The organism is Serinibacter arcticus (assembly GCF_004786095.1).
Taxonomy (GTDB): domain Bacteria; phylum Actinomycetota; class Actinomycetes; order Actinomycetales; family Beutenbergiaceae; genus Litorihabitans; species Litorihabitans arcticus.
The window spans coordinates 458015-514331 of the sequence record NZ_RHPJ01000003.1; the positions used below are offsets into that span (position 1 = coordinate 458015).

Consider the following 56317-nt stretch of genomic DNA (forward strand, 5'->3'; position numbering starts at 1 on the left):
CTGGAGCGCGCCTCGCAGGAACGGTGGGACCGGGGGATGGCCCTGGCCGTCCTCCAGGACGTGGCGACGCATCCGTACCGCCCCACCCGGCAACGTGCGGAGTCGACCGTGATCCTCTCGGGCGACGCGCCCTACGTCGTGCCCGATCCGCTGCCCGAACAGCTGCTCGCCGCCGGCTGGCACGTGGTGCGGGAGGACTCGCTCGGGCACGCGATGGCCCTGGAGGATCCTCGCCTCACGTGGCGCCTCGTCGAGGCCGCACTCTGACGGTCGCCACCGCCTCTCCGGTCGCGACCTACGGCGCGACCGCCGTGCTCTCGCGCACCGACAGCGTCGGAGGCAGCGCCGGCACCGACTCCACGGCGTCGTCGCCACCCACGAGCTCCATCAGCGTGCGGGCCGCCAGCTCGCCGAGCGCGTAGGTGTCGCGCGTGAGGGCCGTGATCGAGGGCCGCACGAGCCGCATCGCGACCGAGTCGTCGAAGCTCGCGATCGACACGTCCCCCGGAACAGCCACTCCCTCCTCCTGCAGCACGCGCAGTCCGGCGAGGGCCATCACGTCGTTGTCGTAGACGATCGCCGTCGGCCGCTCCGCCCGGGCCAGCAGCTCGCGCGTCGCCGCCGCGGACTGCTCGGCGGAGTAGTCGGTCTCGGCCGAGACGGGGGAGGGCGCGTCGTAGCGCTGCGCGCAGTCGCGCAGGGCGCGCCGTCGCAGCTCGGTGTGCTCGAAGTCGAGCGGACCCATGACGTGCGCGACGCACCGGTGCCCGAGCGCGAACATCTCGGCGAAGAGCCGGGTGGCGACGGCGTGGTCGTCGATCCAGACGCTCGGCACGCCGGGTTGCCGGCTCGGGTGGCTGCCGATCTGGACCGCCGGCAGCCCGAGCTCCTCCACGAGGGCGACGCGCTCGTCGTCGCGACGAGGATCGACCAGGATGACGCCGTCGACCCGGTGCGTGGACTGCCAGACGCGGTAGGCGTCGAGCTCCTCGGCGAGCGAGGGGACCACGAGGGTCTGCAGACCGGTGTGCGTGGCCGACAGGCCCGCCTGGATGCCGGCCATCAGCTCAGGGAAGAAGGCCTCCGTCCCCAGCGTGCGGGCCGGACGGTTCAGCACGAGTCCGATGACGTCGACGCGCGAGCCGCCCAGCGCGAGCGCCGCGGAGTTGGGCCGGTAGTGCAGCTCGGCGGCGACGGCGAGCACCCGTTCGCGCAGCTCCGCACTCACCCCCGGGCGGTCGTTGAGCGCGAACGAGACGGCGGCCTTCGACACGCCGAGACGCTGCGCGATGTCGCTGAGGGTGGCGCGCCGTCGGGGGCCCGACGCCGTGGGGATCGTCATCTGATCCAGACCTCCGTTGCACTGAACCGGTTTATCCGAGCCTTGACTTACCCGGTTTAGTTTATGAGAGTACACGTCAACGCCCGGTAGTCACCTGGTTCATCACGGCGCGCTTCCTCCTCGGATCGCCGCCGATCTGGTTCTCCAACGAAGGAGCTTCACCATCATGAGGATCACGCGTACCACCCTCGTCACCGGCGTCGGCGCCGTCGTCGCCACCGCCCTCCTCGCCGGCTGCGGCGGGGAATCGTCCGGCGGTTCGGACGCCGACGGCGAGATCACCGGCTCGATCCGGTTCCAGACCTGGTCGCTCACACCGACGTACACCGAGTACCTCAACGGAGTCATCGCCGACTTCGAGGAGGCCAACCCCGGCACGTCGGTCGAGCTCCTCGACCAGCCCGGTGACGGCTACTCCGACAAGGTGCTCTCGCAGGCCTCCACCAACACCCTGCCCGACGTGCTGAACCTGCCGCCCGACTTCGCGCTCCCGCTCGCGCAGCAGGACTTCCTCTACGACGTCAGCCAGGCCACCGACCTGCCGGCCACCTACGTCGAGGGTTCGGTCGAGGCGTTCCGGTTCGCCGGCGTCGAGGGCGTCTACGGCTACCCCTGGTACCTCGGCACCGACGTCAACTACTGGAACTCCCAGCAGCTCGACGCGTGCGGCCTGGACTCCTCGGCCCCGCCCGCCACCACGGACGAGCTCTTCGAGCAGGCCGCCACGATGGCCCAGGCCTGCCCGGAGAACTACCTCATCAGCCGCGTGCCCGGCCTGGGCGACTTCACGCTCGAGGGCATCGACATCCTCAACGAGGACGGCACCGAGTTCATCTTCAACACCCCCGAGGCCGCCGCGATCATCGACCGGTACGCGGAGGCGTACGCGAACGGCGAGATGCCGCCCACCGTCCTGAACTCGGACTACCTCGGCAACAGCCAGCTCTTCACCGAGGGCAAGGTCGCCTGGACCACCGGCGGCGCGACGGCGATCGACTCGTTCGAGGAGAACAACCCGAGCCTCAAGGACAACGTCGCCATCAGCCCCGCGCTGAACATCTCGCCGCTGTACGTGCAGGGCGTCAGCGTCGCGGCCGACAGCCAGAACCTGGCCACCGCGCTCGCGTTCGCCGAGTTCGTCACGAACACGGAGAACCAGAACGAGTTCGCGCACATCGCCAACGTCTTCCCCTCCACGCAGGGGTCCGACGGCGACACCTACTTCACCGAGGACGACGGCACCCCGTCCGCCCAGGCCCGCGTCACCGGCTTCGAGTCGCTCCAGACCGCCGAGGTCCTCACGCCGTACTCCGTCAACGGCGCCATGAACGACTACCTCGGCCAGCAGATCGCGCTCGCGATCCGCGGCGACATCAGCGGTCAGGAGGCCCTCGACACCTCCGTCGAGAAGCTGAACGACCTGCTGGCCCGTCAGTGAGGAGCTCACGATGACCGCCACCGACATCTCCGCACCCGCCGCGGGAGGGCAGCCCACGCGCCGCCCGCGGCGGGGCGGCGGCCCCGCCCGCACCACGAACCGGATCACACCCTGGCTGTTCCTCGCCCCGGCGCTGGCGTGGCTCCTGGTGTTCTCGATCTGGCCGTCGCTCAACACGATCCGGATGGCGTTCACCAACGCCAAGCCGCTCGGGGGCAACGAGCGCTACGTCGGCCTGGAGAACTTCGCGCTGATCCTGCGCGACGACCAGGTCGTGAACGCGCTGCTCAACAGCGTCGTGTTCATGCTGATCTGCCTGCCGCTCCTGACGATCCTGCCGCTGCTGATCGCGCTGCTGGTGGAGAAGAAGCTGCCGGGCATCACGTTCTTCCGCACGGCGTTCTACACGCCGGTCATCGCGTCGGCCGTCGTCGTCGCGCTGATCTGGACCTTCATGCTCGACGACCGCGGCCTCGTCAACGGGCTCGCGCAGCAGCTGTCGTTCATCTCCGAGCCCCTGCCGTTCCTCACGGAGCGCTGGCTCATCGTGATCAGCGCGGTCAGCCTCACGGTCTGGAAGGGCCTGGGCTACTACATGATCATCTACCTGGCCGCCCTCGGGAACGTGGGCAAGGAGCTGCACGAGGCCGCCGCGATGGACGGCGCGGGTGCGGTTCGCCGGTTCACCGCGGTCACGCTGCCCGGCGTCCGCGGGGCGATGCTGCTCATCGCCGTCCTCGTCTGCGTCGCCGCGCTGCGCGTGTTCACCGAGGTGTTCATCATGACCGGCGGCACGGGTGGCGCCGGGGGAGAGGCGCTGACGATGGTCATGCTCATCCAGCAGTACTCGCGCGGGTTCTCCGGCGACCTGGGCTACGCCAGCGCCCTGAGCATCCTGATGTTCGCCATCACGGTCGTCCCGCTGCTGCTGCTCGGCAAGATCAACTCCAGGAGCAACGCATGAGCGCCGTCACCGACCAGCGCGGAGCCGTGCCCGTCGCGGCCTCGGCGGCCGCTCCGCCACCGCCGCGACGCCGTCGCGCACGCGGCTTCGGCTCGATGAGCCTGGGCGAGAAGATCGGGCGCTACGCGCTGCTCGTGTTCGTCCTGCTCATCTGCGTGGGCCCGTTCCTGTGGCAGCTGTCGACGTCCCTGAAGAGTCGCAGCGAGGACATCTACACGCGGATCCCGCAGCTGTGGCCCAGCGAGCCGACGATCAGCAACTACACGCGCGTCATGGAGGCCATCCCGGTCTGGTCCTTCATCGGGAACTCGCTCTTCGTGGCCGTGCTGGCCGTGGCGGGCAACGTCATCTTCTCCACGCTCGCCGGCTTTGCCCTCGCGCGGCTGCGGTTCCGCGGTGCCAAGGTCGCCCTTGGACTGTTCCTCGCCACGCTGATCCTCCCGGGCGAGGCGACGATCATCGCCAACTTCGTGACGATCCGGACGTTCGGGCTGGCGGACTCGCTGCTCGGCGTCGCGCTGCCCGGCATGATCGCGGCGCTGAACGTGCTCCTCATGTACAACGCGTTCCGGCAGCTCCCGGCGGAGGTCGACGAGGCCGCCGTCATCGACGGCGCGACCGCCTTCCAGCGGTTCTGGAGCATCGCGATGCCGTCGGTGCGCGGCACCGTCGCGGTCATCGCGATCTTCAGCTTCATCGGCGCGTGGGACGACTTCCTGTGGCCGCTCATCGTGCTGACGAGCCCGGACAACTTCACCCTCACCATCGGGCTCCAGTACCTCTCCGGCACCTTCTCCAACGACCAGCGGATGATCGCCGCCGGATCGATGATCGCCTTCGTGCCGATCGCGATCGTCTTCGCCGTGCTGCAGCGCCACTTCTTCAAGGGCGTCGAGGAAGGCGGGGTCAAGGGATGAGGTTCGGCGTCAACTACACCCCGCGCGTCGGCTGGTTCCACTCGTGGCTCGACCTCGACCTGGACGCGGTCCGGGAGGACTTCGAGCAGATCGCCGCGCTCGATCTCGACCACGTGCGGATCTTCCCGCTGTGGGACCTGATCCAGCCGAACCGCGGGCTGATCCGGCCCGCGGGGCTGGCGGCGGTGGGCGACGTCGTCGACGCCGCGGCCGAGTTCGGGCTCGACGTGAACGTCGACGCGCTGCAGGGCCACCTGTCGAGCTTCGACTTCCTGCCCGCCTGGCTGACCACGTGGCACGAGCGCAACATGTTCACCGACCCCGACGCCGTCGCGGGCCAGGAGGCCTACGTGCGGGCGCTCGGGGCCGAGCTGGCGGGCCGGTCCAACGTGCTGGGTCTCACGCTCGGCAACGAGGTCAACCAGTTCGCGGCGCGGCCGCACCCGCACCCGCACCCGATCGACGCCGATCAGGCGGAGGCCTGGCTCGTGCGCCTGCTCGACGCCGCGCGCCGCGACGCCCCCGGCATCGTCACGCACGCGGCCTACGACGCCACCTGGTACGACGAGCGCCAGCCGTTCCTTCCGCGGCACGCCGCCGAGCTCGGCGACGAGACGGTCGTGCACTCGTGGGTCTTCAACGGTGCGGCGCAGCTGCACGGCGGCCTCGGCGCCGGTTCGGCGCGGCACGCGGAGTACCTCGTGCAGCTCGCCGCCGCCTGGCACACCGATGCCGAGCGACCCGTGTGGCTGCAGGAGGTCGGGGTGCCCGTGACGGTCGTCGACCGGGCCGATGCGGTGACGTTCCTCGAGCACACGGTGCGGAACGCCTCGGCGGTGCCCGTGCTCTCGGGCATCACCTGGTGGTGCTCGCACGACGTCGCGCGCAGCATGCTCGACTTCCCGCCCGTGGAGTACGACCTCGGGCTCATCGACGAGCACGGTCGGGTCAAGCCGACCGGCCGCGCGTTCGCGGCCCTGGCGCGCGAGCTGCGCGACGCGCCCGCGCCAGCGCCGGCGACCTCCGCCGTCGTGCTCGAGGACGACGGCGCCCACCGCGCCTCGTGCGCGCCCGGCGGCGGATTCTTCGAGGCCTGGGTGCGCGCCGCCGAGCGGGACGGGCGCGGCCCGCAGGTCGTGCTGCGCTCCCGCGCCAAGGACACCGCGCAGCTGGCCCGGCGCGGGATCACCCACCTCGAGACCGCGGGCGACGGCGCCGGCACGGGCGTGCCGGTGCTGTCCGGAGGGGCGGCAGCGACCATGCTGCCGTGAGCGGGCGGGCGCCCCGCCGACGCGCGGCGCCCGCCGGACCTCCCTCGCCGGAACCACCATCCCGAGACCGACCCTCCTTCGACCGGACGGAGCACGCAGACCCATGCACGACGACATCCCCCTCACCACCGGACGCGCCACCCGAGTGCTCGGTGAGCGCATCCGCCCCGCGATCCACTCCTCGCGCACCCCCGTCGAGATCACGTGGCACGAGCTGCCGGGCGAGCCGATCGCCCCGGCCGACGGCCGTGCGCTCGACTACACGCCCTTCGAGGTCGGCTCGGCCTGGGGTCGCGCCTGGGGCACGACGTGGTTCCGCCTCGCCGGCGACGTCCCCGCGGACTTCGCCGGCCGCCGCGTCGAGCTGCTGGTCGACCTCGGGTTCGACATCAACATGCCGGGCTTCCAGTGCGAGGGTCTGGTCTACACGGCCGACGGCGAGCCGGTGAAGTCGCTCAACCCGCGCAACCAGTGGGTCACGGTCGCCGAGGAGGCGACGGGCGGGGAGAAGGTCAACCTCTTCCTGGAGGCGGCCTCGAACCCGGTCCTGCTCGACTACCACCCGTTCCTGCCGACGCAGGAGGGCGACATCACGACGTCGTCGCCGCGGCACCTGTACACGTTCCGGCACGCGGACCTCGCGGTCTTCGAGGCCGAGGTGCACGAGCTCTCGCTCGACGTCGAGGTGCTGCTCGAGCTCCAGGCCGAGCTGCCCGAGAGCTCGCCGCGCCGGATGAAGATCCTCCAGGCGCTCGACGACGCGCTCGACGTGCTCGACCTGCAGCGGATCCCGCAGACGGCCGCCGACGCGCGCGCCGCCCTCGCCCCCGCGCTCGCGCAGCCCGCCGAGGCCAGCGCACACGTGGTCTCCGCCGTCGGCCACGCCCACATCGACTCCGCCTGGCTGTGGCCCGTGCGCGAGACGATCCGCAAGGTCGCGCGGACGTCCTCGACGATGACCGAGCTCATCGGGCAGACCGACGACTTCCTCTACGGCATGTCCAGCGCGCAGCAGTACGCCTGGATCAAGGAGCACCGCCCCGAGGTCTACGCCAAGGTGAAGGCGGCCGTCGCGGACGGCCGGTTCCTCCCGCTGGGCGGCATGTGGGTCGAGTCCGACACCGTGATGCCGACCGGTGAGTCCCTGGTGCGCCAGTTCCTCTACGGCCAGCAGTTCTTCGAGCAGGAGTTCGGTCAGCGGCCGGCCGGCGTCTGGCTGCCCGACTCCTTCGGATACTCCCCGGCGCTCCCGCAGCTCATGCGCCGCGCCGGCTTCGAGTGGTTCTTCACGCAGAAGATCTCCTGGAACCAGGTCAACAAGTTCCCGCACCACACGTTCGCGTGGGAGGGCATCGACGGGTCGCGGATGTTCACGCACTTCCCCTCGATGGACACCTACAACTCCCAGCTCTCGGGCATGGAGGTTGCCAAGGCCTCGCGCCAGTTCCGCGAGTCGCGCGTCGCCTCCGGCTCGATCGCGCCCGTGGGGTGGGGCGACGGCGGTGGCGGCACCACGCGCGAGATGACCGGCAAGGCCGAGCGCCTGGCCGATCTCGAGGGCAGCGCGAAGGTCCGCTGGGAGCACCCGAACGCGTTCTTCGAGCGAGCCAAGGAGGAGCTGCCGAAGCCGCCGGTGTGGGTGGGGGAGCTCTACCTCGAGCTGCACCGCGCCACGCTCACGAGCCAGCACCAGACCAAGCAGGGCAACCGCCTGACCGAGCACCTGCTGGTGGAGGCCGAGCTCTGGTCGGCGACGGCGAGCGTGCGCACCGGCCTGACCTACCCGCACGACGAGCTCGACGCGCTGTGGAAGCAGGTGCTCCTGCTGCAGTTCCACGACATCCTGCCGGGCACCTCGATCGCCTGGGTGCACCGCGAGGCCGTCGAGCAGTACGCGCGCATCGCCGCCGAGGCGACGGCGATCATCGAGCGCGCGCAGGAGGCGCTGGCCGGCGACGGCGCGCAGCGCGTCGTGTTCAACGCCTCGCCCCTGGCGCGCGACGGCGTCGGCGGCCACGCGGCCGACGTCGCGCGTCCCGCCCCGGGGGAGGTCTCGCTGACCGAGTCGGACGGCGGCGTCGTGCTCGCCAACGACCTGGTCCGGGTGACGATCTCGGCCGAGGGGCTCGTCACCTCCGCCGTCGACCTGACCACGGGGCGGGAGAGCATCGCGGCCGGCGCCGAGGCGAACCTGCTGCAGCTGCACCAGGACTTCCCGAACATGTGGGACGCGTGGGACGTCGACCGGTACTACCGCAACCGCGTCGAGGACCTGCGCTCCCTGGAGAGCCTCACGCACGAGGTGGTGGACGGCGTCGCCCACGTCCGCATCGAGCGCGCCTTCTCCGCGTCGCGCGTGGTGCAGGAGCTCGTCCTGCGACCGGGCTCGCGCACGCTCGAGATCGCGCAGTCGACCGCGTGGCACGAGACCGAGAAGTTCCTCAAGCTCGCGTTCCCGCTCGCGATCCAGGCCGAGCACACCGCCGCGGAGACCCAGTTCGGGTACAGCAAGCGGGTCACGCACACGAACACGAGCTGGGAGGCGGCGAAGTTCGAGACCTCGATGCACCGGTTCGTGCACGTGGGGGAGCCAGGGTTCGGCGCGGCGCTCGTGACCGACTCGACCTACGGCTTCGACGTCACGCGCGACGCCGATCCCGAGGCTGGGGTGACGACGACGCTGCGGCTCTCGCTGCTGCGCGCCCCGCGGTTCCCCGACCCCGACACCGACCAGGGCGAGCAGACCCACCGGTACGGCTTCGTCATCGGCGCCACGACGGCGGACGCCACGCGGGCGGGTCTCGCACTCAACCTGCCGGCTCGCGAGCGGACGGGGTCTCCGGTCGAGGCGCTCGTCACCGCGAGCGAGGGTGTGGTGGTCTCGGGCGTGAAGCTCGCGGCCGACCGCTCCGGTGACCTCGTGGTGCGCGTGTACGAGCCCGAGGGGCGGCGCGTGCGCGGCACGGTCCGCATCGCGGCGGGGTCCGCCGGGATCGCGGCCGTCCACGAGGCCTCGCTCATCGAGGACGTGCAGGGCGCCGTCGAGGTCACCGACGGTGCGATCGCGCTGGAGCTGACGCCGTTCGAGGTGCGGACCTACCGGGTCAGCCTGGCGGGCTGACCCGGTCCGACCCCGAGATCGACCTCGTCGACCTCGTCGACCTCCTAACTCCCCCTGACGACAGCGGGGTGGATCGGCGGCGTCGGACGCCGCCGATCCACCCCAGTCCCGTCCGAGCACCCGTCGAGAGTATTAGTTGTGTAGACTAAAACCATGACGACGGGACGCGGGACGGCGAGCACGATCCTCGGCGCGGTCGCGTCCGAGGACCTCTACGGCGCGCACGACGGCGAGGCCGCCCGCCGCCGTGCCCGGCGCACGCTGCGCATCCTGCGGGCCCGGGTGCACCCCGACCGCGCCGTCGAGGAGGGTCTCGACCGCGAGGTCGCGCACGCCGCGTTCGTCCGGCTGGGGGAGCTCTACGACGTGTGGCTGGCGGCGGACGCGGCGGAGGAGCGACGTGCCACCGCCGTCGCGACGGTCGTCGGCGAGCGCGGCCGCTACCCGCTGGGCGACCTGGTCGCCGTCGGCACGTGGTCGAACCTCTACGCGGCCGGGCCGGGACGCGTGGCGAAGGTCGCCCGCACCGAGGCGGCCGCGCCCCGCGCGGCCACGGTGGTGCGAGCGCTGCGCACCCTGGGGTCCGCCACCGCCCCCGGGACCGCGAACGCCTGGCTCGCGCCGTCGCTGCCGCGGCTGCTCGACGCGGGGGAGGTCGTGGGCCCGGACGGGCGTCGCGCCGCCGTCGTGCTGCGCGAGGACTCCCCGGCCACCGGCTTCGTCTCGCTGGAGCAGGTGCGACTCGCGCACGGGGGCGGGCTCGACGGCCGCGACTGGGCGTGGATGGCGCGCCGCATCCTCCGGGCCCTGGTGGGGGTGCACGAGCTCGGTCTGGTGCACGGGGCCGTGGTCGCGAGCAACGTGCTGATCCACCCGGAGCAGCACGGCGTCGTGCTGGCGGGGTGGGGCACCTCGACCAGGCCGGGATCCCCGGTGCCCGCGACGATCGCGTCGCACGCGGAGGACTACCCGCCCGAGGTGGGCGGCGCCGTCGGGCCGGGTCTGGACGTCTGGATGTTCGCGCGCCTGATGCAGCGGATGCTGCGGCCGAGCGAGGCGCGGCAGCTGCGGTTCGCCGCCGGCTGCCTGCAGGTGTCGCCGTCGATGCGGCCGAGCGCGCTCGACCTCACCCGCGAGTACGACGACCTGCTCGAGAGGACCTACGGGCCGCGCGTGTTCCGCCCGTTCGCGATGCCGACGACCGTCGGCACCACCGCAGCCCCGGCGTGAGCCGGGGCGAGACGAAGGAGGACCCCATGGGTTCAGGAGCGTGGAGCGACAGCACCTACCGAACGGCAGCGGCCTTCCGGCGCAGCGCCGGCGACGACGACTTCGGGTACACGGCCGCCACGCGGGCGCGACCGCAGCGCGAGTGGCGGGCCGACCCCGCCCTCGACCCGCTCGGCGTGAGCCTGCGCGAGGCCCGCGACAGCGCCGAGCACCCGCGATCGACCCCGATCGTCGTGCTGTTCGACGTGACCGGGTCGATGGGTCAGGTGCCCCGCATCGTGCAGGCCAAGATGTCCGGCCTGCTCGGGCTGCTGGAGCGCCAGGGCTACGTCAGCGACCCCCAGATCATGTTCGGGGCGATCGGCGACGCCGACTCCGACCGGGTGCCGCTGCAGGTGGGCCAGTTCGAGTCGGACAACCGCATGGACGACCAGCTCCGTTCGATCTTCCTCGAGGGCAACGGCGGCGGCCAGAAGTCGGAGTCCTACGAGCTGGCGGCCTACTTCGTCGCGCGCCACACGGCCACGGACCACTGGGACAGGCGAGGCCGGAAGGGCTACCTGTTCGTGATCGGCGACGAGCTCAACAAGCGTCGGCTCGAGGCTCGTCACGTGCGCCGCGTGATCGGCGACCCCGTGCTGCGCGACCTGGCCGTGGCGGACGTGTGGGCCCAGGTCCAGGAGCGGTGGGAGACGTTCTACGTGCTGCCCCGGCAGACCGCGTACTACGACGACCCGCAGGTGAACGAGCACTGGCGTGCGCTGCTCGGCGAGCGGCTGCTGCGGCTCGAGGACCCCGCAGCCGTCGCGGAGCTGATCGCGACGACGATCGGGCTGATGGAGGACTCCGTGGACCTCGACGAGGGGCTCGCGAACCTGACGGCGATCGGGTCGCCCGCCGGCGACGTCGTCGGCCGGGCACTGGCGACCGTGGCCAGGCCCGGGGGCGGCGGCCGGGGACCCGCCCGGCGCGGGGGCGGCGCCGTCGGGCTGCTGCCGCCGGGGCTCGACGTCGCGGACGACCTGGCCTGAGGGGGCGGGGAGATGGGTGAGCGGGCGAGCATCCCGACCGGCGTGCCGATCGTGGTGGTCGGGCTGGGGTTCGGCGACGAGTCCAAGGGGGCGACGGTCGACCACCTGTGCGCGACGCGCGACGTCTCGGTCGTGGTGCGCGGGAACGGCGGCGCCCAGGCGGCGCACAACGTCGTGGCGGGCGGCGTCCACCGCACCGGGCGGCTGTTCGGCGCCGGCTCGCTCACCCGGACCCCGACCCTGCTGACGGCGGCGACCCTGGTGGATCCGGAGGCGCTCGTCCGCGAGGCGTGGGAGCTGGTGGAGCTCGGCGTCGAGGATCCGTTCGACCTGCTCACGGTCGATCCCGACGCCCTCGTGACGACGCCGATCCACCGGCTCGCGAACCGCACCCGCGAGGACCTGCGGGGTGCGGGCCGGCACGGGTCGTGCGGCATGGGGGTGGGGGAGACCGCGTGGTTCGACCTCGCGTGCCGCGCGGGGCTGGCGGCGGGGGCGGTGCTGGGCAACCTCGCGGCCCCGGCCGACGCCCCGGGCGCCGCCCTGCGCGTGCGCGACCTGGCCGACCGGGGGTCGATCCGCCGTCGCCTCGTCGAGCTCGAGCGCTTCTACCACCCGCTCCTGGTGCGGGGGTCGCACGAGGTGCCGAGCCTCGCCGTGATGACGGACGAGCTGGCGGAGGTCGGCGCGCTGCTGCGGGTGGAGTCCTCGCTCGGCTGTCTCGCGCGGGCGGGGGAGCGTGGGACGGTGGTCGTCGAGGGGGCGCAGGGCGTGCTGCTGGACGAGACGTACGGCTTCCACCCGCACACCACCTGGTCCACCACGCGCCCGACGGCGGCGCGCACCCTGCTCGCGCGCGCCGGGCTCGGGCGCGCGTACACGCTCGGGCTGACGCGGGCCTACACGACCCGTCACGGTGCCGGTCCGCTGCCGAGCGAGGACGCCTCGCTGGTGGGCGCTCTGCCCGAGCCGCACAACGGCGTCGGGGAGTACCAGGGCGCGTGGCGGACCGGACACCTCGACCTGGTGCTTCTCGACTACGCGCGGCAGCTCTGCGGCGGTGTCGACGGCGTGGGGGTCTCCCACCTCGACGTCGCCGACCGGGTGGACGCGGTCCTGCGGTACGTCGGTGGCGAAGGAGCGGCGTGGTCGGAGGGTGGGCTGGTCCACCGCCCCGGTCGCGACCTCGACGCCATGGCGGCGATCACGCGCTCGCTGGCCGACGTCGTTCCCGTGCGGGAGCCGACCGACGTGGACCGGACCCTCGCGCTGGTGTCGCGTGCAGCGGGCGCACCGGTGGTGCTGACCGCGCACGGTCCCCGACGCGAGGACCGGTCGGAGCGGACGCGGAGCAGAGCAGCCCTCGCGTGAGATCGGCCCTCAGTCGGTCCAGCGCCACACGCGTCCGGGTCGACCGGCGCCCGCCGCCACCGCCTCGCCGCGCTCGAGCCCGTCGATCCTGGCGAGCTCGCGGTTGAGGTTGCCGCGGTCGACCCGCCCGAGCAGCGTCTGGGTGAGGGCGACGGCGTCGCCCGCCGTGAACGTCTCGCCCACGATGGCGCGGGTGAAGGGCAGGTCGCGCCACAGCAGACCCGCGAGCAGGGGGCGGGTGGTGGCGAGGATCGCGTCGTGGTCGAACGCGAGCGGCGGTGGTGCGTCGAGCGGGACCCAGGTGGCGCCGTCGGGGCGCTGCGGCGACAGCACGGCCCAGGTCGCGATCGAGAGCGTGGGGCCGCGCGGGTCACGGTTCGGCTCGTCGAACGTGAGGAGCTGGCCGGTGGCGAGGGGCGTCGCGGCGACCTTGGCGAGCGCGCGGCTCCCGGCCTGCGCGATCGTCTCGTCGGCCAGCAGGAGCACGCCGGGGAGCGCGAGGTCGCCCGCGAACGGGTCGAGCGGACGGCGGTGGACGGCGAGCTCGACGGTGCGCGCCGCGGCGTTGAACCGGAGGGCGAGGACGTCGACGCTGACGTGGGTCGCGGGGGTCGGGCTCACCCGGTCAGCCTAACGAGGGAGCGTCAGCCCGCGCTGCCGCGCAGGATCGCCGTCATCGCCTTCCGCCCCTTGAGCTCGTCCACGAGCTTGTCCATCCACCGGATCCGCTGCATGAGCGGGTCCTCGATCTCCTCCACCCGGATGCCGCAGACGACACCCGTGATGAGTGACGCGTTCGGATTCATCGCCGGGGCCGTCGCGAAGAACGTCTCGAGGTCGCGCTGGTCCTCCAGCGCCTCGCGCAGTCCCGCCTCGTCGTGACCGGTGAGCCAGCAGATGACCTGGTCGACCTCCTCGCGCGTGCGTCCACGCCGCTCCGCCTTGGCCACGTAGTGCGGGTAGACGCTGGCGACGCTCGTGCTGAAGATGCGGTGTCCGGCCATGGACCGGGAGCCTACTCGCGGCGACGCCGGCGCCCCCGTCGTCTGGTGTCAGCGCAGTCCGATGCGCTCCGTGAAGGGTCCGGCGAACACGCCGCGGGGGTCGGACTCGCGGACCAGGGCGACGGCGTCGTCCCACCGCGGGTAGCGACGCGCCAGCTCCGACGTGGCGAAGACCTTGCCCCAGTGCGGGCGGAACTCGTACGGCTCGAGGACAGCCTCGAGCTCGGCGGCGGCGGCGCGCACGCGGGTCTCGTCCTGCACCCAGGTCGTGTGGATGCCCACGCCCGGGCGTTCGTAGGCGCTGGAGAGCCACAGGTTGTCCGCGGCCATCGAGCGCAGCTCGGAGACGAGCACGAGGTCGCGGTGCCGCTCGAGCACCTCGCGCGCGGCGGCGACGGCGCGCGGCGCCAGCGCCTGCGGCACCAGGTGCTCGCTCTGCAGCTCCTCGCCCGCCGACGGCGTGAACTCCAGGCGGAAGTGCGGCAGCCGCGCGAACCACGGGCCGACCTCGCCCAGCTGCGGGGTGCACGCGGCGCCGTCGACGCCGGGGATGGGGTGACGCTGGCCGTCGGCCGGGTGCCCGCCGAGCCCCGACAGGTCGCGCTCGGGGGCGACGTCGGTGCGGTGCTTGCGCCAGATCGACGCCCGCCCGTCCCAGCGCGTGAAGACGCTGACGCTGGTCGCGCTCGCGTGCACGTCACCGAGGTTCTCGACGACGGCGGACAGGTCGACGTCGTCGATCACGGTCTGCGCGACGTCGTAGGTGGGCTCGACGGCGAGCGTCACGGACGTGACGATGCCCAGGGAGCCGAGCGTGACGACCGAGCCGGCGAACGCGGGGTGGTCGCGATCGACGCGGCGGACGTCGCCGTCGGCGCCGAGGATCTCGAGCGCGACGACCGCGCCCGCGAGGGTGGTGACGGCGTCGCCCGAGCCGTGGGTCGCCGTCGTGACCGCGCCGACGACGCTGATGTGGGGGAGCGAGGCGAGGGCCGCGAGGGCGAAGCCGCGATCGTGGAGCCAGGGGCCGAGCGTGCCGTAGGTGGTGTGAGCGGTCACGGTCACGGTGCCCGCGGCGGGATCGAGCACGGGGGCGCGCTCGAGGCCCTCCAGAGTCACGAGGACCCCGGGGGAGTCGGCGAGATCGGTGAAGGAGTGGCGCGACCCGATCGCCCGGACGCGCTCGCCCGAGGTCACCAGGCTGGCGAGCTGATCGAGGGAGGTCGGCGCGAGGAGGGCGCGGGAGGCGTAGGTGCGGTGACCCGCCCAGACGGTCGGGACGGGGCGGACGTCGATGTCGTGGCTCACGGGTTCAGCCTGCCACCCCGGAGGCACCCGTCGATCAACGACTCGGGGTTGATCGCCAGGCATCAACGACCAGGGGTTGAGCGCCCGCGATCACGGATCGGATCGTCACCGTGGCGCGCGGCCGCGTGGAGGTGCTCGACTGCTGGGGACGGCGCCACGTCCGTACACTCGCCCGGTGGCCAAGCTCTACTTCCGCTACGGCGCGATGAACTCCGGCAAGTCGACGGCGCTGCTCCAGGCGGCCTACAACTACGAGGAGCGCGGTCAGCGGGTGCTGCTGACCAAGCCCGCCGTCGACACCAAGGCCGCCAACGACATCAGCAGCCGTCTCGGCGTGACGCGCGAGGTCGACTTCGCCATCGGCCCGCAGGACAGCTCGCGCGAGGCGTTCCACGCGGCGGCAGGGGAGGAGGCGGTCTCGTGCCTCCTGGTCGACGAGGCGCAGTTCCTCTCCCCGCCCCAGGTCAACGACCTCCTGCGGATCGCGGTGCTCGACGGCATCCCCGTGCTCGCCTACGGCATCCGGACGGACTTCCGCACCGAGGCCTTCCCCGGCTCGCGGCGTCTGCTCGAGATCGCGCACAGCCTCGAGGAGCTCAAGACGATCTGCCGGTGCGGTCGCAAGGCCGTCTTCAACGGCCGCGTGCTGGACGGTCGGTTCATCTTCGACGGTGACCAGGTCGCGATCGACGCCGGTCCGAGCGCGCACGACGGCGAGGTCACCTACGAGTCGCTGTGCGCCCAGTGCTACCTGCGCGAGTCGGGCGGGACGCTCGACGGCAAGGGCTGAGCGCCCGGCGTCGATGTCGGTGTCGGTGTCGGTGTCGGAGGGTCTCGGTAGCCTCCCGCGCATGGGACGCATCGTGTTCGACACCGCCACCAGCCTCAACGGATTCATCGCCGACGAGGAGGGCTCGCTCGCGTGGCTGTTCGCCGTCGACGGCGGTGAGGCGCCCGACGACGGGCTCTACCCCGCCACGGCCACCGTGCTCGTGGAGGGCTCCAGCACCTACGAGTGGCTGCTGCGCGAGAACGACGTCCTCGCCCACCCCCAGAAGTGGCAGGAGTTCCACGGCGACAAGCCGACGTTCGTCTTCACCACGCGCGAGCTGCCCGTCCCCGAGGGGGCCGACGTGCGGTTCGTCTCGGGTCCGGTGACGGATGCGATCGACGCGATCCGCACGGCAGCCGGCGAGGGGGACGTCTGGGTGATGGGCGGCGGCGACCTCGCCGGGCAGTTCCTGGACGCCGGTCTGCTCGACGTCGTGGCGATCTCCGTGGCACCCGTGGCGCTGACGGGCGGCGCGCCGCTGCTGCCGCGCCGGGTCGAGGCCGACCGGCTCCGGCTGGTCGGCGCCGAGGCCGTGGGACAGTTCGCCCGGCTCGTGTACGAGGTGCGGAAGGACTGACCCCCCGCGACGCCGCCGTCACTCGCTAGGGTGACGCCCCATGGGATACCCGCAGGACACGCTCTCGGCCGACGAGCAGCTCGTGCTGCACCGGCACCCGCACTTCAAGACACTGATCCTGCCGTTCGTCGCACTCGTGCTGCTGACGACCGGCGCCGTGCTGGCGTGGCAGTGGAGCACCCGGGCGGACATCTCCGACACGGCCGCGACGGTCGTCGGCATCGCCGCCGGTGCGCTGTGGCTCATCGGCGTCCTGTGGCTGTTCGCGTGGCCGATGCTGCGCTGGGCCACGACGCACTTCGTCATCACCGACCGCCGCGTCATGTTCCGCCACGGCATCATCACGCGCACAGGCATCGACATCCCGATGGCACGGATCAACACCGTGCAGTTCCGTCACGGACTGATCGACCGGATCCTGCGGACGGGGACGCTCATCATCGAGTCCGCCTCGGACGACCCGCTGGAGTTCAACGACATCCCGCGCGTCGAGCACGTGCACTCGCTGCTCTACAACGAGGTGTTCGACACGCTCGGCGAGGAGGAGTCGGGACGTCGCTAGACCGACGTGGCGGAAGCGTCGGTCGGTGCCTCGGCACCGCTCGGCGCGGGGGTGTCCACGTGCACACCCAGCACGAACTCGAGCGCGTGCTCGAACTCCTCGACCCGGCCGTCGGCCGCGGCGCGGCGGGCGAGCACCGACGGCGTGTGCTGCAGGACGCCCGCGAGGTGACGCAGCGCCTGCTCGACCCGGTCGGCCTCCTCGGGCGAGGCGGAGCGGCGTCGGGCCCGACGGACCTCGTCGGCCAGGACACCGCCGACGTGACCGCGGAGGGCGACGACGGCGGGGGAGGCGTCCTGCTGCGCCGTGTACTCCGCCACGGCGTCGGCGATGAGCGAGGCCGAGATGTCGTCCATCGTCAGGCCGGGCAGCTGCGCGTGCTTGGCGATCGTGGCGAGGTCGAGCAGGTCGACGCCCGGCAGGGTCCCGACGGCGGGGTCGACGTTGCGCGGCAGCCCCAGGTCGATGACCAGGAGGCGCCGGTCGGTGCGGTCCGTGATCTGGTGGTCGCCGATCGCGACGCGGCTCGTGCAGGTCAGCACGATGTCCGCGCCCGCGATGCCGTCCTCGAGGTCCGCCACCGCGGCGACGTCGTGCCGCGCGGCGAAGTCCTCGGCGCGCCCCGAGCTGGAGTACACCGCGACGTCACGGACACCGCGACCGGCGAGCGCGGCCACGGCCGTGCGGGCGTGCGTGCCGGTACCCACCAGCAGCACGCGGCACGAGCGCAGGTCGGGCAGGTGACCCGCTGCGAGCTCGAGCGCGAGGTGGGTGACGGACGCGTCACCGGAGAGGTTCGAGCGACGGCGGACGTCGCGCGAGACGTGCATGGCGCGCTGGAAGGCCTGGTCGAGGGCCGCCGTCGTGTGACCGGCCGAGCGCGCGGAGTCGTAGTCGCGGCGCACCTGGCCGGCGATCTCGGGCTCACCCACCACGAGCGAGTCGAGCCCGCACGCGACGGAGAAGAGGTGACCGACGGCGTCGCCCTCGGTCCGGACCGCGACGGCGGCCGCGAGCAGCTCGTGCGTGTCGCCGGTACGGGAGGCGAGTGCCGCGACGAGGCGGGCGGTGACGTCGTCGCCGGCACCCTCCTCGACGTCGAGGTAGGCCTCGAGGCGGTTGCAGGTCGACAGGACGACGGCGCCGGAGACGGCCTCGCCGTCCATCGTGCTGGCGATCAGGTCGGGCGTGGACAGGCCGGCGAACGCGGCCGTCGTCCGCTCCAGGACGTCGAACCCCGCGGTGGCGTGGGTCAACGACAGGGAGAGGAGCACCTCGGCATCGTAGGTGACTCGAACGCGCCGTCCCACTAAGGCGAACCTCAGTAAAACCGCAGGTCAGGGGGAGTTGACGAAGTGTCACGACAACCCGTCACGACATTCACGAGGTGGTCCGCAACGGTGCAAGACTGACGAGGTGCCCCTTGCTCACACCCACCCGATCGTCGACGGACGCACCACCGACGCGCCCCTGGTGCGGGCCTACCGCGGCCAGCTCGCGCAGCACACACCGGTCTGGTTCATGCGCCAGGCGGGTCGCTCGCTGCCCGAGTACCGCGAGCTGCGCGCCGGCGGCGACATGCTGCAGGCCTGCCTCGACCCGGCCATGGTGACGGAGATCACCCTGCAGCCCGTCCGCCGCCACGGCGTCGACGCCGCCATCCTCTTCAGCGACATCGTCATCCCCGTGCTGCTGGCCGGGGTGGACGTCGAGATCGTTCCCGGACGCGGCCCGGTGTTCGCCTCGCCGGTCCGCACGGCGGCCGACGTCGCCGCGCTGCCGACGCTCGACGGCGAGGCGCTCGCCCCGATCCGCGAGGCCGTCCGACTGCTGGTGGCCGAGCTCGGCACCACCCCGCTGATCGCGTTCGCGGGTGCTCCGTTCACGCTGGCCTCCTACATGGTCGAGGGTGGGCCGTCGAAGGACCAGATGCGCGCGCGCACGCTCATGATGTCCGACCCCGAGGCCTGGTCCGCGCTGCTCGCGTGGTGCGCCGGCGTCTCCGGGGCGTTCCTGCGCGCGCAGGTCGAGGAGGGCGCGAGCGCGGCGCAGGTGTTCGACTCCTGGGTCGGCTCGCTCAGCCGTGACACGTGGCGCACGAGCGTGGCCCACCACACCGCCCGCACGTTCGGGGCGCTCGACGGCCTCGCCGTCCCCAAGGTGCACTTCGGCCTGGGCTCCGCCTCGATCCTCGACCTCGCGCCCACCCTCGGTGCCGACGCCGTCGGCGTCGACTGGCGCACACCACTGGACGAGGCCGCCCGGATCGTGCCGGGCTGGCCGCTCCAGGGCAACGTCGACCCGGCCGTGCTCGGGGCGCCGTGGGACGTCGTCGAGGCTCACGTGCTCGACGTCCTGCGCCGCGGCCGCTCGGCGCCCGCGCACGTGCTCAACCTCGGTCACGGCGTCCCTCCCGAGACCGATCCGACCGTCCTGACCCGCATCGTCGAGCTCGTGCACGCGCAGGGCAGCCCGCTCGAGGCGGCTCCCGTCGCGCGCTCCGCCGCCTCCGCCGACCCGGCCGCGGGAGGCGCCTCCGCATGACCGGCGTCGTCGTGGTGGGCGGGGGTGTGGGTGGCCTGGTGGCCGCCCACGACCTCGCGCGCGCCGGCGCGAGCGTCACCGTGCTCGAGCGCTCCGACCGCTTCGGCGGACAGCTCGAGGCCGTCGAGCTCGCGGGCCGGACCGTCGACCTCGGGGCCGAGTCGTTCGCCACCCGGGACGGCGTCGTCGCGGCCCTGCTCGCCGATCTCGACCTGACCGGCGAGGTCGTCGCCCCCCTCGACCGGCCCGCGTGGGTGCACGACGCCGCATCCGGCCGCGCCTACCCGCTCCCGGCCGCCGGGGTGCTCGGCATTCCCGTCCACCCGCGCCTGGCGCTGCGCGCGCTCGGTGTCCTCGGGGTGGCGCGCGCCGCGTGCGACGCCGTGCTGCCGCGCACGGGGGTGCCCCCCGGGGCGAGCGTCGGCGACGTCGTCGCCCGCCGGATGGGTGCGCGCGTGCGCGACCGGCTCGTCGACCCCGTCGTCCGCGGCGTCTACTCGACCGCGGCGGCCGACCTCGCCCTGACGACGGCGTCGCCCGCCCTCGCGCGCGAGCTCGCCGCGGGCCGCACCCTGGCCGGCGCGGCCGCCCGGGTCCGCGCGGCCTCGCCCGCCGGCAGCCAGGTCGCGGGGCTCCGCGGCGGGACCACCGTCCTCGTCCGGGCCCTCGTGGCCGCGATCGCCGCGCACGGCGGCGTGCTGCGGACCGGGGTGGAGGTCACCGGCGTCGACGCCGACGGCGTGAGCACGCGCCGTGCCGACGGCGCCGCCGAGCACGTCGCGGCCGACCACGTCGTCGTCGCCGTTCCTGGTCTCCTGTCCCGCGCCACCACCGAGCGCCGCATCACCGTGGTCGCCGCGGCCGTCCGCGCCCCGGGCCTCGACGCGCACCCCCGCGGCACCGGCGTGCTCGTCGCCCGGAGCGGTTTGCGCGACGGCGCCTCCGCCGGTGCCGACGACGTCGGTGGCGTCGGTGCCCGGGCGCTCACCCACTCCAGTGCCAAGTGGTCCTGGCTGGCGCCCCGCGACGGCGTGCACCTCGTGCGCCTGTCCTACGACGCCGGTCCGGCCGACGGCGACGACGGCACCCCGACGCGCGCCCAGGTCACCCACGACGTCCGCGTCCTGACCGGGGTGCGCGACGCGGTCGTCGGAGAGACCGCGACGCGGACCTGGACGCGCACGATCGCCGTCGACCTCCTCCCCACGACCGGCGCCACCACCGTCCCTGCCACGCTCGTGGGCGAGGCCGCCGGCCGGACCGGTCTGGCCGCCGTCGTGGCCCACGCGCGCTCCGGCGTCGCCACCCTCCTCACCCGCCCCACCACCCAAGGAGCACCGTCATGACCACCGAACGTCTCGGCTACGCGCTGTGGGCGGTCTTCCGCCGCGACGGCGCCCACCCGGTCGCCGACGGCCTCGCCGGCGCGGCGCAGGAGATGGCCGACCTGGGTGTCGACCTGCGCGGGATCTACGACGTCTCCGGGCTGCGCTCGGACGCCGACCTCATGGTCTGGCTGACCGGCGAGGAGCCGGCCGCGATCCAGCGCGCGTTCCGCGTGCTGCGCCGGCTCGAGCCGTTCGCGTCGATGCCCGGCACGTGGAACGCGCTCGGCGTGCACCGCGAGGCCGAGTTCACCGCCAACCACTCGCCCGCGTACATGAAGGGTCTGCCGCCGCGCCCGTGGCTCACGGTCTACCCGTTCGTGCGCAGCTACGAGTGGTACGTGCTGCCCGAGGAGGAGCGCCGCGCGATGCTGGGCCAGCACGGCCGCTCGGGCGGCGCCTATCCGCAGGTGCAGACCAACACCGTCGCGAGCTTCGCGCTCGGCGACTACGAGTGGCTGCTGGCGCTGGAGTCCGACGAGCTCGTCGACCTCGTCGACCTCATGCGCCACCTGCGCGCCACCGATGCGCGGATGCACGTCCGCGAGGAGATCCCGTTCTTCACGGGACGACTGCTGAGCACCGACGAGATCGCGGAGGTCGTGTCATGAGCACGCCGACCAGCACCACCACCGAGCCCGGCACCCCCGCCGTGCTGTTCGCCTCGCCCGCCGCGTCGAGCGGCCCGGAGCACGTCACGACGCCGACCGCCTACGACGGCATCCTGCTCGCCGGCTTCGGCGGACCCGAGGGCCAGGACGACGTCATCCCGTTCCTGCGCAACGTCACGCGGGGACGCGGCATCCCGGACGAGCGCCTGGAGGAGGTGGCGCACCACTACCGCCACTTCGGCGGCGTCAGCCCGATCAACCAGCACAACCGCGAGCTCAAGGCCGCGCTCGAGGCCGAGCTCGCCGCGCGCGACATCGACCTGCCGGTCTACTGGGGCAACCGCAACTGGGCGCCCTACCTGGAGGAGGCCGTGACGGAGGCCGCGGCGGCCGGGGACACGACGCTCGTCGCGATCGCCACGAGCGCGTACTCCAGCTTCTCCTCGTGCCGGCAGTACCGCGAGGACTTCGCGCGCGTGCTGACCGAGACGGGTCTCGGCGGCACCGTGACGATCGACAAGGTGCGGCCGTTCTTCGACCACCCCGGCTTCGTGCAGACGTTCATCACGGGCGTCCGCGACGCGGTCACCACGCTCACGGGCGACGGCATCCCCGCCGAGGCCATCCGCGTCCTGTTCTCCACCCACAGCGTGCCGACGGCGGACGCGACCCGCTCCGGCCCCTCCTACCTCGAGCTCGGCGAGGGCGGCGCGTACGAGGCGCAGCACCTCGCCGTCGCCGAGGTCGTGATGGCCGCGCAGGAGCAGGAGGTCGCGTGGAACCTCGTCTACCAGTCGCGCTCCGGGCCGCCGTCGCAGCCGTGGCTCGAGCCCGACATCAACGACATGATCGAGACGCTGCCGGGCGAGGGCGTCCAGGCCGTCGTGATCGTTCCGCTCGGGTTCGTGAGCGACCACATGGAGGTCATGTGGGACCTGGACGAGGAGGCCACGGAGACGGCCGCCGAGCACGGGCTGCGATCGATCCGCACACCCACGCCCGGCATCGACCCGGCCTACGTCACGGGCCTCGTCGACCTCGTGCTGGAGCGCGTCAACGCCACCCCGAAGGACGAGCGCCCGGCGCTGACGGCGCTCGGCCCGTGGTTCGACGTGTGCCGCCCCGGGTGCTGCGAGAACATCCGCGCGGGCTTCAAGCCGGCGGCCTCCGGTCTCCTTCCGTGACGGCGCCGCTGCGGATCGGGACGCGGGCGAGCGCCCTCGCGCTGGCCCAGACGACCGCGTGGGCCGAGTCGCTCGGACTGCCCGAGGGCGGGTACGAGCTCGTCCGCATCACGTCCGAGGGCGACCGCAGCTCGGCGTCGCTCGCGACGCTCGGCGGCACCGGGGTGTTCGTCTCCGCGCTGCGCGACGCGCTGCTGGACGGCCGCGTCGACGCGATCGTGCACTCGTTCAAGGACCTGCCGACGGCGCCCGCCCCCGGGATCGACGTCGTCGCGGTGCCGCCCCGCGAGGACGCGCGCGACGCGCTCGTCGCCGCCGGCGGGCTGCGCCTGGAGGGGCTGCCCGAGGGTGCCGCGGTCGGCACGGGGTCGCCGCGCCGACGCGCGCAGCTGCGCCGCCGTCGTCCCGACCTCGAGGTCGTCGACATCCGCGGCAACGTGGACACGCGCCTGGGCCGCGTGCTCGACCCGACGGTCGAGGAGCACCGGCGCCTGGACGCCGTCGTGCTGGCCGCGGCCGGTCTGGCCCGCCTCGGGCGCGAGGCCGTCGTGACCGAGCACCTGGAGCTGAGCGACTGGCCGTCGGCCCCGGCGCAGGGCGCCCTCGCCGTCGAGATGCGCAGCGACGCGGACGCCGAGCAGCGCGCGGCGGTCGCCCTGACCGACGACGCCGACGCCCGCCTCGCCGCCGATCTCGAGCGCGAGGTGCTGCGCATCCTGGAGGCCGGCTGCGCCGCGCCGCTCGGCGTCACCGCGGTGGTGGACGACGGCGCGGGCACGGTGAGCGTCCGCGCGAGCGTGTACGCGCTGGACGGTTCCGACGAGGTCACGGTGACCGCGAGTGCCGACCGCCCCGAGGCGGGCGGTCTGGGCGAGCGGATCGCGCGCGACCTGCTCGCCGCCGGTGCCGCCGAGCTCGCCCCGCTGGGGGCCGCGCGCGGATGACCGCCACGTCCGGGCACGACCCCGCGCAGGCCTCCGAGCCCGACGCCGAGCCGGGCCCTGCGCCGACGCTCGCCGGGCGCACGGTCCTGGTGCCTCGCGGCGGGTCGCGCGGGGCCGCCTGGGCGCACGAGGTCGAGGCCCGTGGCGGCCGAGCGGTGCTCGCACCGCTGGTGGAGATCGTCGGCCCGGTCGACGACGCCCCGCTGCGCTCCGCCGTCGCGGAGCTCACCGGGGGCGTGTTCGCGTGGGTCGCGCTGACCAGCGTCAACGCGGTGCACGCGCTCACGGCGCTCGACGCGCGGCTGGGGGGCGCGCGCGTCGCGGTCGTGGGGGAGGAGACCGGTCGGGCCGCTCGCACCGCCGGGTGGCAGGTGGACCTCCTGCCCGAGCGCCGGACCGCGGCCGGTCTCGTCGAGGCGTGGCGCGACGACGTCGGCCCGCCCCCGATCGACGGCTCCGCGACGGGCTCGAGGCGCGTGCTGCTGCCGCTCTCGGTCCAGGCCGGCGACACGCTGGCGGCGGGGCTCGTCGCGCTCGGCTGGGACCCCGTCCGCGTGGACGCCTACGACGTCGCGCCCGTCCCCCCCGGGCGCGCGGTGGTCGACGCCGTCGCCGCGGGCGAGATCGACGCCGTCATCGTGACGTCGGGGTCGGTCGCGCGCCGCGTGGCCGAGGTGTTCGGGCCGCTGCCCGACGGCGTGGCGATCGCCTGCATCGGCGAACCCAGCGCGCAGGCCGCGCGCGCGGCGGGGCTGCGCGTCGCCGTCGTCGCGACGAGGAGCACCGGCGCGGGCACGGTCGACGCGCTCGCGCAGCACTACGGCCCGCATCGAGACATCCGGACCAGCCTGACCACCCACGACCGGGAGGACCCGACGTGAGCACCACCCCGCACCTGTCCAGCAGCCCGTCCGCCGGCACGCCGCTGGCCGGACCGATCCTGCGACCCCGCCGCCTGCGCTCCAGCCGCGCCATGCGTGAGCTGACGCGCGAGACCCGCCTGCACCCGCGGCAGCTGGTGCTGCCGATGTTCGTGCGCGAGGGCGCCGTCGAGGCCGTGCCGATCGGGTCGATGCCCGGCGTCGTGCAGCACGGCACCGACAGCTTCCGCCGCGCCCTCACCGAGGCGGCCGAGGCCGGGATCGGCGGCGTCATGCTGTTCGGCGTCCCGACCACCAAGGACGCCCGAGGCTCCGGTGCCGACGACCCCGACGGCGTCCTCAACGCCGCCACCCGGATCGCCGTGGCGGAGGTCGGGGACGCCCTCGTCGTGCAGACCGACCTGTGCCTGGACGAGTTCACCGACCACGGCCACTGCGGCGTGCTGGACGCGCGCGGCGCCGTCGACAACGACGCCACCCTCACCCGGTACGCCTCGATGGCGATCGCCCAGGCCGAGGCGGGCTCGGCGCTGCTGGGGCTGTCCGGGATGATGGACGGCCAGGTCGAGGCCGTCCGCACCGCGCTCGACGACGCCGGTCACACCGGTACCGCCGTCCTCGCCTACAGCGGCAAGTACGCGTCGGCCTACTACGGCCCGTTCCGCGAGGCCGTGGACTCCTCCCTGCAGGGCGACCGACGGACCTACCAGCTCGACCCGGGCAACGGCCGCGAGGGGGTGCGCGAGGCGGAGATCGACGTGGCCGAGGGCGCCGACGTCGTGATGGTCAAGCCGGCGGGTTCGTACCTCGACGTGCTCGCCGCGGTGGCCGCGTCCTCGCCCGTCCCGGTCTGGGCCTACCAGGTCAGCGGCGAGTACTCGATGATCGAGGCCGCCGCCGCGAACGGCTGGATCGATCGCGAGCGCGCGATCGAGGAGTCCCTGCTGTCCATCCGCCGCGCCGGCGCCGACGCGGTCCTGACCTACTTCGCCACGGAGGTGGCCGCATGGCTGCGCTGACCGACCCGAGCTCGAACCCCGGTACGACCCCCGCCACCACGAACGAGGCCGAGTTCGACGCCTCGCGCGCCGTCATCCCCGGCGGGGTCAACTCACCCGTCCGTGCGTACGGCTCCGTCGGCGGCACCCCGCGGTTCTACGCGAGCGCGAGCGGCCCGCACGTCACCGACGTGACGGGTCGGCGCTACGTCGACCTCGTGTGCTCGTGGGGTCCGGCGCTGCTCGGGCACGCCCATCCCGAGGTCGTCGCCGCGGTCCAGGAGGCGGCGACGCGCGGGCTGTCGTTCGGCGCCCCGACGCACGGTGAGACCGAGCTGGCCGAGACCGTGCTCTCCCGGCTCGAGGTCGACGGCCGTCGCGCGATCGAGCGTTTGCGCCTGGTCTCGACCGGGACCGAGGCGACGATGACGGCGATCCGGCTCGCGCGCGGCGCGACCGACCGGCCGCTGATCATCAAGTTCGCCGGGCACTACCACGGCCACTCCGACGGCCTGCTGGCGGAGGCGGGCTCCGGCGTCGCGACGCAGGGGCTGCCGGGGTCGGCCGGGATTCCCGCCGACGTCGCCGCGCAGACGCTCGTCCTGCCGTACAACGACCTCGACGCGATCGACGCCGCCTTCGCGGCCCACCCGGGCCGGATCGCCGCCATCATCACCGAGGCGGCCGGCGCGAACGCCGGGGTGCTGCGGCCCGATCCCGGCCTCAACGCCGCGCTCGCGGCCCGCGCGCACGCCCACGGCGCACTGCTCATCCTCGACGAGGTGCTCACGGGATTCCGTGTCGGTCCCGCCGGGTGGTGGGGGCGCGAGGCGGCCGGTCTGGAGGGTGGACCGAGCGGCGGGTCGACCGGCAGCACCTGGACGCCGGACCTCGTCGCGTTCGGCAAGGTCATCGGCGGCGGCATGCCGCTGGCGGCGATCGGCGGTCGGCGCGACGTCATGGAGCTGCTGGCGCCGCTCGGGCCGGTCTACCAGGCGGGCACGCTGAGCGGGAACCCGCTGGCGGTGGCCGCGGGTCTCGCGACGCTGCGACTGGCCGACGAGGCCGTGTACCGGCGCGTGGACGAGGCGTCGGCGGCGGTGTCCGACGGCGTCGCCGCGGCCTTCTCCGAGCTCGGCCACCCGGTCACGATCTCCCGCGCGGGGAGCTTGTTCTCGCTCGCGTTCCGGGACGGCGCCGTGCGCGACTACGACGACGCCAAGGCCCAGGAGGGGTGGCGCTACCGCGCCTTCTTCGCCTCGATGCTCGGGCAGGGCGTCGCGCTGCCGCCGAGCGTGTACGAGGCGTGGTTCCTGTCGGCGGCGCACGACGAGGCGGCGGTCGACCAGATCCTGGCGGCCCTGCCGGTTGCGGCGCGTGCCGCCGTCGAGGCGACGCCGCCCCCGCACCATCCCTGACCATCCGCGAGGGACTTTCGGGCGCTCGCGAGGTGTTTTCGGGCGTTCGCGAGGTGTTTTTCGGATGCTTGCGGGCCCGAGAAGTACCTCGCGAACGCCCAGAAGTACCTCGGGAACGCCCAGAAGTACCTCGGGAACGCCCGACAAGGCCTCGCGAATGGGGGGAGTGCGGGGAGGGTCAGCCCGTGCGCTCGGACTGGCCGTCGCGCCAGTAGCCCATGAAGGCGACCCGGCGGCGGTCGATGCTGCGAGCGGTGACGAGCGCGCGGCGCATCGTCTTGATGACGGCGGACTCGCCCGCGAGCCACGCGTAGAACTCGCCCGGCGCCGGCTCGGGGGAGTCCCAGAGGATCTGCGTGTCGACGTCGAGGTCCTCGACGACCTGCGGTCGCGGGGACGCGGCGGCGGCGACGATCTCGGGGTGCTCGTCGAGCCACTGCGTGACGGCCGGGATGACCCGCTCCCCGACGCGGTCGTGGTTGCGCGGCAGCCACGTGACCTGGAACGAGTCGGGGATGTCGAGCGGCAGCACGTCGCCGTCGGACGGGACCTCGATGAACGCGTGGACGTCGCGCGTCGCGGGCAGCATCTCGAGGATCGCGCAGATCGCCGGAGCGGCCGTCTCGTCGCCGGCGAGCAGCAGGTGCTCGGCGGTTCCCGGCTTGAAGTCGATGCCGAGGTGGCAGGTGTCGGAGCGCGAGTCCGGTCCGCTGATGAGGATCTGGTCGCCGGGAACGGCGCGGCGCGCCCATCGCGAGGCGGGGCCGGTGTCGCCGTGGCAGACGAAGTCGATCGTCACCGTGCGGGCGGCCGTGTCGACGGCGCGCACCGTGTAGGTGCGCATCGGGCTGCGACGGTCCTGCGGCAGGTCGCGCCACTCGGCGTACCAGCCGTACGGCTCACCCGGATCGGCGCTGTCGCAGCCGAGGTCGGCCAGCGTGCCGTCCGGCAGGGGGAGGAGCAGCTTGATGCGCTGGTCGAGCCGGTGCGTGCCGAAGTGCTCGAACCGCGGGCACGTGAACGTGATCCGCAGGTAGTTCTGGGCCAGGCGGGTCACCGACTGCACCGTCGCCCGGTAGGGGCGGTGGCTCGGACGAGTGTCGACGTCGAGGGCGACGTCGGTCGTCGGGGCGGCGGTCATGCGATCTCCTCGTGGCGATCGGGGCTAAGGCGATCCTGCTCTTTGGTAAGCCTAACCTGCGCCCGGGGGTGGTGCGCCAGACCCTCGAAGAGATCGATGACGCGACCCCGGTCACACCGGCCGCACCCACGGGTGCCATGCGCCCGCCCGACCTAGGGTGGAGCGGTGAGCGAGACCCCCGCACCGCCGTCGTCCGACCTCCCGGCCCGCCGTCCCTCCCGCTGGGAGGAGATGGTCGCGGCCAACCCCGACCACTCCGCCTGGTACGTCGAGCGGTTCCGCGCCATGGCCCGCGAGGGCCGCGACCTCGACGGCGAGGCCCGCCTGATCGACGCCATGATCCCGCGCGGCTCGCGCGTGCTCGACGGTGGCTGCGGGCCCGGCAGGGTCGGCGCCCACCTCGCCGAGCGCGGTCACACCGTGGTGGGTGTCGACGTCGACCCGGTGCTCGTCGCCGCGGCCGAGGCCGACCACCCCGGCTCCACCTGGCTCGTGGGAGACCTGACCGAGCTCGATCTGCCCGCCCGCGGCGTGCCCGAACCGTTCGACGCGATCGTGGTGGCCGGCAACGTCATGACGTTCCTGGCGCAGGGCACGAGCGCGCAGGTGCTGCGACGGCTAGCCGCGCACCTGGCGCCGGAGGGTCGCATCGTCCTGGGATTCGGTGCGGGCCGCGGCTACACGCCCGACAAGCTGTCCGCCGACGTCGTCGCGGCCGGGCTGCGCGAGGACCTCCTGCTCGGCACCTGGGACCTGCGCCCGTTCACCCCGGAGTCCGACTTCCTGGTCGCGGTCCTCGCGCACGCCTGAGCCGACCGGGGCACCCGAGCCCGTCGAGGGTCCCGGGCCACCGCCGAACACCACGCGGCGCTGCAGCCCGAACGACGCCGCGAACAGCGCCGCGTCCGTGAGCACCTTGGCCTCCAGCAGCGGGAGCCCGGCGTCGGTGAGCACGCGGACCCCGAGGTAGCTGGCGGTCAGGGTCGCGACGGCGAGCGCCGCGTAGCGGCCCGCCTGCCGCAGCGTCTCGCTGCGGCCCCGCTCGCGGTCGTGCGCGTGGAACACCGCCCGCCGGTTGACCAGGAAGTTCGCGACCCCGCTCACCACGCGCGCGCCGACGACGGCGAGCAGCAGGTTCGACGTCGCCGCCGTGATCGCGAGCACGAGCATCGCGTCCAGCGCGAAGGACAGCAGCGAGGACGCCGCGAACGTCAGCAGCGGAAGCATCACGCGCACCGAGTCGCGCACGGGGCGGAAGTGCGAGGACGCATTCCCCTCGAGGTAGACCGTCGCGATCTCGTGCTCCACGACGGCGACGCCGGCCCGCGGCCCGTCCACGAGCAGCCGCAGCTCGTACTCGAACCGATCGCCCGGCACTGTCGGGAGCCACGGCAGCACCGCTGCGGGGTAGCCGCGCAGCCCCGTCTGCGTGTCACTGACGCGCTGCCCCGTGACGAGCGCGAGCAGCGCCGTCGACGCACGGTTGCCGAACCGCGAGCGCCACGGCACGTCCCCGACGAACCAGCGCACCCCGAGCACCACGCAGCGCTCCCCGGCCGCGCTCGCCACCGCGAGCCGCTGCGCCACGCCGGCGACGTCGTCGGCCCGGTGCTGACCGTCGCTGTCGACGCACACGAGGTCCTCACCCGGCGCCTGCCGCAGCAGCCACGCGACGCCTGTCCGCAGGGCGGCACCCTTGCCGCGGTTCACGGCGTGGGGCACGACGACGACACCCCGGCGCGCGACGGCGTCGAACAGGTGGCGGTGGGCGGGGCCCGAGCCGTCGTCGACGACGAGGATCCCGGTGGGCGGCTCGGCCGCCTCCTGCAGCGCGGTCACCAGGGCGACGAGCCGCTCGTCGGGCTCGTAGGCGGGGATCAGGATCCACATGGTCTCCGCCGCTCTCAGCCGATGTAGAGGATGTCGGAGGTGCCGCGCTCGGTGCCCCTGCCGAGCGGGTCGTTGACCAGCGTGCCGTCGGAGATCATCGTGGAGGACCCACCTCCGTCGAGGTTGTAGGCCTCGGTCGCCCCGAGGTCCTGCATCAGCTCGGCGAGCTCGGTCATGGTGACCCCCGCGCTCTCGTCGGACCGACCGTCGACCACGACGAGCAGGAGGTGGTTGGCCGAGACCATGCCGATCGCGGTGCGCGGCTGATCGCCCTGGATCGAGTGGTTGCCGACGTTGGTGTCGATCTCGACGTCGTCGATCCCGGTGACGACCTCGCCGTCGTCAACCAGACCAGGGCCGAACGACAGCGTCTGCCAGACGCCGTCGGCCACGAGGTCGTCCGCCGTCGTCGTGGTCTCGTCGTAGAGCTCCAGCGTGCCGTCCGCGTTGATCGCGAGGCCCTCGCGCGCGCCGTCGTCGCGGTAGGCGACGCCGTTGCGGATGACGATCCCGGTGTCGCGGAAGCCGTAGTAGTCGCCGTTGATCGCCAGGCTCGCGCCGACCTGGTCCGCGATCACCGAGGGGAGCTCGATGATGTTCTCGCCGAACGCGTCGTCGGCGAAGGCCGCGCGCAGCTGCGTGATGTCGCTGAGGACGACGTCGGCGACGTAGTAGGTGGCGGCGTCGTCACCCGTGCCGACGGTGCCCGAGGTGACCGTGACCTGGGGGCCGGCCCCGCTCGTGGTGTCGGTGGTGGCCTCGTTCGTGGTGTCGCTCGTGGTCTCGACGGAGGCGTCGGACGAGTCCGCAGCGGTCGCCTGCTCCTCCTCGTGGGCGCTGACGTCGGCGATCTCGACGTGCTCGATCACGAAGCGGTCCAGCGCCCAGGCCGTCCCACCCCCGAGCGCCGTGGCGACCACGAGCCCGCCGACGGCGATGCCACGGCGTACGCGCCGTCGTCGGCGAGGACGCAAGGGAGCCGCCGGGTCGGTGCTCGGCTCCGTCGAGCGAGTGGGGTCGGGGGTGTGGTGGTGCGGCTGTCGGCTCATGCCCCTGTTCTAGGGAGACGGCCCGTGGGCGACGTCTCAGGACGCTGTGCGCCCCCTGAGAGGAATCGCGCGGTGCGGCCCGCTACAGCTCGGCAACACCCCGGTTGGCGAGCTGGTCGGCCCGCTCGTTGCCGGGGTCGCCGGCGTGCCCCTTGACCCAGACCCAGCGCACCTCGTGGCGCGAGACCTCGTCGTCCAGCGCGCGCCACAGCTCGGCGTTCTTCACCGGCTGCTTCGACGCGGTGCGCCAGCCGTTGCGCTTCCAGCCCACGATCCAGCTCGACATGCCCTGCATGACGTAGGTCGAGTCCACGTGCAGCACGACCGAGCACGGGCGCTTGAGCGCGCGCAGCGCCTCGATCACGGCGGTGAGCTCCATGCGGTTGTTCGTCGTGCCCGGCTCACCGCCCCACAGCTCCTTCTCGCGACCGCCGGCCACCAGGAGCGCGCCCCAGCCACCGGGTCCCGGGTTGCCCTTGCACGCGCCGTCGGTCCAGATCTCCACGCGCTCGCTCGTCGCTGCTTCCGTCACCCGGACAACCTAGGCGATGAGCTCGCCGCCCCCCTCACGCGCCCGCCCCGTAGGGTTGTCGGCATGAGCGACCACGGACGTGCCCTTTCCATCGAGCGGATGCGGGAGGGCGGCGTTCCCGACCTCGCGATCGCGACCTTCGTGCGCCTGTACGGCGAGCTGGAGGCCGGCGCGACCGGTCTCATCCCCGAGGCCGACGTCGAGCCGCTGACCGGGATCGACCGCCAGGCCGACCTCGAGATCGGCGGCGCCGAGGCGGCCGAGGCGCTGGCGAAGACGGTCGTCATCAAGCTCAACGGCGGGCTCGGAACCTCCATGGGGCTCGAGGCGGCGAAGTCGCTGCTGCCCGTGCGCGACGGCCTGTCCTTCCTCGACCTCATCGCGCGCCAGGTCCTCGCCGCCCGCGAGACGTACGGCGCCCGCCTCCCGCTCGTGCTCATGAACTCGTTCCGCACGCAGGACGACTCGCTCGCCGCCCTCGCGGCGCACCCGGACCTCGCGGTCGACGGCATCCCCGCCGACTTCCTGCAGAACCGCGAGCCCAAGCTCGACGCCGAGACGCTCGAGCCCGTCACCTGGCCTGCGAACCCCGACCTCGAGTGGTGCCCGCCGGGCCACGGCGACCTCTACACCGCGCTGCAGACCTCCGGGATGCTGCAGACGCTGCTCGACGCCGGCTTCCGCTACGCGACCGTGAGCAACGCCGACAACCTCGGTGCCGTCCCGGACGCCGAGATCGCCGCGTGGTTCGCGGCGACCGGTGCGCCGTACGCCGCCGAGCTCGTCGCGAAGTCCGACGCCGACGTCAAGGGCGGTCAGCTCGTCGTGCGTCGCAGCGACGGCCAGATCATCCAGCGCGAGACCGCGCAGGTGGTCCCGGGTGAGCTCGACGTCGCCAACGACCGTCACGTGCACCCGTTCTTCCACGCGAACAACCTGTGGTTCGACCTGGTCCAGCTCGCGGAGCTGCTGGAGCGGCACGACGGCGTCATGCCGCTCCCGCTCATCCGCAACCTCAAGACTGTCGACCCGAGCGACAAGACCTCCACCACGGTCGTCCAGATCGAGACCGCGATGGGTTCGGCCGTCAACGTCTTCCCCGGCGCCCGCGTGATCGAGGTCGAGCGCAAGCGCTTCCTCCCGGTCAAGACCACCAACGACCTCATGCTCCTGCGCTCGGACGTCTACGAGCTCACCCCCGAGCAGCACCTCATCGCCCGCAAGGCCGCGCCCCTGGTGGATCTCGACGAGCGCTTCAAGCTGATCGCCGACTTCGAGGCGCGCACGCCGACGGGTCCGCCGTCCCTGCTCGGGGCGGACTCCCTGACGGTGCAGGGCGACTGGATCTTCGGTGCCGACGTCGTCGCCACCGGTGACGCGCTGCTGGTCTCTCCCGGTGAGGGCGTCCACACCGTGCCCGACGGCGCCCACATCGGTCCCGACGGTCTCGCCTGAGCGTCGTCGTGAGCTGGACGTCGTGAGCTGGACGTCGTGAGCACGACGGCGGACACCGCCCACCCGGGGGACCGCCCCCGGGTCTCGGGCTACGTCGTCGTGACGCGGCAGCGCGGCGGTGGCACGAGCGGGGGCGGCGAGGAGAACGGCGGTGAACCTCGCGACGACGTCGCCGGGGGCACCGAGGTCCTGCTCGCCCACCTGTCGCAGGCCCCCGACCGCGACCTCCCCGACGCCTGGACGCTGCCCGGCGGCGGCCTCGAGCACGGCGAGCACCCGCGCGAGGCCGCGGTGCGGGAGGTGGCCGAGGAGACGGGCCTGGTCGTCGTCGTCGGGGAGCAGCTCGGGATCGACTCGCTCGTGCACGACTCCTCGCACGGCCCGTCGCACGCGCTGCGCGTGGTGTACCGCGGCGATGTCGTCGGCGGCGAGCTCCGCCCGGAGCCCGACGGCTCCACGGACGAGGCCGCGTGGATCCCGCTCGCACGGCTGGGCTCGCTCCCGCTCGTGGAGCTGGCCCGCACCGCGCTGGCGTGGGCAGGCCTGCCGACCCCGGGCCCGTCGGAGCCCTGATCCGCCGTAAGGGTCAGTCGTGCGGGCGGACCTCGTGCGGGTCGGGCTCGGCGCGCGCGACGTCGGCCACCTCCTCCTCGGGGCGCGGCGGCACGGTCTCGTCGTCCTCGAGGACCCGGAGCTCCAGCTCGGGGTGCTCCTCGACGGGTGCGTCGTCGGCCGTCAGAGCGTTGCCGGTCGGATCGCTGTCGGTCACGTTCTCGCTCATGCTCGTTGCCTCTCGTCGGTTGCTGGCGCTGCTGGGTGGAGGGTGCGCTGCCTCGGGGCAGGCGTGGTCTCAGGTCAGGTGGGGAAGGACCTCGCGCTCGAACAGCTCGATGCCCGAGATGTCGTAGGCGGCCTCCGGGAAGTAGAAGATCCCGTACGTCATCCCGGCCTCGTTCATGGCGGTCAGGCGTTCGACGATCTGCTCGGGCGTTCCCGTCGTCAGCGAGGACCGGTAGCCCTCGACCGCGTCCCGCGTGCGCTCCGCGCCCAGGTGCGGCAGGAGCCGCTCCTCCAGCACGCGCAGCCGTCCGGCGACCTCGGCCTCGTCGGCCCCGATCGCCACGTTGTAGTTGGAGCTGCGGGTGATGGCGCCGAAGTCGGTGCCGACGTCGGCGCAGTGCTGCTCGAGCAGCCGCGACTTGTGCGCGAAGCCCTCGGGGCTGCCGTCGAAGTTCGTGTGCGTGGCGTACTGAGCCGCGATCTTCAGCGTCACCTTCTCGCCGCCGCCCGCGATCCACAGCGGGATGCCGTCGTCCTGCAGCGGCCGCGGCCAGCAGAGGGCGCCGTCGACCTGGTAGTGCTCGCCGTCCAGCGTCGCGCTGCCGGTCTCCCACGCCTGCTTCATGATCTGCACACCCTCGCGCAGCATGGCCAGCCGCTCGCCGGCCCGGGGGAAGCCGTAGCCGTAGGCGCGCCACTCGTGCTCGTACCAGCCGGCGCCGATCCCCATCTCGACGCGCCCGCCGCTGATGACGTCGATCGTGGCGGCGACCTTCGCCAGGTAGGCCGGGTTGCGGTACGCCATGCACGTGCACATCTGACCGAGACGGACGCGCTCGGTGATCGCGGCGAACGCCGACATCAGGGTCCACGCCTCGTGCGTGGCCTCCTCGCTCGGCACGGGGGTGGTGTGGAAGTGGTCGTAGACCCAGACGCTGTCCCAGGATCCGCTGTCGGCGTGACGCACCAGACCGGCCATCGCCTCCCACTGGTCCGCTGGATCGATCCCCACGAGGTCGAAGCGCCAGCCCTGCGGGATGAACATGCCTGTCTTCATCGTCATGCGTTCGAGCCTAGTGAGCGCTGGGCTAGCCTGCACGGGTGGGTGCAGACCGGGCAGGGAGCGACGTCGCCGTCGTCCGCCGACCGGACGCCTCCATGACCCTCCTGCGCGAGGTGACCGAGACCCCGCTCGACCCGGCGTACGCCGATGCCGCGCGACGCCGTCGTCAGGGACACGTCCGCGGCCGTGCCCGCCGCGCGGAACGCGTGGGTACCGCGGTCGTGGCGCTGCTTCTCGGCGTCGGCCTCACGACCGCGATCACGACGCTGCGCGAGCCGACCGACGTGCGCGACCGCGCCCGTGAGCTGCTCGTCAGCCAGGTCACGGAGCGCACCACGCTGCAGAACACGCTGACCGAGGACAACGCCGCGCTCGCCGGGGAGATCACCACGCTGTCGGCGTCGGCGCTGAGCACGAGCGATCCCGCCCTGGTCGCGCAGCTCGAGGTGCTCGGCATCGTCTCGGGCGTGACGCCCGTCGAGGGGGACGCGTTCGCCCTCACGCTGACCGACTCCCAGCAGGCGACCGAGGACCCGGGCGCCTACCCCGAGGAGCGGGTCCAGGCGATCGACCTCCAGATCGTCGTGAACGCGCTGTGGGCCGGGGGAGCGGAGGCCATCAGCGTCAACGGCACGCGCGTCAGCGGCTCCGGCGCCATCCGCGGCGCCGGTTCGGCGATCCTCGTCGACCTCGTGCCCGTGACCTCGCCCTACGAGATCGCGGCGATCGGCGACGTCGACGCGATCCGACGCTCGGTCACCTCCTCGACGGCGGCCTCCCACCTGTCGCTGCTCCGCGACCGCTACCGCATCGGCGTGACGAGCGGGACGCGCGAGGACACCGTGATGCCCGGCGCGCGCACGACGACGCCGCGGTTCGCCGTCCCCGTCGGTTCGGGGGAGACTGACGGCCAGGACGGCCCGTCCGACGTCGATGCCCCGGGCGGGGCGGGAGGTGAGCTGCAGTGATCGCGGTCATCGGTCTCGTGCTGGGGATCCTCGTGGGTCTGGTGTTCTCACCCGACGTGCCGCCGGCGTTCCAGCCCTACCTGCCCATCGCCGTCGTGGCGGCGCTCGACGCCCTGTTCGGCGGCGTCCGCGCACAGCTCGAGGGCGTCTTCAACGACCGGGTGTTCATCACCTCGTTCCTCTCGAACGTCGTGGTCGCGGCGCTGCTCGTGTTCCTCGGCGACCAGCTGGGCGTCGGTTCGCAGCTGAGCACCGCCGTCGTGGTCGTGCTCGGCATCCGCATCTTCTCCAACGCCGCCTCGATCCGACGCGCGATCTTCAAGGCGTGACCGTGGACGAGAAGACGGGCCCGGCGGGCGACGACGACGCCGCCGCTGGACGCGAGGGCGAGAAGCACCACCACCACCGCCACGCCTCCGGTGCACCATCCACGCCGCGATCGGGAGCGGGCAGCGGCGCGCGCAACAAGGGCTGGGGCACCCGCTCGCACCTGCTCGTCGCGCTGCTGTGCGCCCTGCTCGGGTTCGCCATCGTGGTCCAGGTCCGGCAGACCCGCAGCGACGAGTTCGCGCTCCTGCGCCAGGACGACCTGGTCCGGCTGCTCGACGAGATCACGATCCGCAACGACCAGCTCGAGTCCGAGCAGGCCCAGCTCACGCTCGACCGCAACGACCTGCGCTCCGGCGCCGACGCCCAGGCGGTCGCGGAGCGCAACGCCGAGGTCCAGGGGATCCTGGCCGGCACCGTCCCGGTCGAGGGGCCGGGCGTCGACCTGCTCGTGCGCGAGCAGGGCCGCGTCGTGCCTGCCTCGGCGTGGGTCAACCTCGTCGAGGAGCTGCGCAACGCCGGTGCCGAGGCGATCGAGATCGACGGCGTGCGCGTGGGCGCCTCGACGTGGTTCTCCGACGTCGACGGCGGTGTCGTGGTCGACGGCGTCGCCCTGACCAGCCCCGTCACCGTGCTGGCGATCGGCGACCCCCAGACGATCGACGTCGCCCTCCAGATCCCGGGTGGTGCGCTCGCCACGCTGCGCACCAACGACGCGCTGACCACGCTCGACAGCCGCGAGCGGGTCGAGATCCTCGCCGTGCGCGACCTGACGCCCCCCAGGGAGGCCTCGCCCGCCCCCGAGGACGCCGCGAGCTCGGGGTAGTTCGCGATAGGCTTGAGGCCAGCCCGCCAGCGGGTCGACGGACTGTCAGGAACGCCGAAGGGGTCACCGCATGACTGAGAACGACGAGACTCCCGTGGAGCACACCCTGGCCCCGGACGGTCCCACCACCGCGCACCTCGAGGCGATCCGCGACGGCGACGCCCTGCCGCAGGCCGGCGGAGGCTCGGGTGCCCCGGTCCAGGCCGCGGCCGCGATCGACGCCCTCCCGCCGGACAGCGCGCTGCTCGTCGTGCAGCACGGCCCGAACACGGGCGCCAGGTTCCTGCTCGACGCCGACGTCACGTCCGTCGGCCGCGACACCCGGTCCGAGATCTTCCTCGACGACGTCACCGTCTCCCGCAAGCACGCGGAGTTCCGTCGCGTCGCCGACGGGTTCGAGGTGCGTGACGTCGGATCGCTCAACGGCACCTACGTCAACCGCGAGCGCATCGAGGGCGGTGCGCTCCGCAGCGGCGACGAGGTCCAGATAGGCAAGTTCCGCCTGACGTTCCACCCGAGCCCCCACCGGGCAGCGGAGGCCTCGTGAGCCCCGCTCCGCGCGGGCTCGATCCGCGCGGGCGGAGCGGTGCCACGCCGGAGCAGGAGCCCGCTCCCACCCTGACCTCGCTCGCGCACGACCCGTGGCCGCGCGGTGCGTCGCGCAAGGCGACGATGAACATCGGCGCAGTGCTCGCCGTTCTCAAGCGCGAGTTCCCGGCTGTCAGCCACTCCAAGATCCGCTTCCTCGAGGAGCAGGGGCTCGTGACGCCGCAGCGCACGCCGGCCGGCTACCGCGTCTTCTGCGAGGCCGACCTCGAGCGTCTGCGCTACGCGCTCGCCGCCCAGCGCGACTCCTTCCTCCCGCTCCGGGTCATCCGCGAGCGGCTCGCCGCCCTGGACGCCGGGCTCGACGACGACACGCCCCTGCCCACCCAGCCGGCCGCCGCCGGTGGCGGCAGGATGCTCGCCGCCGAGCTCGCGACCCTCGCCGGCACGACGCCGGAGCAGGTGCTCGAGCTCGACAAGGCCGGGCTGATCTCGACCGACGGCGGTGGTCGCTACCCGGCCTCGAGCCTGACGGTGGTCCAGCTGGCCGGCGAGCTCGCCGTGCACGGCCTCGACACGCGGCACCTGCGCCTCATGCGCAGCGCCGCGGACCGCCAGGTCGACGTCGTCGCGCAGCTCACCTCACCGCTGCGGGGCCGCCCCAACACCCCGCAGGACGTGCGGTCGCGCGAGCGTGCCGTCCAGGCCGGGAACGAGCTGTCCACCCTGCTCTCGCGGCTGCACGGCGCGCTGGTGACGTCCGGGGTCGAACGGCTCTTCTGATGCACCGGATGACCGTCCGCAGCGTTCGGGTCCACGTCCCGCTCGGCGAGGTCGTCCTGATGCTCGAGGCCGACGGTCTCGACATGGTCCTCCCGGTGACGATCGGACCGCGCGAGGGCGCGGCGATCGCGTCGGTCCTCGCGGGCATCGTGCCTCCGCGGCCCCTCACGCACGACCTGCTCCTCGACCTCCTGCGGGCCGCGGGCGCCGAGGTCGTCCGCGTGGAGATCGTCGCGCTGCGGGCCGGGGTCTTCTACGCGGAGATCGTGCTCGACGACGGCGCCCGCGTCGACGCCCGCACCTCCGATGCCGTGGCCGTCGCACTGCGGGCCGGCGTCCCCGTGCTGTGCGACCCCGACGTGCTCGAGAGCGCCGGCGAGCTCGACACGGGTGAGCCCGACGAGGACGACGCCGGCTCGGGCGCCACCGTGGGCGGCCTCGGCGGCACGGGCGCGTCCGGCACGCCGGGGGAGGGGTCGGGTCCGGCCCCGCGCGCGGCGCGCGAGAGCGAGCTCGCCCAGTTCCGCGCGTTCCTCGAGAGCGTCGAGCCGGAGGACTTCGAGGACACCGAGTCCTGACCCTCGCTTGACCCTGGAACGCCGTTCCTTGACCTTCAAGTCGAGGTCGAGACTCGCCGTCGAGATCCGACTCGGCGTGTCGCGGCGAGGTGCGTTGACGCACCCCCGGTCGCTGCCTAGGTTGACACGTGGAAGCTCGTCCGCCAGGCGCGGGGAGCGCTACGATGAGGAAGTTGTCACGGTCCTGTGGCCGGGAGGAGATGCGGGTGTCCAGCAGCGAGGCAGGTGCGGCCCCGGCCACCCACCAGATCAGTCAGGGTCTCCTCTTCGGTGAGGAGCTCCCCGATCTCGACCAGAACACCGGCTACCGCGGTCTCACCGCGTGCCGTGCGGCCGGCATCACCTACCGCCAGCTGGACTACTGGGCGCGGACCGGGCTCGTGGAGCCCAGCGTCCGCCCCGCGACGGGGTCCGGCACCCAGCGCCTCTACTCCTTCCGTGACGTCCTCGTCCTCAAGGTCGTCAAGCGTCTGCTCGACACGGGTGTCTCGCTGCAGCAGATCCGCCAGGCCGTGGAGCACCTGCGCGAGCGCGGTGTCGAGGACCTGGCCCGCATCACGCTGATGAGCGACGGCGCGTCCGTCTACGAGTGCACCTCCGCCGACGAGGTCTTCGACCTCGTTCAGGGCGGCCAGGGCGTCTTCGGGATCGCGGTCGGCCGTGTCTGGCGCGAGGTCGAGGCCACCATCGCGACGTTCCCGGTCGAGTCGACCGAGGAGGCCGCCCCCGCCGCCCCGCACCCCAGCGACGAGCTGGCCCGGCGTCGCGCGGCCAAGGCCGAAGCGGTCTGACCGCAGCGCCCACGAGATCCACGAACGGCCCGTCACCTCGGAGGTGGCGGGCCGTTCGGCGTTCCGGGTGGTCGGCGTTCCGGGTGGTCGGTGTTCTGGGTGGTCGGTGTTTCGGGTAGCCGACGAGGCAGGGACCGCGGGGGAGAAGGTCCGTGGCGTCAGCCGTGGGTGAGGCGCGCGAGGGTGCGCAGGTTCCGCGTCGTGGTCAGCGACGTGCGGGAGAGCCTCTCGACGGCCTTCGACACCGGCGTGCTGAGGCTCGAACCGCGGGGGCACCACCAGTACAGGACGCCGACACCCGCGGCCACGGCCTCGTCGACCTCCCCGGCCGCCGACGCTCCCGGCGTCGGCACCACCGCGGCGACCGTCTCGAACGCGGTGCCCGCCGCGTCCGGGTCGCCCAGCAGCACGACGTAGGCGTGGTGCGTCTCCGAGTCGGCCGCGTAGGGGCACGCGTCGACGACGGCCGTCAGCGCCACCTGCGACAGCACGACGACGCGCACCTCACGACCGAACCGCACCAGCAGCGCCGCCTCGACGCGGGCTCGAACATCGGCACCATCGAGCTCGTCGGCCGGCGGGGCGTCAGCACCGGTCCCGTCGCCGTCGCCACCCACCGTGACGAGCGCGTTCCCACTCGCGAGCACCGTGCGGACGTCGATGAATCCGGCCTCCGCCAGCGCTGAGCGCAGATCGGCGGATCGCACGGTGACCCCACCGACGTTCACGCCTCGCAGCAGCACCGCCCAGCGCGAGCTCACCCGTCCTTCTCCGATCCTGACTCGAACCCTGCCGACCCGACACCCGCCGACTCGTCCACCCCTGCCACGTCCTCGGGATCGCGCACGCCTCCGCCGCCGACCGCCTCGAGGATCGCGGCCCCGAGGTCCGCGGGACGCGTGAGCTGGGGCCAGTGCCCGGTGGGAAGGTCGATCCAGCGCAGATCCGTCAGCAATGACAGCTCGTGCACGTAGGAGTGCCACGGGTGCTCCGCCACGAACATCTCCGACAGCGCCCGGGCGCTGAACTCGCACGCGATGACCGTCGCCGGAACGTCGTAGCGGCGCTCGTCGGACAGCTCCTGGACGCCGGACGCGACGGCTGCGGGCACGGGGACCGCGATCGACCGGAAGTGGTCGCGCAGCTCGGGCGTCAGGCCGACGAGGTCGGCGTCGTCGAACACGTCCCAGTCCGGCAGCGCGACGAGGCCGTCCACCGCGGGAAGCTCGTCGTTGATGACGCCGCCGGCGCCGAGGGGGGCGGCGTCGACGTAGATCGCCCGCGCGACCCGGTCCGGTCGGGCGTCCACGGCGGCGTGGATGACCGCGGCACCGCCGGAGTGACCCACGAGGACCACGCGATCGTCGGTGTCGTCGATCAGGGCGACGACGGCGTCGACCTGGTCGCGGAGCGTCACGTCGGCGCGGCGGGGGTGGTCCGTCTCCGCACCGGCCGGGGTGACGGGAACCACGCGGTGGCCGGCGGCCACGAGCGGGGGAGTGACGGCGTCCCACGAGGACGCGTCCAACCAGAATCCGGGGACGAGGATGATCTCCATGGGCCCAGGCTAGGACCCACCGCCGACATCCGTCAGGGGCGCGGTGCACCATCCTCGCGCGGCGCCGGCGGGACGTAGGTCCGGTCGGCGTCGGTGATGGCGCGCACCACGCGGCAGGGCGTGCCGACGGCCACGACCATCGGCGGAACGTCGCGCGTCACCACGCTGCCCGCACCGACGATCGAGCCCGCCCCGATGGTGATGCCGGGCAGGATCGTCACGTTCGCGCCGATCCAGACGTCGTCCTCGATGCGGACCGGCAGCGAGAACTGGCCCCCGCCCACGCGCAGCTCCGGGTGGATCGGGTGGCCCGCCGTCGTGATCGTGACGTTCGGGGCGATCATGACGCGGTCGCCGATGACGATCTCGGCGTCGTCGACCAGCGTGAGGTTGAAGTTGCCGAAGAAGTCGGCGCCGATGTGCACGTGGCTGCCGTAGGAGGCGTGCAGCGGCGGTTCGATCCACGCGCCCTCGCCGACGGTCCCGAGGATCTCGCCGAGCATCCGGGTGCGCTCGGCGGTCTCGCGCGGTCGGGTCGCGTTGTAGTCGTGGATGCGCTCCTTGCCCGCCAGGCGCTCCTCCTCGAGCCACTCCAGCCCGGGGCCGTAGTCGACGTAGAGCTCGCCGTCGTTGAGGGTGCGGTGCATGGACTCGGGGGTGGTCACGAGACCTCCTGGGTGGGGTTCGGGGTGGTGGCCGGGTAAGCGGTGGGTGCGTCGCCGTCGTCGTGGACGGGCGTGCGCATGGCGCGGGGCGTCACGACGGCTGCCGCCACCACGAGCGCCAGCACGGCGAGCATCGCGTTGCGCAGGCCGTAGTGCTCGCCGAGCAGGCCGAGCAGGGGCGGTCCGACCAGGAAGGCGATGTAGCCCGCCGTCGCGACGGCGCTGACCTGGGCGGCCGAGTCGGTGGGGTGGTCACCCGCGGCCGAGACGACCACGGGGAAGCCGAGCGACGCGCCGAGGCCCCACAGCAGCACGGCGACACCGGCGAGCACGGGGGAGGGGGAGAACACGACCAGGGCGATCCCGACGCCGGCGGTGATGACACCGACCTGCAGGACCGGGCCGCGGCCGTAGCGGTCGATGAACCACGAGCCGGTGAAGCGCCCCACGGTCATGGCGACGGCGAAGCCCGTGAACACGAGCGATCCGACGGTGGCGTCGAGGCCGTGCCCGTCGACCATGATCAGCGGCAGCCAGTCGTTGGCGGCGCCCTCGGCCAGGGCCATGCCGAGCAGCAGCACGGCGAGCGTGATCACGGTCGGGCGGCGCAGCACCTGCAGCATGCCCGCCGGAGGACGCGCCGTCGCCGGGGTCGCGCTGCCGTCGATCGCCTGCGCGGCCACGGCGGCGCGCAGGCCCGTCCGGGCCGGGAGCCCCGGCAGCGCCCACACGAAGAGCACGACGCCGATCACCGTGACGGTCAGGAGGTGCCACTGCGGCGGGACGTCCTGCGACGTCGCGAGGATGCCGCCGACGGCGCCGATCACGGTGCCGAGGCTGAAGCAGCCGTGCATCGCCGGGAGCACCGAGCGTCCGAGCGCCTTCTCGACGGCGGCGCCCTCGATGTTGAGCGCGATCTCGGTCAGTCCCATACCGAGGCCGAACAGCATGAGGCCGAGGAAGATGCCGACGGAGGCGCCGAGACCGGATCCGACCGTCAGGACGGCCATGCCCAGCGTGATGCTGGCGCACCCGGCGACGGCGACCGGGCGGCAGCCGACCCGCGCGACGATCGGGCCGGAGCTCAGCACGCCGACCATCGACCCGATCGAGAGGCCGAGCAGCAGGAGGCCCATCTGGGCGGTGGACGCCTCGACCGAGTCGCGGATCGCCGGGGTGCGCGTGACCCAGGTGGCCAACGAGAGCCCGAAGACGACGAAGCAGGCAAACAGCGAGCTGCGCCAGCGCAGGTCACGGGAGTGGTCGACGGCGGCGGGGGAGCCGGAGTGTTGCGTACGCACGTACACAGTCTAGGGCTCGCCACTGATCCGCCCACGCCGGGCCCGTGCGCGACACCTCCGGGAGTGGCAGGGTGTCGGCCATGCCGTCGGACCCGATCGTCCATCAGCCGCCGAAGGCCCGCGCGGGGGACCGCGTGGCGGTGCTGTCGCCGTCGTTCGCCGCCCCGGGCTTCGCCCCCGCGGTGCACGAGCAGGCGATGCGTCGCCTCGAGGCGGCGACGGGGCTCGTTCCCGTCGAGTACCCGACCACGCGGCAGCTGGGCGCGAGCGCGACGGCGCGTGCCGCGGACCTCAACGCCGCCTTCGCCGACCCGAGCATCCGCGCCGTGCTGGCGACGATCGGCGGTGATGACCAGATCACCGTCATCCCGCACCTCGATCAGGCGCTCGTCCGTGCCGATCCGAAGCCGTTCCTCGGCTACAGCGACAACACCAACCTTCTGGTGTGGCTGTGGGGTCAGGGGGTGGCGGGGTTCTACGGCGGCTCCACGCAGGTCCATCTCGGACCCGGCCCGGCGATCGACGAGGTCCACCTGGCCTCGCTCCGGGCCGCGCTCCTGACCGGCGGCCGACTCGAGATCACCGACCCGGGGGAGTCGGAGGACGTCGGCCACGACTGGCTCGACCCACGGGCGCTGACCGAGACCGGTGAGCGCGAGCCGACGCGCCCCTGGCAGTGGGCGGGGCCGGCGCACGCCGTCACCGGGCCGACGTGGGGCGGCTGCCTCGAGGTGCTCGAATGGATCCTGGTGGCCGGTCGGCTGCAGCACGAGGATCGGCTCGACGGCGCCGTCCTGCTGGTGGAGACCTCCGAGGAGATGCCCGAAGCCCTACGGGTCGGCCGCATCCTGCGCAACCTGGGGGAGCGAGGCCTGCTCGGGCGGGTCGCCGGCGTGCTGGCGGCGCGTCCTCCGGTGAGCGACCACGCGGACCGACCCGACGCCGTCGAGCGCGGTCGACGGCGCGATGCCCAGCGCGACGCGGTCATCGACGTGGTGGGGTCCTATAACCCCGACGCCGTCGTGTGCGTGGGCGTGCCGTTCGGACACACGCGGCCACAGTGGATCGTGCCGTACGGCGGCGAGATGACCCTCGACGGCGGATCGCGGCGGGTGTTCGCCGACTACGGACCGAGCGAGACGGGTGAGCTCACGGACGCGCGTCGAGCCATCGTCCGAGCGCGATGAGGCTGAGGTCGGCGTGCGATGCGACCTCGTCGACCGTCAGGCCCTTCCGCTGCAGCAGTCGAGTGAGCTCGACGATGCGGTCGACGTGCGCCACGAGGGCCGAGCCGTCGGGTGCCGCGGTCGAACCACCGTGGTCAGCAGTGCAGTCGTGCAGCGTCTCCAGCAGCTCGGCCTCGGCGCGCAGCTGACGAACGAGCGCGTGGTCGGTCGCGTCCAGCTCCCGGGGCGGCCTCGCCGACGAGGTCGACGTACCGTCGGGGTGGTCGGTGAACGTGAACGACCAGTCGGGGGACGGGTCGGGCATGGTGCTGACTCCTCGATCGGGCTGGCGCCGCCGTGTATTGACATAATGTCCATTATCGGCGGTAGGGACAGGGTGCCGTTCTCACGCGCAACCACACAACCACGGCCTTGGTCGTGCCGTCGAGACGGACCGCCGAGCACAGAAACGTCTCGCGTCGCCGGCGCGCTGGTCCTAGGGTCCGTGTCAGCACCCGCCGACCATGAACGGAGCTCCCGTGCGACGACTCGTCTACTACGTCGCGACCTCGCTCGACGGCCGCATCGCCGGCCCCGACGACGACGTCACGATCTTTCCGTTCGACGACGACTACGGCCGCGAGCTCGCCGCCGACTGGAGCGACGCCCTGCCCACCGTGGTCCTCCACGGCTACGGCGTCGAGCCGAGTGGCACCCGCTGGGACACCGTCATCATGGGTCGGCGCACGTTCCAGCCCGCGATCGATGCCGGGCTCGCCGACCCGTACGCGCACCTCGACACCTACGTCGTCTCCACGACGCTCTCACCGTCGGAGTTCCCCGACGTCACGATCGTCGACGCGGATCCGGCAGCATTCGTGTCCGAGCTGCTCCGCCGACCCGGCGGCGACGTCTGGCTGTGCGGCGGTGGGCGACTCGCCGCTGCGCTCGCACCACAGATCGACCGGCTCGTGCTCAAGGTCAACCCGGTCGTCGCGGGCGCCGGGACGGCGCTGTTCGACGGCACCGACCACCCGGTCGACCTGTCGCGCTGGCAGCTCGTCGACCATCGGGCCTACGACCTCGGCGTCGTCGTGCTCACCTACGACCGCCTCCCTGGCGGCGACGGCGAACGGAACCCCGTCGGCTGACGCACGAGGCGTGCGCGGCTCGCCGGGAGTGGCACGCCGACGCGGTCGGCGACGTAGCCGTCCGTACGGTGACCGCCATCATCGACTCTCCCGCGCGACGCCCGTAGCGTGGAACGAGCCGGGGGAACGGCCGAACCGTCGGACGACGGGGTCGTCGGCGTCGGGCGAGGAGACCACATGGCACAGCACACCGGGCCGCAGCACGACGATGCGACGGCGGGACGTTCCGGTCTGCGCGTCGCCGTCGTCGGGGCGAGCGGGAACGTCGGCACCGGTATCCTTCGCGCCCTGCGGGCCGACCCCGCGGTCGACCACGTCCTGGGCCTGTCCCGGCGCGCCCCGCGCGGCGAGCCGTACGACGGCGTCGCCTGGCACACGGTCGACGTCGCCGTTCCCGACGGCGGACCGGTCGTGGCGGACCTGACGCGCGCGTTCGCGGGGTACGACGCCGTCGTCCACCTCGTGTGGGCGATCCAGCCGAACACGCGCCGCGACGTCGTCCGACGCACCAACGTCGAGGGGACCCGCCGCGTGCTCGAGGCCGCGGCCGCGGCAGGCGTGGCGCAGGTCGTCGTCGCCAGCTCGATCGCCACCTACTCCCCCTCCCCCGGCCCGGCGCCGCGCGACGAGACCTGGGGCGCGGTCGGCGTCCGGACGTCGCACTACGCCGTCGACAAGACCGCGCAGAACCGGCTCCTGGCCGAGTTCGAGGCCGACCACCCGGGCACCGCCGTCGCCCGCATGCGAACCTCGATCGTCGTCCAGCGCGACGCCGGCGCGGAGGTGTCGCGACTGTTCGTCGGACCGTTCGCGCCGCTGCGGGCGCTCCTCGCGCGCCCCCTCCCCCTGCTGCCGCTCCCCCGCGGGCTCCGGATCCAGCTGACGCACGCCGACGACATCGGTGCCGCCTATGCGGCCGTGGTCCGCGCCGGCGCCTCGGGCGCCTTCAACGTCGCAGCCGCACCGGTGCTGACGGCTCGGGACCTGGCCGACCTGCTCGGATCCGGACGCCTGGCAGAGCTGCGGCCCCCGCTCGTGCGCGCCGCCGTCGCCCTCGGCTGGCGGAGCCGGCTCGTGGCGTCCGACCCCGGATGGCTCGACATGGCGATGGCCGCGCCGATCATGGACACGACCCGGATCCGCGCCCTGGGATGGGTGCCGAGGTGGAGCGCGCAGGAGGCGCTGCTCGACGTCGTCGCCGGGATGCGCGACCGGACCGGGACGCAGAGCCCGGCGCTGCGCCCTGACGACCGGCTCCTCGACGACGTGGACCTCCGCAAGCCCTGAGCCCCGGCCCTCCGGGGCGCCGACCGGGAGCCCTCGCCACCGAGTTCGGGCTTTCGCGCCGAGGTCGGGGCCAGGAGCCCCGAACTCGAGCGCCAACCCCGCACTCGTGGGTGGCGCCCCCGAACTCGGCCCGGAAGCCCCGTGCTCGGCGCTCGGCAAGCGCGAGCGCGCGCCCCGCGACTCACGCCCCGACGTACGCCGCCAGGTGCTTGCCCGTCAGGGTCGAGCGCGCCGCCACGAGGTCGGCCGGCGTGCCCTCGAAGACCACGCGGCCGCCGTCGTGCCCCGCGCCGGGACCGAGGTCGATGATCCAGTCGGCGTGCGCCATGACGGCCTGGTGGTGCTCGATCACGATGACCGACTTGCCGGAGTCGACCAGGGCGTCCAGCAGCCCGAGCAGCTGCTCGACGTCGGCCAGGTGCAGCCCGGTCGTCGGCTCGTCGAGCACGTAGACGCCGCCCCTGTCGCCCATGTGCAGCGCGAGCTTGAGGCGCTGGCGCTCGCCCCCGGACAGCGTGTTCAGCGGCTGGCCGAGCTTGAGGTAGCCGAGCCCGACGTCCCGCAGCCGCGCCACGATGGTGTGCGCCGCGGGGATCTTCCCCTCCCCGCTCGCGAAGAACGTCACGGCCTCGTCCACGGGCAGCGCGAGCACGTCGGCGATCGAGAGCCCGCCGAGCGTGTACTCCAGCACCTCCGCCTGGAACCGCTTGCCCTCGCACTCCTCGCACACCGTCGAGACGGTCGCCATCATCCCCAGGTCGGTGAAGATGAGGCCGTTGCCGTTGCACGTGGGGCACGCACCCTCGGAGTTCGAGCTGAACAGGGCCGGCTTGACCCCGTTGGCCTTGGCGAACGCCTTGCGGATCGGTTCGAGCAGCCCGGTGTAGGTGGCGGGGTTGCTGCGGCGCGACCCCTTGATCGACCCCTGGTCGATCGACACGACGCCGGCCCGGCCCGGCACCGAGGCGTGGATCAGCGAGCTCTTGCCCGAGCCCGCCACCCCGGTCACGACCACGAGGACGCCGAGCGGCACGTCGACGTCGACGTCGCGCAAATTGTGCGTCGAGGCGCCCCGGATCGCCAGGGCCCCGCTCGGCGTGCGCACGGACGGCTTCAGCCGGGACCGGTCGTCGAGGTGACGACCGGTGACGGTGTCGCTGGCGCGCAGCCCCTCGACCGTGCCCTCGAAGCAGATCTGCCCGCCGCGCGTGCCCGCACCAGGCCCGAGGTCGACGACGTGGTCGGCGATCGCGATGGCCTCCGGCTTGTGCTCGACGACCAGCACCGTGTTGCCCTTGTCCCGCAGCTGCAGCAGCAGCTCGTTCATCCGCTCGATGTCGTGCGGGTGCAGCCCGATGGTGGGCTCGTCGAAGACGTAGGTGACGTCGGTGAGCGAGGACCCGAGGTGCCGGATCATCTTGGTCCGCTGGGCCTCACCACCCGAGAGCGTGCTCGCCGGGCGGTCGAGCGAGAGGTAGCCCAGACCGATCTCGACGAAGGAGTCGAGCGTGTGTTGCAGCCCCTGCAGGAGCGGAGCCATCGAGGGGTCGTCGATCGTGCGCACCCACGCCGCCAGGTCGCTGATCTGCAGCTGGCAGACGTCGGCGATGCTCCTCCCGTCGATCTTCGACGATCGTGCGCCCGCGTTCAGGCGCGTGCCGTCGCAGTCCGGACACGTCGCGAAGGTGGCGATGCGGTCGACGAACGCTCGGACGTGGGGCTGCATCGCGTCGCGATCCTTCGCGAGGAAGGACTTCTGGATCTTCGGGATCAGACCCTCGTAGGTCATGTTGCTCGAGTCGATCTTGACCTTGGTGACCTCGTGGTAGAGGAAGTCGTCGAGCTCGCGCCGCGTGTAGTCGCGGATCGGCTTGGTCGGGTCGACGAAGCCCGAGGCGCCGATGATCTTCACCATCCAGCCGTCGGCGGTGTAGCCGGGGATCTTGATGGCGCCCTCGTTCAGGGACAGCGTCTCGTCGTAGACCTCGGTGAGGTCGATGTCCGAGACCGAGCCGCGCCCCTCGCACCGCGGGCACATGCCACCCGTGATCGAGAACGACTCGCGCTTCTTGATCGTCCGGCCGCCGCGCTCCACCGTCGTCGCGCCCGCGCCGCTGATGGACGGCACGTTGAACGAGAACGCGTTCGTCGAGCCGATGTGCGGCTGACCGAGCCGGCTGAACAGGATGCGCAGCATCGCGTTGACGTCGGTCGCGGTCCCCACCGTCGAGCGCGGGTTGGCGCCCATGCGCTCCTGGTCCACGATGATCGCGGTCGTCAGACCCTCGAGCCGGTCGACGTCGGGCCGCGCCAGGCTCGGCATGAACCCCTGCAGGAACGCGCTGTAGGTCTCGTTGATCATGCGCTGCGACTCGGCCGCGATCGTGCCGAACACGAGCGAGCTCTTGCCCGACCCCGACACCCCCGTGAACACCGTGAGGCGTCGCTTGGGGATGTCCACGCTCACGCCGGTCAGGTTGTTCTCGCGGGCTCCCACCACCCTGATCAGGTCGTGCGTGTCGGCGACCCGCGAGGTCTCGGCTGCTGTCGTGGGAGTGGACGTCATGGAGCGGTCTCCTGCCTGGGGAACGTGCGGCTGCAGAAGTATGACGGCTCCCGACGGCGGAACTCACCGGTCGGGCCGTCGCACCTTCTCGTAGGGTGGCGAGATGAGTCCCGCCAGCGCCGCTGCCGCCGTCGGCGGGTTCACCCCTGCGACCTACGACCTCGTCTGGACGGTCGTGGTGGTCGCCGGCGTCGCGCTGCTCGCTGCGGCCGTGGTGGCGTGGGGGCGCTCCACCGATCGGTCGATCGTCTCGCTCGTGTGGTTCTTCGTCATGCTCGCGTTCCCGATCGTCGGGCCGATCGGGTACCTCGTCGAGACGCGACGGCGTCGTCGGCTGCAGCGCGAGGAGGCCTCGGCCGACGGCGGCGCGTCGAGCTCGTGACGCCGGTCTCCCGACGCGGCGTCAGGCTCCCGACGACTCCGTGTCGTCGGCGCCGGCCGGCTCGGTGAGCCCGAGGTGAGCGGCGATCTCCCGCACCACCGCGTTCGGTGAGCGGTGGTCGGTCGCCACGACCAGGTTGCTGACCCGCAGGTAGGTGGGTCGGCGTTGCGAGGACAGCCGGGTCCAGCGCTCGCGCGGGTTCTCCTCGAGCAGCGGGCGCGAACCGGGCGAACCGATCCGGAGCATCGCGTCGCGCACCTTGACGTCCAGGAACACCACGAGCCCGCCCGCGGCCCGGTACTCGGCCAGCACGCTCTGCGTCCGGGGATCCATCACGGCCCCGCCCCCGAGGGAGAGCACGCCGTCGTGCTCCGCCAGTGCCCGCGCGACGGCGACGTGCTCGAGCTCCCGGAAGTGGGGCTCGCCGTGCTCGGCGAACAGCGCGGCGATCGTGGCGCCGGCCTCGGCCTCCACGTCGGCGTCGGAGTCCCGGAAGGAGAGCGCGAAGCGGTTCGCGATCCGGCGCCCGACCGCGCTCTTGCCCGACCCCATCGGGCCGCACAGCACCACCACGGGACGCGGGCTCACGCGCGCTCCCCCGCTCCGGCCCCGGCGGACCCGCGCGACGCGACGAGCGTCGCGTGCAGTGCATCGACGACGGCGCGCAGCTCCGGCACCGCGACCTGACCCGGCGCGGAACCCGTGCCGACCGCTCCGAACGTCGCGGGCGATCCCCAGCACTCCCCCGCCACGCGCGTCAGCAGGCCCGCCGCGCCCATCGCGATCGGCAGCACCGACCGACCGTGCCGACGGGCCGCACGGGCCGCGGTCAGCAGGCGCAGGACGTCGCCGTCGTCGGCCGCGGTGACCGCCACCTTGAGGACGTCGGCGTCCCGTGCCGCGAGCGCGTCGAACGTCGCGGCCAGCACCTCGGCGTCCGGCGTGCCGGTGAAGTCGTGGCTCGAGCCGACGACGACGGCGCCCGCCTCGCGGGCCGCGGTCGCGACGGCCGCGGAGACCGCCGTCGGCCGGCTCAGCTCGACGTCGACCCCCTCGACCGGCCGCTCGCCCCCCAGGAGCGCGACGAGCAGCGCGACGTAGGCGTCGTCGTCGAGCGTCCCGGGGCCGCCCTCGGCGGTGGAGCGATAGGTCGCGAGCACGGGCAGGTCGCCGAGCGCCTCACGCAGGCGAGGCAGCATCGCCACGGCGCCGTCGCCGTCGTGAGCACCCCAGGCGTCCAGCCGCCACTCGGCGACGTCGGCGCCGGATCGCGCGACGGCCCGCGCGTGCGCGAGGATGTCCTCGTCGTCGCGACCGGTCAGCGGGACGACGACGGCGGGTGCGCCGGAGCGGGTCTCGAACAGGGTCACGGCCCTATCCCATCACGGGGGCGACCCGTTCTTCACCCGACCTTCACGTGCCGGTTCGTCCCGACGGGAACAGGAAGGCACGCGCGCGCGTTGACAACCGTGGAAGCCCGCGTGGAGCGACCGCCCCGGACCTTGGTCTCACGGTCCGGGCCGTCCACGCCCGAAGTGAGGAGAACACCATGGCAGAGCGCACCCTGCGGGGAATGAAGATCGGCGCCAACAGCATGGAGTCCGAGGTCGGCGTCGAGTTCGCGCCGCGCGTCGAGGCCGTCTACGACTGCCCCGACGGCACCGTGCTCGTCATCCCGTTCTCGGCCGAGGCCGACATCCCGCCCGTCTGGGAGGCCCCGAACGGCGGCGAGGCGCTGCTGCGCGACGCCGAGCGCCCGGAGCCGGGTCCCGTCAAGCACCAGCGCACCCACTGGGACATGCTGCTGGAGCGTCGCACCATCGCCGAGCTCGAGGACCTGCTCAACGAGCGCCTCGACCTGCTCCGGTCGGGAGCGCTGCGCAAGAGCGCGTGATGCGCGGCGGTGAGGGAGCCCCTCGCCGACGCACGAGAACCACCCGGAGGCCCGGCGTCGAGATCGACGCCGGGCCTTCGTGCTCCCCGGATCCGGTGCGCCGAGCTCGTCAGGCCCCCGCGCCGCGACGGCGGCGCCCGGGCCGGAGCACGATCCCCACCAGGGCCAGCAGCCCCGTCACGGCCCCGACGACGACGTCGGGCGTCGTCCCCAGCCGCGTCGCGAGCGTGAGCGACGTGCGCAGACCGAGATCGGCCGTCAGCGCGTCGGCGGTGAACAGCTCGGTGCGCTGCGTGACCACCCCGTTCGGCGTCACGACGCCGGACACGCCCACCGTGGAGACCTGCACCGCGGCACGGCCGTGCTCGACGGCGCGGAAGACGGTCATCGCGAGCTGCTGCTCGGACTCGGCCGTCTCCCCGAACGAGGCGTTGTTGGTGGGCACCACGATCACCTCGGCGCCCTCGGCGACCGAGTCCCGCACGATCGCGTCGTAGGCGACCTCGAAGCAGATCGCGACGCCGAACGGCACCTCCCGGCCGTCGACCGGGACGGGCACGATCCCGACCTCGGTGCCCGGCCTCATGTCCACGGAGACGAGGTCGACGGCGGCGGAGAACCGGCGCGCGATGTCGCGCAGCGGGATGTACTCGGCGAACGGGGCGGGGTGCTGCTTGGCGTAGACCTCGGTCGACCCGACGCCCGGCTGCCACAGGATGACGTCGTTGTAGCGCGCGTCGGCCCTGCCGTCCTCGCCGTAGGTGTAGCTCTGGGTGCCGAGCATGATCGGCGCGCCGATCGCCTCGGCCGCGGCCTCGACGGAGGCACGGGCCTCGTCGTCCGTCCGCGGGTCGTAGTCGGCCGCGTTCTCGGGCCACAGGACGACGTCGAGGTCCCCCGCGTGGTCCTGCGCCAGCGCGACGGTGCCGTCCGCGTGGTTGCCGATGACCTCGCGGGCGTTGTTGAAGGCCCCGAGCCCGGGTTCGGAGACGTTGCCCTGCACGATGCCGACGGAGACGGTCCCGTCCTCGGCGCGCACGTCGAGCGGCACGGCGAGCGAGGCGACCGGGATGGCCACGAGGACCAGCACGGCGCCGACGGCCCGTCCGGAGTGACGGCGTCGCAGGCTCCACCACGCGGTCGCCAGGACGAGCCCGAGCACGGCCACGAGGGTGGAGACGAGCGTGGTGCCGCCGACCGCCGCGAGGCGCAGCAGCGGCGCCTCGGTCTGGCTGAACGCGAGCTTCCCCCACGGGAAGCCGCCGAAGGGCCCCGCCGAGCGCAGGATCTCCCACGTGGTCCACGCCAGGCCGAACGTCAGCGCCGCGAGCCACGGCCACCGCTCCACCGCGGGGATCCGACGGATCCACGCCCAGGTCACCGCGAACAGTCCGACGGCGATCGCCTGCGCGGTCGAGAGCGCCAGCCACGGGACGACGCCCACGGCCTCGTTCGCCCACCAGATGTGGACGAGGAAGAACGACAGTCCCCACGTCAGCCCCACCACGAACGACCAGCGCGCGCTGTCGCGGCGCAGCGCCAGGGCGAGGAGCGCCATGCCGACCATCGCCGCCGGCCACCAGCCGCGCTGCGGGAACGCGGCGTCGGTGACGAGACCGCCGAGGACGGCGAGCAGGAGGGTCGTCGCGCGCGAGGGAGGGCGGACGTCAGCGGGGCGCGGCACCCCGCCAGGATACGTGGCGGATCTGGACGTCGGTCCGGTCCCCGACTCGACGTCGGGCCGGTGCGCGACGCCCGTCGGAGCCCGCGGGCCGCCGTCGGGCCGAGGCCCGCAGAGCGGCTCCGGGCCGGGTCCGCGCGGGCTTCGGGCCGTCACCGGAGTGACGTTGTCTAGTGCCGGCGCGGACCGGGCCACGGACCCGCCCCACTGCGGTTGCGACGGGCATCCCGTCCGCAAGGTGCTCGTGCAGACAACTCTGCCCCGGGTCCTGTGTCAAGGAGACGTTGCCGCTGGTGACGGCTGTCCGTGCAGGTCAGCGCACAGAGATTTCTGGACGAAGTCTGGGGGAAGCGCGGCGTGTCGGACGGCGTGTCGACATCGGTCGTCCCTACCCGTCGATGGGTGTCCGACGGGTGGACGCGCGTCGTTCGTCGGGAGTTCGCCGCGCGCACCCGGGTGCGAGCGTCAGGCGCGGTGCATCACGACGCCGTCGCGCACCGCGAGGAGGCAGCTCGGCGGCTCCCACCCCGCGTCGTCCACGGGCGCCAGCCGCGGCAGCGGCGGCACGCCGGCGCGGGAGTCCAGCGACCACGAGGAGCGGCGCGCGTCGGCGGCCTGCGTCACGAGCTCCTCGGCGTCCCACACGGCGAACGTCGCGGGGGCGCCGATGTGCAGCCTGCCGAGCGCGTGCCCGTCGGGCCGCGCGCTGGCCCGCCACGCCCCGCGCGTGTGGGCGACGAAGCCGGCGCGGGCCGACAGCCCGCCCGCGAGCGCGTGCTGCACGCGGCGCCACGGACCGCCGTCCGCCGTCGTGGCGAAGCCGAGCGCCAGGGGAAGCCCGGTCGCGGCGAGAGCGGCGAGGTCGACGTCGACCAGCTCGGTCGGGTCCAGGCAGGCCAGCGTGCCGGGGTCGAGCGCACGGAGCTCGGCGTCCGTGCGGACCACGCGGGCGTAGGGCTGGCGGCCGCCCTCGTCCCACGACTCCACGACGCCGAGCCGGGCCAGCGCGTCGGGTCCCGCGCCCGAACCCCCCACGGCATCGACGAACGCGGGCGCGAGGAACGCCCCGCCGAGGTCGACCTGGCGCACGTCGCTCTGACGCGACTGCACGTCGGCGCCCGCCTCGTCCCCCAGCCACGCGATCACGCCGTCGGAGACGAGGACGGCCGTCGCGAACGCGTCCGCGTCGGAGTAGACGGTGCCGCCGCGGTACAGCGTGGTGCCCACGGCGTCGCCGCTCCCGAGGTCGTGTCCGTCCCTGGTACCCGTACTGCTGCTGATCAACGCACTCTCCCGATCGTCCTGCGTACTCACACGAGCTCCTGGGCCACGACGCCGCGGCGCACCAGCGTCATCGCCTCACGGGCCCGTGCCCGCAGCGCGGGCGACGGCGCCGCGTTGGTCAGCTGGTCCAGCACGTCGAGCGCCTGCTTGCACCAGCGCACGAAGTCGCCGGCGGCCATGTCCCCGGCGCTCAGGACGTCGCTGAGGCTCGACCCGCGCGCCCACAGGTGCGCGAGCCTGACGAAGCCCGTGTCGATCGACGGTGCCGGTGTCAGACCGGCCTCGCGCTCGAGCGCCTCGACCTCGGACGCGGCCCGCGCCGTCGCGTCGAGCGCCTGGCTCAGTCGCGTCCCGACGCCGTGCACGACGCTCGGGCCGCCCTCGTCGTCGCCGCGGGAGGAGTAGACGATCGTGGTGACGACGGCGGCCAGCTCGGCCGCGTCCAGCCCGTCCCACGCGCCCGATCCCAGGCACTGTGCCAGCACGAGGTCGCGCTCGGCGTACAGCCGTCGCAGCCAGCGACCCCGGTCAGTCACCGTGGTCCTGTCCCCCTCGCGGTCCAGGTACCCCAGCTGCAGCAGCACCTCGCACACGCGGTCGAAGTCGCGCGCGATCGACGCCGTCCGGCTCGCGATCCGCGCCGTCAGACGGTCGTGGTCGGCCTGCAGCCCCTCGGCGCGGCGCGCCCACCGCAGGTGGTCCTCGCGGTCGGGGCACGCGTGGCACGGGTGGGAGCGCAGCGCCGCGCGGAGCCGCGCGATGCTCGTCTCCGTGCCGCCGTCGCGTCCCTCCGCGTCGTGGTCGACGGCGTCGGCCCGCGGTCTCGCGGCACCCGAGAACCCGCTGGTCAGCGCGTTGCGCAGGCTGGCGGCGAGATCGCGACGGGCCCGGGGGTCACGCGCGTTGAAGTCGCGCGGGACCTTGACCCGGCCCGCGACCCGTACGCCCTGCGGGGCGTCGTGCGCCGTCAGGGTGCGCACGCGGCGCTCCTCGTCCAGGACCTCCGGTCGCGGTCCGTCGAAGCCCGACGTGCCGGGGTCGACCACCACGGCCCACGCCGACCGACGGCCGCGCGAGATCTCCAGCACGTCACCGATCCGCAGGTTGTCGAGCGAGTCCGCGACGGCGCGTCTCCGTGCCCGGGACCGCTCGCGCTCGCCGTCGGCCTCGACGTCGGACAGCTGCCGGCGCAGCTCGAGGTAGGAGTCGATGTCGCCCCGGTCGCACGCCATCGAGGCGCGGTAGCCGGCGAGCGCCTCGGCGCTGCGGCTCGCCTGGCGCGCCAGACCGACCACCGACCGGTCGGCCTGGAACTGCGCGAACGACTGCTCCAGGATGTCGCGCACCCGCCCGTACGGGGCGTTCGTGAGCAGGTTGACGGCCATGTTGTACGTCGGCTTGAAGCTCGAGCGCAGCGGGTAGGTGCGCCGGGAGGCGAGGCCGGCGACGGCGTTGGGGTCGACGCCGGAGGCGTACAGCACGACGGCGTGGCCCTCCACGTCGATCCCTCGCCGTCCGGCGCGCCCCGTGAGCTGCGTGTACTGCCCGGGGGTCACGTCGACGTGCTCGCGCCCGTCCCACTTCACGAGCCGTTCGAGCACCACGGACCGTGCGGGCATGTTGACGCCGAGCGCGAGCGTCTCGGTCGCGAACACGACCTTGACCAGCCCGCCGGCGAACAGCGCCTCGACCGCCTCCTTGAACGCGGGGAGGAGGCCCG

Annotated in this window: 56 protein-coding genes and 1 pseudogene (2 of these 57 cut by a window edge); 35 read left to right on the top strand and 22 right to left on the bottom strand. The window is 73.3% G+C overall.

Annotated features, from left to right (window positions below; translation table 11 throughout):
* A protein-coding gene (locus SERN_RS11170; protein ID WP_135850195.1) for an alpha/beta fold hydrolase crosses the window boundary here: on the top strand, positions 1 to 267 show its final stretch. The gene continues 456 nt to the left of window position 1, outside the view; 267 of the gene's 723 nt are visible here — the last part of the coding sequence; its start codon lies off the left edge, out of view; the stop codon is at positions 265 to 267.
* A gap of 28 nt (positions 268 to 295) precedes the next feature.
* Here the strand turns inward: SERN_RS11170 and SERN_RS11175 are convergent, their stop codons facing one another.
* Positions 296 to 1342, bottom strand: coding sequence for a LacI family DNA-binding transcriptional regulator (locus SERN_RS11175; RefSeq protein WP_135850196.1), 1047 nt, complete (start codon positions 1340 to 1342; stop codon positions 296 to 298).
* Between the two features lie 166 nt (positions 1343 to 1508).
* Here SERN_RS11175 and SERN_RS11180 point away from each other — a divergent pair, with 166 nt between their 5' ends.
* The 8 genes from SERN_RS11180 to SERN_RS11215 all read left to right on the top strand — a co-directional run bounded on the left by SERN_RS11180 (position 1509) and on the right by SERN_RS11215 (position 12685).
* Entirely contained in the window at positions 1509 to 2780 is a 1272-nt protein-coding gene (locus tag SERN_RS11180; protein WP_135850197.1) for an ABC transporter substrate-binding protein, read from the top strand.
* 10 nt (positions 2781 to 2790) lie between these two features.
* Positions 2791 to 3744, top strand: a complete 954-nt coding sequence (locus SERN_RS11185) for a carbohydrate ABC transporter permease (protein WP_135850198.1) — start codon at positions 2791 to 2793, stop codon at positions 3742 to 3744.
* Positions 3741 to 4661 carry a carbohydrate ABC transporter permease gene (locus tag SERN_RS11190; RefSeq protein ID WP_135850199.1) on the top strand — a complete coding sequence of 307 codons (921 nt, stop codon included), beginning with the start codon at positions 3741 to 3743 and terminating at the stop codon, positions 4659 to 4661. Before SERN_RS11185 ends, SERN_RS11190 begins: the two co-directional genes overlap by 4 nt.
* Positions 4658 to 5932, top strand: coding sequence for a glycoside hydrolase 5 family protein (locus SERN_RS11195; RefSeq protein ID WP_135850200.1), 1275 nt, complete (start codon positions 4658 to 4660; stop codon positions 5930 to 5932). Before SERN_RS11190 ends, SERN_RS11195 begins: the two co-directional genes overlap by 4 nt.
* 103 nt (positions 5933 to 6035) lie before the next feature.
* Positions 6036 to 9053 carry an alpha-mannosidase gene (locus tag SERN_RS11200; RefSeq protein ID WP_135850201.1) on the top strand — a complete coding sequence of 1006 codons (3018 nt, stop codon included), beginning with the start codon at positions 6036 to 6038 and terminating at the stop codon, positions 9051 to 9053.
* 153 nt (positions 9054 to 9206) lie between these two features.
* The gene (locus SERN_RS11205; protein WP_135850202.1) at positions 9207 to 10283 is read left to right on the top strand and encodes a protein kinase family protein; all 1077 of its coding nucleotides are present in this window, start codon (positions 9207 to 9209) and stop codon (positions 10281 to 10283) included.
* 26 nt (positions 10284 to 10309) lie between these two features.
* Positions 10310 to 11314, top strand: a complete 1005-nt coding sequence (locus tag SERN_RS11210) for a hypothetical protein (RefSeq protein ID WP_199241597.1) — start codon at positions 10310 to 10312, stop codon at positions 11312 to 11314.
* A 12-nt stretch (positions 11315 to 11326) separates the two neighbouring features.
* Positions 11327 to 12685: an adenylosuccinate synthetase gene (locus SERN_RS11215; protein ID WP_135850203.1), complete on the top strand. Its 1359-nt coding sequence runs from the start codon at positions 11327 to 11329 to the stop codon at positions 12683 to 12685.
* A 9-nt stretch (positions 12686 to 12694) separates the two neighbouring features.
* On the opposite strand, the gene SERN_RS11220 is transcribed toward SERN_RS11215, so the two are convergent.
* The 3 genes from SERN_RS11220 to SERN_RS11230 are packed head-to-tail and all read right to left on the bottom strand — an operon-like array spanning position 12695 to position 14997.
* The gene (locus SERN_RS11220; protein ID WP_135850204.1) at positions 12695 to 13306 is read right to left on the bottom strand and encodes an NUDIX hydrolase; all 612 of its coding nucleotides are present in this window, start codon (positions 13304 to 13306) and stop codon (positions 12695 to 12697) included.
* Between the two features lie 23 nt (positions 13307 to 13329).
* Entirely contained in the window at positions 13330 to 13689 is a 360-nt protein-coding gene (locus tag SERN_RS11225) for a DUF2200 domain-containing protein (protein WP_135850205.1), read from the bottom strand.
* 48 nt (positions 13690 to 13737) lie between these two features.
* Positions 13738 to 14997 carry a D-arabinono-1,4-lactone oxidase gene (locus tag SERN_RS11230; protein WP_233251631.1) on the bottom strand — a complete coding sequence of 420 codons (1260 nt, stop codon included), beginning with the start codon at positions 14995 to 14997 and terminating at the stop codon, positions 13738 to 13740.
* 175 nt (positions 14998 to 15172) lie between these two features.
* Here SERN_RS11230 and SERN_RS11235 point away from each other — a divergent pair, with 175 nt between their 5' ends.
* The 3 genes from SERN_RS11235 (at position 15173) to SERN_RS11245 (ending at position 16968) form a co-directional block, all read left to right on the top strand.
* Positions 15173 to 15787 (top strand): thymidine kinase, encoded by a 615-nt coding sequence (locus SERN_RS11235; protein WP_135850207.1) that lies wholly within the window; start codon positions 15173 to 15175, stop codon positions 15785 to 15787.
* A 61-nt stretch (positions 15788 to 15848) separates the two neighbouring features.
* A complete protein-coding gene (locus SERN_RS11240; protein WP_135850208.1) occupies positions 15849 to 16406 on the top strand; it encodes a dihydrofolate reductase family protein in 558 nt (185 codons plus the stop codon).
* A 40-nt stretch (positions 16407 to 16446) separates the two neighbouring features.
* Positions 16447 to 16968 (top strand): PH domain-containing protein, encoded by a 522-nt coding sequence (locus SERN_RS11245; RefSeq protein WP_135850209.1) that lies wholly within the window; start codon positions 16447 to 16449, stop codon positions 16966 to 16968.
* Here the strand turns inward: SERN_RS11245 and SERN_RS11250 are convergent.
* On the bottom strand, positions 16965 to 18242 hold the full coding sequence (locus SERN_RS11250) for a glutamyl-tRNA reductase (RefSeq protein WP_158292640.1): 1278 nt from the start codon (positions 18240 to 18242) through the stop codon (positions 16965 to 16967). The genes SERN_RS11245 and SERN_RS11250 overlap by 4 nt on opposite strands.
* A gap of 142 nt (positions 18243 to 18384) precedes the next feature.
* Between SERN_RS11250 and hemE the strand changes: the two genes are divergently transcribed.
* The 8 genes from hemE to hemL all read left to right on the top strand — a co-directional run bounded on the left by hemE (position 18385) and on the right by hemL (position 26933).
* Entirely contained in the window at positions 18385 to 19512 is a 1128-nt protein-coding gene (hemE, locus tag SERN_RS11255) for a uroporphyrinogen decarboxylase (RefSeq protein ID WP_135850211.1), read from the top strand.
* Complete coding sequence (locus SERN_RS11260; RefSeq protein WP_135850212.1) at positions 19509 to 20858, top strand: protoporphyrinogen/coproporphyrinogen oxidase; 1350 nt, start codon at positions 19509 to 19511, stop codon at positions 20856 to 20858. The genes hemE and SERN_RS11260 overlap by 4 nt, the downstream gene beginning before the upstream one ends.
* Complete coding sequence (gene hemQ / locus SERN_RS11265; protein WP_135850213.1) at positions 20855 to 21508, top strand: hydrogen peroxide-dependent heme synthase; 654 nt, start codon at positions 20855 to 20857, stop codon at positions 21506 to 21508. Before SERN_RS11260 ends, hemQ begins: the two co-directional genes overlap by 4 nt.
* Complete coding sequence (locus SERN_RS11270; protein ID WP_135850214.1) at positions 21505 to 22692, top strand: ferrochelatase; 1188 nt, start codon at positions 21505 to 21507, stop codon at positions 22690 to 22692. The genes hemQ and SERN_RS11270 overlap by 4 nt, the downstream gene beginning before the upstream one ends.
* A complete protein-coding gene (gene hemC, locus SERN_RS11275; protein ID WP_135850215.1) occupies positions 22689 to 23636 on the top strand; it encodes a hydroxymethylbilane synthase in 948 nt (315 codons plus the stop codon). The genes SERN_RS11270 and hemC overlap by 4 nt, the downstream gene beginning before the upstream one ends.
* On the top strand, positions 23633 to 24517 hold the full coding sequence (locus SERN_RS11280; protein WP_135850216.1) for a uroporphyrinogen-III synthase: 885 nt from the start codon (positions 23633 to 23635) through the stop codon (positions 24515 to 24517). Before hemC ends, SERN_RS11280 begins: the two co-directional genes overlap by 4 nt.
* Positions 24518 to 24609: 92 nt before the next feature.
* On the top strand, positions 24610 to 25536 hold the full coding sequence (gene hemB, locus SERN_RS11285; protein WP_233251682.1) for a porphobilinogen synthase: 927 nt from the start codon (positions 24610 to 24612) through the stop codon (positions 25534 to 25536).
* Entirely contained in the window at positions 25524 to 26933 is a 1410-nt protein-coding gene (hemL, locus tag SERN_RS11290) for a glutamate-1-semialdehyde 2,1-aminomutase (RefSeq protein ID WP_135850217.1), read from the top strand. Before hemB ends, hemL begins: the two co-directional genes overlap by 13 nt.
* A gap of 178 nt (positions 26934 to 27111) precedes the next feature.
* On the opposite strand, the gene SERN_RS11295 is transcribed toward hemL, so the two are convergent.
* Complete coding sequence (locus SERN_RS11295) at positions 27112 to 28074, bottom strand: siderophore-interacting protein (RefSeq protein ID WP_135850218.1); 963 nt, start codon at positions 28072 to 28074, stop codon at positions 27112 to 27114.
* 231 nt (positions 28075 to 28305) lie between these two features.
* On the opposite strand from SERN_RS11295, the gene SERN_RS11300 reads away from it, so the two are divergent.
* A complete protein-coding gene (locus tag SERN_RS11300; protein WP_135850530.1) occupies positions 28306 to 28884 on the top strand; it encodes a class I SAM-dependent methyltransferase in 579 nt (192 codons plus the stop codon).
* A 57-nt stretch (positions 28885 to 28941) separates the two neighbouring features.
* Here the strand turns inward: SERN_RS11300 and SERN_RS11305 are convergent.
* The 3 genes and pseudogenes from SERN_RS11305 to rnhA all read right to left on the bottom strand — a co-directional run.
* Positions 28942 to 29964 (bottom strand): annotated as a pseudogene (locus SERN_RS11305) (glycosyltransferase); the annotation flags it as partial.
* Positions 29965 to 29978: 14 nt separating this feature from the next.
* Complete coding sequence (locus SERN_RS11310) at positions 29979 to 31013, bottom strand: phosphodiester glycosidase family protein (protein WP_135850219.1); 1035 nt, start codon at positions 31011 to 31013, stop codon at positions 29979 to 29981.
* An 82-nt stretch (positions 31014 to 31095) separates the two neighbouring features.
* Complete coding sequence (gene rnhA / locus SERN_RS11315) at positions 31096 to 31545, bottom strand: ribonuclease HI (RefSeq protein WP_135850220.1); 450 nt, start codon at positions 31543 to 31545, stop codon at positions 31096 to 31098.
* A 63-nt stretch (positions 31546 to 31608) separates the two neighbouring features.
* Here rnhA and SERN_RS11320 point away from each other — a divergent pair, with 63 nt between their 5' ends.
* Complete coding sequence (locus SERN_RS11320) at positions 31609 to 33000, top strand: UTP--glucose-1-phosphate uridylyltransferase (protein WP_135850221.1); 1392 nt, start codon at positions 31609 to 31611, stop codon at positions 32998 to 33000.
* A 36-nt stretch (positions 33001 to 33036) separates the two neighbouring features.
* The gene (locus SERN_RS11325) at positions 33037 to 33573 is read left to right on the top strand and encodes an NUDIX hydrolase (RefSeq protein ID WP_233251632.1); all 537 of its coding nucleotides are present in this window, start codon (positions 33037 to 33039) and stop codon (positions 33571 to 33573) included.
* A gap of 13 nt (positions 33574 to 33586) precedes the next feature.
* On the opposite strand, the gene SERN_RS11330 is transcribed toward SERN_RS11325, so the two are convergent.
* Together SERN_RS11330 and SERN_RS11335 are read right to left on the bottom strand one after the other, a co-directional pair.
* Complete coding sequence (locus SERN_RS11330; RefSeq protein ID WP_135850222.1) at positions 33587 to 33781, bottom strand: hypothetical protein; 195 nt, start codon at positions 33779 to 33781, stop codon at positions 33587 to 33589.
* Positions 33782 to 33850: 69 nt separating this feature from the next.
* Positions 33851 to 34837 (bottom strand): LLM class F420-dependent oxidoreductase, encoded by a 987-nt coding sequence (locus tag SERN_RS11335; RefSeq protein ID WP_135850532.1) that lies wholly within the window; start codon positions 34835 to 34837, stop codon positions 33851 to 33853.
* A gap of 44 nt (positions 34838 to 34881) precedes the next feature.
* Between SERN_RS11335 and SERN_RS11340 the strand changes: the two genes are divergently transcribed.
* The 7 genes from SERN_RS11340 (at position 34882) to SERN_RS11370 (ending at position 39662) form a co-directional block, all read left to right on the top strand.
* Entirely contained in the window at positions 34882 to 35811 is a 930-nt protein-coding gene (locus SERN_RS11340) for a DUF881 domain-containing protein (RefSeq protein ID WP_135850223.1), read from the top strand.
* Positions 35808 to 36140, top strand: coding sequence for a small basic family protein (locus tag SERN_RS11345; RefSeq protein WP_135850224.1), 333 nt, complete (start codon positions 35808 to 35810; stop codon positions 36138 to 36140). The genes SERN_RS11340 and SERN_RS11345 overlap by 4 nt, the downstream gene beginning before the upstream one ends.
* A 2-nt stretch (positions 36141 to 36142) precedes the next feature.
* Positions 36143 to 36964 carry a DUF881 domain-containing protein gene (locus SERN_RS11350; RefSeq protein ID WP_158292641.1) on the top strand — a complete coding sequence of 274 codons (822 nt, stop codon included), beginning with the start codon at positions 36143 to 36145 and terminating at the stop codon, positions 36962 to 36964.
* Positions 36965 to 37034: 70 nt separating this feature from the next.
* Positions 37035 to 37511: an FHA domain-containing protein gene (locus tag SERN_RS11355; protein WP_135850226.1), complete on the top strand. Its 477-nt coding sequence runs from the start codon at positions 37035 to 37037 to the stop codon at positions 37509 to 37511.
* On the top strand, positions 37508 to 38293 hold the full coding sequence (gene ftsR / locus SERN_RS11360) for a transcriptional regulator FtsR (RefSeq protein WP_233251633.1): 786 nt from the start codon (positions 37508 to 37510) through the stop codon (positions 38291 to 38293). The genes SERN_RS11355 and ftsR overlap by 4 nt, the downstream gene beginning before the upstream one ends.
* Positions 38294 to 38301: 8 nt before the next feature.
* A complete protein-coding gene (locus tag SERN_RS11365; RefSeq protein WP_199241598.1) occupies positions 38302 to 38871 on the top strand; it encodes a bifunctional nuclease family protein in 570 nt (189 codons plus the stop codon).
* Between the two features lie 200 nt (positions 38872 to 39071).
* Entirely contained in the window at positions 39072 to 39662 is a 591-nt protein-coding gene (locus SERN_RS11370; protein ID WP_135850534.1) for a MerR family transcriptional regulator, read from the top strand.
* A gap of 158 nt (positions 39663 to 39820) precedes the next feature.
* Here the strand turns inward: SERN_RS11370 and SERN_RS11375 are convergent, their stop codons facing one another.
* From SERN_RS11375 to SERN_RS11390, 4 genes are read right to left on the bottom strand one after another with little or no spacing between them, the layout of a single operon-like run.
* Entirely contained in the window at positions 39821 to 40423 is a 603-nt protein-coding gene (locus tag SERN_RS11375; RefSeq protein ID WP_158292642.1) for a DUF1697 domain-containing protein, read from the bottom strand.
* The gene (locus tag SERN_RS11380; RefSeq protein WP_135850229.1) at positions 40420 to 41220 is read right to left on the bottom strand and encodes an alpha/beta fold hydrolase; all 801 of its coding nucleotides are present in this window, start codon (positions 41218 to 41220) and stop codon (positions 40420 to 40422) included. The genes SERN_RS11375 and SERN_RS11380 overlap by 4 nt, the downstream gene beginning before the upstream one ends.
* A gap of 32 nt (positions 41221 to 41252) precedes the next feature.
* Positions 41253 to 41885 (bottom strand): sugar O-acetyltransferase, encoded by a 633-nt coding sequence (locus SERN_RS15995; protein ID WP_269846141.1) that lies wholly within the window; start codon positions 41883 to 41885, stop codon positions 41253 to 41255.
* Positions 41882 to 43186, bottom strand: coding sequence for an MFS transporter (locus tag SERN_RS11390; protein ID WP_233251634.1), 1305 nt, complete (start codon positions 43184 to 43186; stop codon positions 41882 to 41884). The genes SERN_RS15995 and SERN_RS11390 overlap by 4 nt, the downstream gene beginning before the upstream one ends.
* Positions 43187 to 43266: 80 nt before the next feature.
* Here SERN_RS11390 and SERN_RS11395 point away from each other — a divergent pair, with 80 nt between their 5' ends.
* Positions 43267 to 44373, top strand: coding sequence for a S66 family peptidase (locus SERN_RS11395; protein ID WP_135850230.1), 1107 nt, complete (start codon positions 43267 to 43269; stop codon positions 44371 to 44373).
* On the opposite strand, the gene SERN_RS11400 is transcribed toward SERN_RS11395, so the two are convergent.
* Positions 44336 to 44677, bottom strand: coding sequence for a hypothetical protein (locus SERN_RS11400; RefSeq protein ID WP_135850231.1), 342 nt, complete (start codon positions 44675 to 44677; stop codon positions 44336 to 44338). The two genes, SERN_RS11395 and SERN_RS11400, sit on opposite strands and share 38 nt — an antisense overlap.
* A 214-nt stretch (positions 44678 to 44891) precedes the next feature.
* On the opposite strand from SERN_RS11400, the gene SERN_RS11405 reads away from it, so the two are divergent.
* Both SERN_RS11405 and SERN_RS11410 read left to right on the top strand, forming a co-directional pair.
* Positions 44892 to 45503, top strand: a complete 612-nt coding sequence (locus SERN_RS11405) for a dihydrofolate reductase family protein (RefSeq protein ID WP_158292643.1) — start codon at positions 44892 to 44894, stop codon at positions 45501 to 45503.
* A gap of 177 nt (positions 45504 to 45680) precedes the next feature.
* Complete coding sequence (locus SERN_RS11410) at positions 45681 to 46790, top strand: NAD-dependent epimerase/dehydratase family protein (protein WP_233251635.1); 1110 nt, start codon at positions 45681 to 45683, stop codon at positions 46788 to 46790.
* Positions 46791 to 46971: 181 nt separating this feature from the next.
* Here the strand turns inward: SERN_RS11410 and SERN_RS11415 are convergent, their stop codons facing one another.
* Positions 46972 to 49356, bottom strand: a complete 2385-nt coding sequence (locus SERN_RS11415) for an ATP-binding cassette domain-containing protein (protein ID WP_135850233.1) — start codon at positions 49354 to 49356, stop codon at positions 46972 to 46974.
* Between the two features lie 103 nt (positions 49357 to 49459).
* Here SERN_RS11415 and SERN_RS11420 point away from each other — a divergent pair, with 103 nt between their 5' ends.
* Positions 49460 to 49738, top strand: coding sequence for a PLDc N-terminal domain-containing protein (locus tag SERN_RS11420; protein ID WP_135850234.1), 279 nt, complete (start codon positions 49460 to 49462; stop codon positions 49736 to 49738).
* Positions 49739 to 49759: 21 nt separating this feature from the next.
* On the opposite strand, the gene SERN_RS11425 is transcribed toward SERN_RS11420, so the two are convergent.
* Both SERN_RS11425 and aroD read right to left on the bottom strand, forming a co-directional pair.
* Entirely contained in the window at positions 49760 to 50326 is a 567-nt protein-coding gene (locus tag SERN_RS11425; protein ID WP_233251636.1) for a shikimate kinase, read from the bottom strand.
* Positions 50323 to 51108, bottom strand: coding sequence for a type I 3-dehydroquinate dehydratase (aroD, locus tag SERN_RS11430; RefSeq protein WP_135850235.1), 786 nt, complete (start codon positions 51106 to 51108; stop codon positions 50323 to 50325). Before aroD ends, SERN_RS11425 begins: the two co-directional genes overlap by 4 nt.
* Positions 51109 to 51287: 179 nt before the next feature.
* On the opposite strand from aroD, the gene SERN_RS11435 reads away from it, so the two are divergent.
* Positions 51288 to 51632, top strand: a complete 345-nt coding sequence (locus tag SERN_RS11435) for an RNA polymerase-binding protein RbpA (RefSeq protein ID WP_135850236.1) — start codon at positions 51288 to 51290, stop codon at positions 51630 to 51632.
* A 109-nt stretch (positions 51633 to 51741) separates the two neighbouring features.
* Here the strand turns inward: SERN_RS11435 and lnt are convergent, their stop codons facing one another.
* The 3 genes from lnt to SERN_RS11450 all read right to left on the bottom strand — a co-directional run.
* Complete coding sequence (gene lnt / locus SERN_RS11440) at positions 51742 to 53316, bottom strand: apolipoprotein N-acyltransferase (protein ID WP_135850237.1); 1575 nt, start codon at positions 53314 to 53316, stop codon at positions 51742 to 51744.
* A gap of 462 nt (positions 53317 to 53778) precedes the next feature.
* On the bottom strand, positions 53779 to 54540 hold the full coding sequence (locus SERN_RS11445) for a serine/threonine-protein kinase (protein ID WP_135850238.1): 762 nt from the start codon (positions 54538 to 54540) through the stop codon (positions 53779 to 53781).
* Positions 54541 to 54623: 83 nt separating this feature from the next.
* Positions 54624 to 56317 carry the 3' portion of a DEAD/DEAH box helicase gene (locus SERN_RS11450; RefSeq protein WP_135850239.1) on the bottom strand. The gene runs 1195 nt beyond the window's last position, so the window shows 1694 of its 2889 coding nt (coding positions 1196-2889); its start codon lies beyond the right edge, outside the window — the gene reads right to left on this strand; the stop codon is at positions 54624 to 54626.

Excerpts from the sequence above, each read along its gene's own strand:
- SERN_RS11395 (WP_135850230.1), top strand. The coding sequence starts at position 43,267 with ATGCCGTCGGACCCGATCGTCCATCAGCCGCCGAAGGCCCGCGCGGGG.
- SERN_RS11365 (WP_199241598.1), top strand. The coding sequence starts at position 38,302 with ATGACCGTCCGCAGCGTTCGGGTCCACGTCCCGCTCGGCGAGGTCGTC.
- SERN_RS11205 (WP_135850202.1), top strand. The coding sequence starts at position 9,207 with ATGACGACGGGACGCGGGACGGCGAGCACGATCCTCGGCGCGGTCGCG.
- SERN_RS11240 (WP_135850208.1), top strand. The coding sequence starts at position 15,849 with ATGGGACGCATCGTGTTCGACACCGCCACCAGCCTCAACGGATTCATC.
- SERN_RS11175 (WP_135850196.1), bottom strand. The coding sequence starts at position 1,342 with ATGACGATCCCCACGGCGTCGGGCCCCCGACGGCGCGCCACCCTCAGC.
- SERN_RS11270 (WP_135850214.1), top strand. The coding sequence starts at position 21,505 with ATGAGCACGCCGACCAGCACCACCACCGAGCCCGGCACCCCCGCCGTG.
- SERN_RS11200 (WP_135850201.1), top strand. The coding sequence starts at position 6,036 with ATGCACGACGACATCCCCCTCACCACCGGACGCGCCACCCGAGTGCTC.
- SERN_RS11415 (WP_135850233.1), bottom strand. The coding sequence starts at position 49,356 with ATGACGTCCACTCCCACGACAGCAGCCGAGACCTCGCGGGTCGCCGAC.
- SERN_RS11320 (WP_135850221.1), top strand. The coding sequence starts at position 31,609 with ATGAGCGACCACGGACGTGCCCTTTCCATCGAGCGGATGCGGGAGGGC.
- SERN_RS11380 (WP_135850229.1), bottom strand. The coding sequence starts at position 41,220 with ATGGAGATCATCCTCGTCCCCGGATTCTGGTTGGACGCGTCCTCGTGG.
- SERN_RS11355 (WP_135850226.1), top strand. The coding sequence starts at position 37,035 with ATGACTGAGAACGACGAGACTCCCGTGGAGCACACCCTGGCCCCGGAC.
- hemL (WP_135850217.1), top strand. The coding sequence starts at position 25,524 with ATGGCTGCGCTGACCGACCCGAGCTCGAACCCCGGTACGACCCCCGCC.
- SERN_RS11435 (WP_135850236.1), top strand. The coding sequence starts at position 51,288 with ATGGCAGAGCGCACCCTGCGGGGAATGAAGATCGGCGCCAACAGCATG.
- SERN_RS11310 (WP_135850219.1), bottom strand. The coding sequence starts at position 31,013 with ATGAGCCGACAGCCGCACCACCACACCCCCGACCCCACTCGCTCGACG.
- hemQ (WP_135850213.1), top strand. The coding sequence starts at position 20,855 with ATGACCACCGAACGTCTCGGCTACGCGCTGTGGGCGGTCTTCCGCCGC.
- SERN_RS11295 (WP_135850218.1), bottom strand. The coding sequence starts at position 28,074 with ATGACCGCCGCCCCGACGACCGACGTCGCCCTCGACGTCGACACTCGT.
- SERN_RS11260 (WP_135850212.1), top strand. The coding sequence starts at position 19,509 with ATGACCGGCGTCGTCGTGGTGGGCGGGGGTGTGGGTGGCCTGGTGGCC.
- SERN_RS11225 (WP_135850205.1), bottom strand. The coding sequence starts at position 13,689 with ATGGCCGGACACCGCATCTTCAGCACGAGCGTCGCCAGCGTCTACCCG.
- SERN_RS11210 (WP_199241597.1), top strand. The coding sequence starts at position 10,310 with ATGGGTTCAGGAGCGTGGAGCGACAGCACCTACCGAACGGCAGCGGCC.
- hemB (WP_233251682.1), top strand. The coding sequence starts at position 24,610 with ATGCGTGAGCTGACGCGCGAGACCCGCCTGCACCCGCGGCAGCTGGTG.
- SERN_RS11330 (WP_135850222.1), bottom strand. The coding sequence starts at position 33,781 with ATGAGCGAGAACGTGACCGACAGCGATCCGACCGGCAACGCTCTGACG.
- SERN_RS11370 (WP_135850534.1), top strand. The coding sequence starts at position 39,072 with ATGCGGGTGTCCAGCAGCGAGGCAGGTGCGGCCCCGGCCACCCACCAG.
- SERN_RS11300 (WP_135850530.1), top strand. The coding sequence starts at position 28,306 with ATGGTCGCGGCCAACCCCGACCACTCCGCCTGGTACGTCGAGCGGTTC.
- SERN_RS11410 (WP_233251635.1), top strand. The coding sequence starts at position 45,681 with ATGGCACAGCACACCGGGCCGCAGCACGACGATGCGACGGCGGGACGT.
- SERN_RS11215 (WP_135850203.1), top strand. The coding sequence starts at position 11,327 with ATGGGTGAGCGGGCGAGCATCCCGACCGGCGTGCCGATCGTGGTGGTC.
- SERN_RS11335 (WP_135850532.1), bottom strand. The coding sequence starts at position 34,837 with ATGAAGACAGGCATGTTCATCCCGCAGGGCTGGCGCTTCGACCTCGTG.
- SERN_RS11190 (WP_135850199.1), top strand. The coding sequence starts at position 3,741 with ATGAGCGCCGTCACCGACCAGCGCGGAGCCGTGCCCGTCGCGGCCTCG.
- SERN_RS11280 (WP_135850216.1), top strand. The coding sequence starts at position 23,633 with ATGACCGCCACGTCCGGGCACGACCCCGCGCAGGCCTCCGAGCCCGAC.
- SERN_RS11195 (WP_135850200.1), top strand. The coding sequence starts at position 4,658 with ATGAGGTTCGGCGTCAACTACACCCCGCGCGTCGGCTGGTTCCACTCG.
- SERN_RS11420 (WP_135850234.1), top strand. The coding sequence starts at position 49,460 with ATGAGTCCCGCCAGCGCCGCTGCCGCCGTCGGCGGGTTCACCCCTGCG.
- SERN_RS11245 (WP_135850209.1), top strand. The coding sequence starts at position 16,447 with ATGGGATACCCGCAGGACACGCTCTCGGCCGACGAGCAGCTCGTGCTG.
- SERN_RS11180 (WP_135850197.1), top strand. The coding sequence starts at position 1,509 with ATGAGGATCACGCGTACCACCCTCGTCACCGGCGTCGGCGCCGTCGTC.
- SERN_RS11185 (WP_135850198.1), top strand. The coding sequence starts at position 2,791 with ATGACCGCCACCGACATCTCCGCACCCGCCGCGGGAGGGCAGCCCACG.
- SERN_RS11400 (WP_135850231.1), bottom strand. The coding sequence starts at position 44,677 with ATGCCCGACCCGTCCCCCGACTGGTCGTTCACGTTCACCGACCACCCC.